The sequence below is a fragment of the Rhodoferax sp. genome, from assembly GCF_028714215.1.
Lineage (GTDB): Bacteria > Pseudomonadota > Gammaproteobacteria > Burkholderiales > Burkholderiaceae_C > Rhodoferax.
Map to the genome: position 1 here is coordinate 1 of NZ_JAQTMS010000005.1, position 57671 is coordinate 57671.

The following is a 57671-nucleotide window of genomic DNA, read 5'->3' on the forward strand; positions in this document are numbered from 1 at the left end:
TAATGCTGCGAGCCGACAGACCACTGGTAAGCCGTGTGCGGGAAATCCGCATGCACGGTTTGAAAGGGGGCGTTGGCTCTCTAACCGGCCTTCGGGCCTTTTTGCGAGCCAACGTCTACCAATGACATTCCTTGATATGCTGCGCGCCGCCGAGCGCCACAACGGCTCCCTGCTGTGCGTCGGGCTGGACCCCGATCCGGCCAAATTTCCGGCCCGGCTGCGGGGCGACAGCAGCCGGATTTACGATTTTTGCGCCGCCGTGGTGGACGCCACTGCGGACCTGGTCATCGCCTTCAAGCCGCAAATCGCCTACTTTGCCGCGCACCGCGCCGAAGACCAGCTGGAGCGTTTGATGGCCCACATGCGCCGCGTCGCGCCCCAGGTGCCTATCATCCTGGACGCCAAGCGCGGCGACATCGGCAGCACCGCCGAGCAATACGCCATGGAGGCTTTCGAGCGCTACGGCGCGGACGCCGTGACGCTGTCGCCGTTCATGGGTTTTGATTCGCTGCAGCCTTACCTCAAGTACCACGGCAAGGGCGCCTTCCTGTTGTGCCGCACCTCCAATCCCGGCGGTGACGACTTGCAGTCGCAGCGGCTCGCCAGCGTGGCCGGCGCACCCCTGTTGTACGAGCACGTGGCACGGCTGGCGCAAGGCCCCTGGAATCTGAATGGCCAGTTGGGACTGGTGGTGGGCGCCACCTACCCGGCCGAGATTGAACGGGTGAGGGTTGTCGCCCCGACCCTGCCCTTGCTGATCCCGGGCGTCGGCGCCCAAGGCGGCGACGCCCAGGCCACCGTCAAGGCCGGCTGGCGCGCACTCAAGGGCGAAACCCTGGCGCCCATCGTCGTCAACTCGTCGCGCGCCATTCTGTACGCCTCATCGGGCGACGATTTTGCACCGGCGGCACGCCTGGAGGCCGTCAAGACTCGCGATCTGCTGCGGGCGGCCCAGCAGGCGGCGCTGGGCCAGCTGGACTAGGTCGCGGCGGTGACTCCCTGAGTCCCGTGGCCGGGTAAATCCGTATGACAAGAAGGTGATTTGAGCCGACAGTCAAGAGCCGCGCCATTTGCAGGCTCAAGAGAAGGACTCACCATGCCAGAACCCAAGCTGATCCTCGACTATGTCTACGAGCACGAGGCCGACCACCCGGACAAGATCTTCCTGACGCAGCCGGTCGGCCACGGCCAGGTGCTGGATTACAGCTGGGCCCAGACGCTGGACCAGGCGCGGCGCATGGCGGCGCATCTGCGCAGCCGCGGCTTTGAGCCGGGCGCGCGCATTGCCATCCTGTCGAAGAACTGCGCGCACTTTTTCATGGCCGAGCTGGCGATCTGGATGGCCGGCGGCACCACGGTGGCGATCTTTCCGACCGAAAATGCCGAAACGGTGCGCTTCGTGCTGGAACACAGCGAGGCCAGCCTGCTGTTTGTCGGCAAGCTCGACGTCTGGCCGCAGCAGGTCAGCGGCGTGCCCGCCGGCTTGCCTTGCATCGCCTTGCCGCTGGCGCCGGCCACCGACTTCGAAACCTGGGATGCCATTGTGGCCCGCACCGAGCCGCTCACGGGCCGTCCGCAACGCAAGGCGGACGAACTGGCGATGCTGATCTACACCTCGGGTTCGACCGGGCGGCCCAAGGGCGCCATGATCAGTTTCGGCGCCATCAGCCGCGCCGCCGAAGGCATGGCGCAACATATCCGCAACAGCGTCGGCGGCGTCATCGAGGGCCGCACCCTGTCCTACCTGCCGCTGGCGCACAGCTACGAGCGCTCCTGGGTCGAGGCGTCGTCGCTGGTGGACGGCAGCAACCACGTGTTCTTTGCCGAGTCGCTGGACACCTTCCTGGCCGACCTGAACCGGGCCCGCCCGACCACCTTCGCCTCGGTGCCCCGACTCTGGCTCAAGTTCCAGCAAGGCGTCTTCGCCAAGATGCCACCGAAAAAGCTCGATCGCTTGCTGGCCATCCCGATCCTCGGCCGCATCGTTGCGCGCAAGGTGCTCAAGGGCCTGGGGCTCGATCAGGTGCTGCTGGCCGGCAGCGGCTCGGCACCGATCCCGGCCGACCTGATCGCCTGGTACCAGCGGCTCGGGTTGAACCTGCTGGAGGGCTACGGCATGACCGAGGACAACTCCTACTCCTGCGTATCCAGCAAGCAGTTCAACGCGCCGGGTTATGTCGGCGTGCCCTTGCCGGGCGTGCAATTGCGCATCAGCCCGGAAGGCGAGATCCTGATCAAGTCGCCGGGACAGTTCAGCGGCTACTACAAGCAGCCGGAACTGACGGCGGCCTCCTTCACCGAGGACGGTTTTTTCCGCACCGGCGACCTGGGCGAGCAGAGGGCCGACGGCTTGCTCAAGATCACCGGCCGCGCCAAGGAGTTGTTCAAGACCGCCAAGGGCAAGTATGTGGCACCGGCGCCGATCGAGAACCTGCTCAACGCGCACCCGCTGATCGAACTGTCCCTGGTCTCCGGCGTCGGCCAGGTGTCGGCCTATGGCATGGTGGTGCTGGCGGAACAGATCCGGCCGAAACTGGTGAACCCGCAGCTCCGCTCCGACGTGGAGCGGCAACTGGGCCAACTGCTGAAGGACGTCAACCAGCAATTGGCCGAGTACGAACACTTGCGCATGCTGGTGGTGGTGTCCGACCCCTGGTCGATCGAAAACGGCAGTCTGACGCCCACCATGAAGATCCGGCGCAGTCGCATCGAAGCCGCCGTCGCGCCGCAGATCGAAGCCTGGTACGCCAGCAGCGGCGTGGTTCACTGGGCCTGACGGAAACATCACCTCATGCCAACTGAAAAAACCTCACGCCACGGTGGCGACCGCGTCGCCGAGGCGCTGCAAGCGCACGGTGTGCGCGCCATCTTCACCCTCTGCGGCGGCCACATTTCACCGATCCTGAGTGCCTCCAAGGCGCGCGGTATCCGCATCGTCGACGTGCGCGACGAAGCCACTGCCGTCTTTGCCGCCGATGCCAGTGCGCGGCTGCTGGGTCTGCCGGGTGTGGCGGCGGTCACCGCCGGTCCCGGCATCAGCAACACCATCACCGCGCTGAAAAATGCGCAGCTGGCGCAGTCGCCGGTGATCCTGATCGGCGGCGCGGCCCCCACCGCGCTGCAGGGGCGTGGCGCGCTGCAAGACATAGACCAGCGCCCGCTGGTGGCGCCGCACGTCAAGTTGTTCAAGAAAATCACCCGCGTCTGCGATCTCGGTCCGGCTGTCGATGAAGCCTTCGCGGTGGCGCAGGCGGGCGTGCCGGGGCCGGTGTTCATCGAATGCCCGGTCGATCTGCTGTACGACGAAGTGTCAATCCGCCAGTGGTACGCCGACGCCGCCGGCAAGGGCAGGTCGCTGCCGGACCGGCTGCTGCGCTTCTACTTGAACCGCCACGTCAAAAAGATGTTTCACGGTAGTCACGAACATGCCGCGCCCCAGGTGCGGGCGGTGGCGGCGCCGCGCGCCAGCGACGCCAGCCTGCAGGCGGCATTGGCGGCCCTGGCCAAGGCCCAGCGGCCGCTGCTGGTGATCGGCAGCCAGGCACTGGTACTCTCCGCCGAGGCGCAGCACCTGGCACAGGCGGTCGCCAAACTGGGTGTGCCGGTTTACTTGTCGGGCATGGCGCGCGGCCTGCTGGGGCGCCAGCACCCGCTGCAAATGCGTCATCAGCGTCGCCAGGCGCTGCGCGAGGCCGATTGCGTGCTGCTGGCCGGCGTGCCCTGCGATTTCCGGCTCGACTACGGCAAGCATGTGCGGCGCAATGCGACGCTGATTGCCGCCAACCGCAGCGTCAAGGACGCGCGCCTGAACCGCAAACCCGACATCGCGGCGATTGGCGACGCCGGTCTGTTCCTGCAGGCCTTGGCGCAAGCCCAACCGGCCGGCGGCAGCGCGAATTCGCGCCTGGCCCCCTGGGTCGCGCAACTGCGTGGGCGCGACGCGCAGCGCGAGCTGGAGATCGACCAGCAGGCCCGGGCCACCGGCGAATTCGTCAACCCGATTGCCCTCTTTCGTGCGCTGGAGCAGGAAGCCGGCGAGAACGCCGTGCTGGTGGCCGACGGTGGCGATTTTGTCGCCACGGCCTCGTATGTGCTGCACCCGCGCGCGCCGCTCAGCTGGCTGGACCCGGGTGCTTTTGGCACCCTGGGCGTCGGTGCCGGTTTTGCCCTGGGCGCCGCGCTGGCCTGCCCCGCCAGCGAAGTCTGGATCATCTTCGGCGACGGCGCTTGCGGCTACGGTCTGGTCGAGTTCGACACCTTTGTTCGCCACGGCATCCCGGTGATCGCGCTGGTCGGCAATGACGCCGGCTGGACCCAGATCGCGCGCGAGCAGGTCAAGATGCTGCACGACGACGTCGCCACCGTGCTGGCCCGCACCAACTACCATGAGGTGGCTGCCGGCTTCGGCGCCGAAGGCATCCTGGTGCGGCACATGGACCAAGTTCCGGCCGCCCTGGCGCGTGCCCGGGCGCTGGCCCACAGCGGCAAGCCGGTGCTGGTCAACGTCTGGCTCGACAAGACCGAGTTTCGCGAGGGTTCGTTGTCGATGTAGGGCGGTTGCACGCCGGCCGGTAACAGATTGCAAGAGCGCAGGTCGGGAGCGACGGGCTCGCTTAGACTCGGGCGGCGCGTCTCTTTGTTTTCCCCCTTGCTACCGAGCGATTGCCATGGCCCAAGACCAGATGACAGGGGTGTCCGCACCCGACACCTTTGAGCAGACCTTGCCGGGTCTGGCGACCACTTCACCGGCACCCGTGCTGGCCGCCGCTCTCGCCAGCGCGGCACTGGCGGCCTGCGGCGGCGGTTCGGGGGCTGGCGGCGCGGCGCCGGCGATTCCTCCGGCTGCCGATCCCGGCACCCCGGCCTATAACCCCGCCATGCCCGCCAGCGATGAGGAAGCGGCGCGTTTTCTGCTGCAGGCGCAGTTTTCCGCCAGCGATGCCGACATCGCTTCGGTGCGGGCGCTGGGCTACGCCGCCTGGTTGGATCGTCAGGCGGCACTGCCGCTAGGCCCCAGCGGCTGGGACTGGCTCAATAGCAAGGGCTACGGCGATGTTTTGAACAGCGCCAAGTATTACGACAGCAGCTACCAGGCCGACTACATGATCTGGAACCAGCTCATGACGGCACCCGACACCTTGCGCAAACGCCTGGCGCTGGCTTTGTCGGAGTATTTTGTGGTGTCGCTCACGGGGCTCAATTTCAACTGGCGCAGTCACGCCATGGCGCACTACTGGGACACCTTGGCGACCCATGCCCTGGGCAACTTCCGCGACCTGCTGGAGGCGGTGACGCTGCATCCCGCCATGGGCGTTTATCTCAGCACCAGAGGTAACAAAAAAGAAGACGCCAGCGGGCGCCAGCCGGATGAAAACTATGCGCGCGAGGTGATGCAGCTTTTCACCATCGGGCTGGTGCAACTCAACATCGACGGCACGCCCAAGCTCGACGCCGACGGCAACAAGCAAGCCACTTATGGCGCCAGCGATGTCAGCAATCTGGCGCGCGTTTTTACCGGCTATGACTTCGACCAGAGCCAGAACGTCAACACCCAGATTGCGCAGACCGGCGGCGGCAGCCGCACGGTTGGCAACACCGCTTTTGCCCGTCTGCTCATGCTGCTGACGGCCAGCAACCACTCGACCCTGGCCGCCACTTTTTTGGGCACCACCATTGCCGCCAATACAGCCGGCGCGCCGGCGCTCAAGACGGCGCTCGATACCTTGTTCAACCACCCCAATGTGGCACCTTTCTTTTCCCGCCAGATGATCCAGCGTCTGGTCACCAGCAACCCGAGCCCGGCCTACGTGGCGCGGGTGGCGGCGGTCTTCAACAACAACGGCAGCGGTGTGCGGGGCGACCTGGCGCGCGTTGTTACGGCGATTTTGCTGGACGAGGAAGCGCGTGCGACTGCCGGTTTGAGGCAGTCCGAATACGGCAAGCTGCGCGAGCCGATGTTGCGCCTGGTGCAATGGGCGCGCACTTTTGGCGCCAGCTCCAGCAGCGGCGACTGGAAAATTGGCGACCTGAGCAACCCGGCCACCCAGCTCGGTCAAAGCCCTTTGCGCTCGCCCTCAGTTTTCAATTTTTTCCGACCCGGTTATGTGCCGCCCTCGACCGCCTTGAGCGCCGGCGCGGTGGCGCCTGAATTTCAACTGGTCAGCGAAAGCACGGTGGGCGCTTATCTGAACTTCATGATGGGGGTGATTCTGAATGGCCTCAATGCCGGCGACATCAATGCACCCTACAGCGCGGAGTTGGCGCTGGTCAGTGACGCGCTGGCGCTGGTGCGGCGCCTCAACCTGCTGCTGTGCGCCGGCCAGTTGTCTGCCGCCAACCAGACCTTGATCGCCAGTACGCTGATTGCCACCACCGTGACACCCACCAGTTCCGCCGCCACCCTGCGCAACCGCATCTGCGCAGCGGTCCTGCTGGTGATGGCCTCGGCTGAATACCTAGTTCAAAAATAATGTATCTACTTCAACCCCAACTCCATACCCGCCGCGCTTTCCTGAAGCGTTCCGGCCAGCTGGCGCTGACCGGCACTGCCTTGCCACTGGCCTTGAACCTGGCCGCCATGGGGGAAGCGGCGGCCTTCGATGCCACCGATTACAAGGCACTGGTCTGCGTCTTTCTGTACGGCGGCAATGATTACGCCAACACCGTCGTGACCTACGACGACCCCAGTTACAACCTGTACAACAGCATCCGTGGCGGTGGAGTTGGGCAGACGGCCGGCGGCATCGCCCTGGCCAAGGCCGACCTGACAGCGACGCTGCTGGCGCCGACCACGGCACCGGTCGATGTGCTGGGCCAGGCGCGCCAGTACGCACTGCATCCTTCCATGAGTGGCCTGGCCGGTCTGTTCAACGCCGGCCATGCCGCCGTGCAGCTGAACGTCGGGCCACTGGTGCTGCCACTGACGCGCGCCCAGTACAGCAGCACCAACCGGCTGCTGTACCCGCTGCCGCTGCAGTTGTTCTCGCACAACGATCAGCAATCAATCTGGCAGTCGTCCTCGCCCGAGGGCTCTACCGTCGGCTGGGGCGGCAATATCGGCGACCTGGCGCTCTCGGGCAACGGCAACGCGACCTTCACCTGCATGTCGGTGACCGGCAATGCGGTTTTTCTCTCCGGCGACACGGCCCTGCAATACCAGGTCAGCACCAGCGGTGCCATCAAGATCACGCCCGCCACCGCCGCCACGGTGTATGGCTCCAGCGCTGTCAGCGGTGCTCTGAGCAGCCTGATCCGCCAGCCTCGCATGCACAAGCTGGAGAACGAATACAACCGCGTCACGCAGCGCGCCATGGACGCCGAAACCGCCGTCACAGCCGCGCTGGCACTGACGCCGCCCAGCACCCAGTTTGCGGCCGACGGCCTGGCGCAGCAGCTCAAGATGGTGGCGCGCCTGATCAAGGGCCAGGCCGCGCTGGGCGTCAAGCGCCAGGTGTTCTTTGTGTCTATGGGCGGCTTCGATCTGCACGACAACCTGATCGCCCAGCAGCCGGTGCTGCTGGATCACGTCAGCGCCGCCATGACGGCGTTCTACAACGCCACGGTGGAACTGGGCGTCGCCAATAAAGTGACGGCTTTTACCGCCTCCGACTTTGGCCGCACGCTGACCTCCAATGGCGACGGCTCCGACCACGGCTGGGGCAGCCATCATCTGCTGGTCGGCGGCGCTGTCAAGGGCAAGGCCTTCTACGGTGCGCCACCACCGGTGAGCGTGGGCAACACCGCAGCGCCGCAAGACCAGTGGCACGTCGGGCAAGGCCGCTTGCTGCCCAGCACCGCGGTCGATCAGTACGCGGCAACGCTGGCCAAATGGTTCGGCGTGGCCGACAGCGAGCTGACCGGCATCCTGCCCAACATCGGCCACTTTGGTGGCGCCGGCTACCCGCTGAATCTGGGCTTCATGGCTTGATGCGCTTGAGCTTGACCAGCCCGCCCAGCATGACGCAGCCCAGCGCGGCGACCACCAGCGCAATGCCGGCCCACTGCCAGGGCGTGACGGCTTCGCCCAGCACCAGCACGCCGGCCGCCAGCCCCACCACCGGCACGCCCAGGCTGAACGGGGCCACGCGGTTGGTGGCGTGGCGCTTGAGCAGGCCGGTCCACATGGCATAGGCCCAGATGGTGGCGACCCAGCCCAGGTAGGCCACCGATAGCCAGGAGGTCCAGGGCACGCTGAGCCATTTGGCGCTGCTGCTCCAGGACATCTGGGGCGTCGCCACCACCGGGTCGAACCACAGGCTCAGCAGCATGAACGGGATGACCGGCACCAGGGAACTCCAGACCAGAAACTGCAGTGGTTCAAAGTGCGGACTGGCTTGCTGGGCCTTGCGCGCCACGATGTTGGAGACTGCCCACATGGCGGCCGCGCACAGGTTGAGCACAAAGCCCAGCAGCGTGGTGGCGGCGCTGCCGCCGCCGACGAAGTTCATGCCGAAGCAGGCCAGCCCGGCCGCCGCCAGCAGCAGGCCGCCGACCAGCGGACGGCTCATTCGCTCGTGCAGCCAGACAAAACCAAACAGGGCGCTGAAGAAGACCTGGGTCTGCATCAACACCGAGGCCAGTGCCGCCGTCATGCCGACCTTGAGCGCCGTGAACAGCAGACCGAATTGGCCGACGCCCTGGAACAGACCGTACAGCACCACCCACTTCCAGTGCAATTGCGGGGCGCGGATGAAAAACACCAGCGGCAGCACCGCCAGCACATAGCGCGCCGCGCCCAGCTGGAACGGCGTGAAATCGTGCAGCGCGTACTTCATCGCCACAAAGTTGGAACCCCAGATCACAATCACGCCCAGCGCCGCCGCTAGGTCGCGCCCGCTCAGCGTTGCCCCCACGCTTGTCGCTGCGCGTACTTCGCTGCCCCCCGAGGGGGTGCGAGCTTGCTTGGGGCGGCCCGGCGCGGCGCTCAGGCGGGATTCACTCATACTGGTCTTGCAACAGCCGCTTCAGATAGCGCCCGGTATGGCTGGCCGGATTGGCGGCAAGGTCTTCGGGCGTGCCGACGCCCACCACCTGGCCGCCGCCGGCACCGCCTTCGGGCCCCATGTCGATCAGCCAGTCGGCGGTCTTGATGACGTCCAGGTTGTGTTCGATGACAACGATGGTGTTGCCGGCATCACGCAACTGGTGCAAGACCTTCAGCAGCAGATCGATATCGGAAAAGTGCAGTCCGGTGGTCGGTTCGTCCAGGATGTAGAGCGTGCGCCCGGTGTCGCGTTTGCTGAGTTCCAGCGCCAGCTTGACGCGTTGCGCTTCGCCGCCCGACAGCGTGGTGGCGGCCTGGCCCAGGGTGATGTAGGACAGGCCCACGTCCAGCAGGGTGTGCAGCTTGCGCGCAATGGTCGGCAGCGCTTTGAAGAACTCGTGGGCGGCTTCCACCGTCAGGTCCAGGATCTGCGCGATGTTCTTGCCCTTGTACAGCACCTCCAGCGTTTCGCGGTTGTAGCGCTTGCCGGCGCAGACGTCGCAGGGCACGTAGACGTCGGGCAAAAAGTGCATCTCCACTTTCACCATGCCGTCGCCCTGGCAGGCCTCGCAGCGGCCCCCCGGCACGTTGAAGGAAAAGCGCCCCGGGCCATAGCCGCGTTCGCGCGCCATCGGTACCTCGGCCATCAGCTCGCGGATCGGCGTGAACAAGCCGGTGTAGGTGGCTGGATTGGAGCGCGGCGTGCGGCCTATGGGCGACTGGTCGACGTTGATCACCTTGTCGAAGTACTCGATACCCTCGATCGCTTCATGCGCCGCCGGCTCGTCGTGGGCGCGGTAGAGGGTGCGCGCCACCGCCTTGTACAAGGTGTCGTTGACCAGGGTCGATTTACCGGAACCGGATACCCCGGTGACGCAGCTGAACAAGCCGACCGGGAACTCGACGTCGACACCGCGCAGGTTGTTGCCGCTGGCGTTGACAACGCGCAGGGCTTGCAGTTCGCCCTGCGTCGCCAGATGCGCGGCATGGCGATCGGCCCAGGCCAGTGCCGCCTTGCTGGGGGCTGCTTTGACGGTCGTCTTTTTTTCCGGCGTGGCTTCAGCGGTGACCGGCAGCCAAGCGGTGCGGTGTTGCGGCACGGCGATTTGCAGGGTCTGCGCCAGGTACTGGCCGGTTACCGACGCGGGGTTGGCCTTGACATCTTCAAAAGTGCCTTGCGCAATCACGCGGCCGCCGTGCACGCCGGCACCCAGCCCCATGTCGATCACATGGTCGGCAGCGCGCATCATGTCTTCATCGTGCTCCACCACCAGCACACTGTTGCCGATGTCGCGCAGGTGTTTCAGGGTGTTGATCAGGCGCTCGTTGTCGCGCTGGTGCAGGCCGATGCTGGGCTCGTCCAGCACGTACATGACGCCGGTCAGGCCGGAGCCGATTTGCGAGGCCAGACGGATGCGTTGCGACTCGCCGCCGCTGAGTGTCTCGGCGCTGCGGTCCAGGCTCAGGTAGTTCAGGCCGACGTCGTTCAGGAACTTCAGCCGCAGCCCGATCTCGCGCACCACCTTGCCGGCGATCTCGCCCTTGGCGCCCGACATCTGCAAGCCCTTGAAATAGTCCAGGCTCTCGCGCAAGGTCAGGTGGCTGACCTCGAAGATGGCGCGCGCCTGCTGGCCTTCGCCGATCTTGACGTGGCGCGCTTCGCGCCGGAGCCGGGAGCCGGCACACTCCAGGCAGGGCTGGGTGCTGCGGTAGCGGGCCAGATCCTCGCGCACCATGACCGAGTCGGTTTCGCGGTAACGTCGCTCCATGTTGGGGATGACGCCTTCGAACGGGTGTTTCTTGTTGATCTTCTTGCCGGCGAAGTTGCCCGAGTCCATCACGTAGCTGAACTTGATTTCTTCCTCGCCCGAGCCGTGCAACACGGCCTGTTGCGCCGCGGCGCTGAGCGACTCGAACGGCTGTTCCAGGTCGAACTTGTAATGCTTGGCCAGGCTCTCCAGCAGCGCAAAGTAGTAGCCGTTGCGCCGGTCCCAGGCCTTGATCGCGCCGCTGGCCAGACTCAGCGACGGGAAGGCGACGACCCGGGCCGGGTCGAAGAATTCCTGTGCCCCCAGGCCGTCGCAACTGGGGCAGGCGCCCATCGGCGAGTTGAAGGAAAACAGGCGTGGCTCCAGCTCGGCGATCGAGTAGCTGCACAGCGGGCAGGCGAACTTGGCGTTGAACAAATGCTCTTGCCCGCCGTCGATCTCCAGCGCAATGGCGCGCCCACCGGCCAGCCGCAGCGCCGCCTCGAAACTCTCGGCCAGACGCTGGCGCAGCTGGTCTTTGGCTTTCGGCTCGGCGTCGGCTCGGACCTTGATGCGGTCGATCACGACGTCGATGTCGTGTTTTTCCGTCTTCTTGAGTTGCGGCAGATGGTCGAACTCGAACGACTGTCCGTCGACCCGAAAGCGCACATAGCCCTGCGCCTGCATGTCGGCAAAGACCTCCAGGAATTCCCCTTTCTTCTCGCGCGCCAGCGGCGCCAGAATCATCAACCGGGTGTCCGCCGGCAGGGCCAGCACGGCGTCCACCATCTGGCTCACGGTCTGCGCCTGCAAGGGCAGGTCGTGCTCGGGGCAGAACGGCGTGCCGGCGCGGGCAAACAGCAGCCGCAGGTAGTCGTGGATCTCGGTCACTGTGCCGACGGTGGAGCGTGGGTTGTGCGAGGTCGCTTTTTGCTCGATCGAGATGGCCGGCGAGAGGCCCTCGATCACGTCCACGTCGGGCTTGTCCATCAGTTGCAGGAACTGGCGCGCGTAGGTCGAGAGGCTTTCGACGTAGCGGCGCTGGCCTTCGGCGTACAAGGTGTCGAACGCCAGGCTGGACTTGCCGGACCCGCTGAGGCCGGTGATGACCACCAGCCGGTTGCGCGGGATGTCCAGGTCGATGTTCTTCAGGTTGTGCGTGCGGGCACCGCGAATGCTGATGGTTTGCTGTTGCAAGGCGCTGGCCAGGTAGATGCCATCGGCCTGGGGGTCGAGGGGGGTGCCGTCGGTGGGGGAGTTCAAGGTGGAAGCTGCTCGGGGAAACCTGCCATGATAGTCAAAGAAAGGCCAATTTGCTCGGCTGGATGCAGGGCGCGGGTCGGATAGTAGACAATCGGGCCATTTGTCGCCGTGGTCGTTCCCGGTTTTGTCTCTTGGAGAGCCTTGTTTTGTCTAAAGTTGATGCCTCGCTGGAGGGGGGAAGCGCCCTGGTCGACAGCAAGATGACGCCGCTGGAGCGGCGCGCCAGCTTTTCACTGGCTTCCATTTTTGCCTTGCGCATGCTGGGCCTGTTCCTGATCCTGCCGGTGTTCGCGATCGAGGCCGGCAAATACCCGGGCGGCGACGATCCGGCCCTGATTGGCTTGACCATGGGTATTTATGGCCTGACGCAAGCCCTGCTGCAATTTCTCTACGGCATCGCCTCCGACCGCTTGGGGCGCAAGCCTGTCATTGTGTTTGGCTTGCTGCTGTTTGCGCTGGGCAGTTTTGTCGCGGCCCTGGCGCCCAGCCTGAACTGGCTGGCGATAGGGCGGGCGGTGCAGGGCGCCGGGGCCGTCTCGGCGGCGGTGACGGCCTTGCTGGCGGACCAGACGCGCGACCTGGTGCGCACCAAATCGATGGCGCTGGTGGGTGCCAGCATCGGCCTGATGTTTGCCCTGTCCCTGGTCATGGCGCCCTTGCTGGTGGCCTATATCGGGCTGGCCGGCCTGTTTGCCATGACCGGCACCTTGGCCTTGCTGGGCGTGGCGGTGGTGATCTGGTGGGTGCCGGCCGAGCCGCTGGAGCACAAGAACCTGCCGCGCGGGCGGCTGCCGGAAGTGCTGCGGCTGGCCGCCCTGCTGCGTCTGAATTTTGGCGTGTTTGTGCTGCACGCGGTGCAACTGGCCATGTGGATGGCGGTGCCGGCCATGCTGGTGCAGGCCGGTTTGGCGCGCGATCATCACTGGTGGGTTTACCTGCCGGCCGTGCTGGGCTCGTTCGTGGTCATGGGCGGAACCCTGTTTCAACTGGAAAAGCGCGGTTATCTGCGCGCTGTGTTTCTGACTTCCATTGGTTTGATGGCCGCCGTGCAAGTGGGCTTGCTGCTGACCCTGGGCAGCGCCAGCGTTGCCAGCATGGGGGTCCTGCTGTTTGTGTTTTTTTACGGCTTCAATGTGCTGGAGGCGAGCCAGCCCAGCATGGTCTCGCGCATGGCACCGGTCCATGTCCGCGGTGCCGCCATGGGGGTCTACAACACGCTGCAATCGCTGGGTTTTTTTGCCGGTGGCGTGATGGGCGGCTGGCTGGTCAAGCACGTCGGCGCCTCAGGCCTGTTTGCCGTTTGCGCCGGGCTGATGCTGCTGTGGCTGCTGGTGGCCTGGCCGATGCGCGCGCCAAAGGCAGGATAATAAAGACCAAAACTTTGCGGGACAGACCGCAGCTACGCGAAGCGAGCCAGCTCTGTCCTCAACACTTTAAGGAGATACCATGGCATCCGTCAACAAAGTCATTCTCGTCGGCAACCTGGGGCGCGACCCCGAAATCCGGTATTTGCCCAGTGGTGACCCGGTCGCCAACGTCACGATTGCCACCAGCAGCAAGTACAAGAGCAAGACCGGCGAAATGGTCGAAGAGACCGAGTGGCACCGCGTCACCTTCTTTGGCAAGTTGGCCGAGATCGTCGGTCAGTATCTGAAAAAAGGCCGCCCGGTCTATGTCGAAGGCCGCATCAAGACGCGCAAGTACACCGACAAGGACGGCGTCGAGAAATATGCCACCGACATCATCGCCAACGAGATGCAGATGCTGGGCGGCCGCGAGGGCATGGGTGGCCCGTCCGGCGACGATGAAGGCGCCGACGGCGGCTATTCGCGCCCGGCCCCGGCGTCCCGTCCCGCCGCCTCTGCGCCCGCCGCACGGCAAGCACCGGCAGCGTCCAAGCCGTCCAGCGGCTTTGACGACATGGACGACGATATTCCCTTCTGAGGTCTTGCGGGACAGACCGCAGCCACACGAAGTGGGCCAGCTCTGTCCTCAACATTTCTTCGGATGTTGGAGGTTTCCTTGCGGGACAGACCGCAGCCACACGAAGTGGGCCAGCTCTGTCCCCAACCAATACCGGAATGTTGAGCGCCTGTGGTGGCGCGCCAGGCGTCCGTGGCGTGACGCTTGCTCGCTCGCGGACGTGGCGTTTCCGGTTTTCTGACTGAGTGGTGTCAACGCTGCGAGTGCCTGTCCAAGGCCAACAACACCGCGAATGGGTTCCAGCGCCCCGCCACAGCCACCTGGCACGCTGGGGGAGTAGTTGGTTTGCGGTGATACCTCCGACGAACCTGAAACGACATCAATGAAAAAAAATCGCAATGAACTTCTGCTGCTGGCCGGCGATGGCTTGTCGGCCTTCGGAACCTGGATCGACTTCCTGGCGATCCTGACGCTGGCCGCCTACCAGTTTCATGTGTCGTCGTATCAGATGGCGACGGTGAGCGCCGCCGGCGTGCTGCCGGGCATGCTGCTGTCCCCATTCATAGGCCGCCTTTGTGATCGGGGAAATCCACAGAAAGTTCTGCTGGCCTCGATAGTGGCGAGGGTCCTCGCTACCGGCGCCATCCTCTTTTGCCACGACTATTTTGTGTTCCTCGCGCTGGTGGGCCTGCGCTCGGTCTTTGCCAGCGTGGCGCCGCCGGCCATCAACGTGCTGGCCGTCAGGTCGGTCGAACCGGCGCGGCGAGCGAGCTTCTACTCGCTTTTGAACGTGCTGAATAATTCCGCCAAAGTGTTGGCGCCGGCGATCGGTACGGTTTCCAGTTCGGTGGCGAGCGAGGCTTTTGCGCTGCTCATGTCGCTCACTTTCTCCGCGGCGTCGCTGATTGCGTTTGCCTTCATCCGCCTTGGATCGAAGGAAATTGCGATTGATTCGGCGGGCGGCAGCGCGGCATTTGTTGCGACAGCCAGACCCGGTCTGACGCCGCTGCTGTGGGTTGCGACCACCAGTGCGTTTTTCATTTTCATGGTGAACAACCTGGTTCCGCTGGTGCTCCAGCGCGCGGGCTTTGACAAGGCGTTGCTGGGCTTGCTGGTCAGTTGCGCGGGCGCCGGCAATATCCTTTCAGGGCTGTGGTTGGCCAGGAAGTCGGCCTCCAAGACCTTGCGCGCAGAGATCGGCGAGATGGTGTTGCCGGCGCTGTTTCAGGCACTTGGATTCGGCCTTATCGGAGTCCTTCTATGGCTCAATCCCGACCCGGTTGCCGTCATCCTGCCGCTCCTGTTCTTGCTGATTGGCACTTTCAGTGCACGTTATGCGATTGCCATGAACGTCTACGTTGCAGCACATTTTGCCGGTTCGATTGGCGCAGTGTGGGGTGTGCTGCAGGCCTGGCAGAGCGCCATGATCCTGCTCGCACCCATGCTTGGGGCGGTGGTGCTCGATGCCATGGGGGCAGCGTCCCTGTTCGCGTTTTCCACTGGCGCCGCTGTCATTTCCTTCGCGCTGTTCTACGTGCTCAGAGCCATGGGCCTGCCACGGTTGCAAGTGTCCGCGTCAAGCTGATTGACCCTGCCACTTGAGATGACCTCTGCCCAGCACGCCCAAGCGCGTGGCTCGGCAGCAAGAAATCGCATACGCCGATACACTGCGGCCGAGCTGGTTTCTTGAACGAGCTTGTCTTCACAAACCCATTCTTCAACCCGTAAGGATCTCCATGAAAACAATTGCTGCATTTGTTCTGGCCGCTTCGGCCGCTGCCCTGAGCACGCCCGCGCTGGCCCAATTTGCCAAGCCGGAAGACGCCATCAAGTACCGCCAGAGCGCGCTGACGGTGATGGCAACGCATTTTGGCCGCCTGGGCGCTATGGTCAACGGCAGGGTGGCGTTCGACGCCAAGGCGGCAGCGGAAAACGCCGCCATCGTCGAGACCCTGTCCAAGCTGCCCTGGGCGGCTTTCGGTGAAGGTACCGACAAGGGCGGCAACACCAAGGCTCTGCCCGAAGTCTGGAAGGAACAGGCCAAGTTCAAGGAAGCGTCCGAGAAACTAATGGCCGAGGTGGTCAAACTCAATGCCGCGGCCAAGGTCGGCACGCTGGACAGCCTGAAAGGCGCTTTCGGCAACGTGGGGGCCGCCTGCAAAGGGTGCCACGACAACTTCAGGGCCAAGTAATTTCGTGATTTGAGAGTTACCTGCCTGCGGGGCGGCGCTGTCGGCACGCCGCGAACCGACAGGCGTCTGGGCTCCGATGCCTCGCGCTTTTTGTTGAGCTATCGCAAGAGGCCCACACGCTGGGCCCGAATCCGGCGTGCGATGCGGTGATCAAGGCCGTACCATCGCCAATGTCAAGCGATTCACCAAGGAGCAAGCATGCAAATAGCCGATATCCCTTTCGTGACCACGGACTGGTCAAAAATTGAACCGACCGAACACAAGGGCGAGCGTGGAACCTCGCACTGGCGCACCGGTCAATTTGGCAGCATTCGAGTGCGGATCGTCGAATACTCCGCAGACTTCCTGATGGATCACTGGTGCTCCAAAGGCCATGTCTTCTATTGTCTTGATGGCGAGTTTCATGTCGAGCTGGACGATGGGCGCAAGTTCACCCTGACACCAGGCGTCAGCTACCAGGTCGCCGACAACGCGGAAGCGCACCGTCACCATACAACGACCGTCGGCGCCAAAGTGTTTGTGGTCGACTAGCCTCATCTTCTAGCGCCGTTTGCGGCGCTCCGCCGCCTCGGCCAGCGCCATCCCGAAGATAACTGGGCTGGCGGTCATGGCGGGAGTGGCTTGTTGAGGAATGTCAAGCTCCAGCAGCCCTGGCTGGGCCAAAATTCGGGGGCTCACTTGTACTGTGGGGGGTATTTATGTATACTCCTGCCAGTATATAAAGGTGTCTCATGAATTCACTTCCTTTTTTCAGTATTTCCGGGTCCGCCCGTGCGGCGCGCCACGCCGTGCTGTGCGCTGGCCTGCTGATTGGGTCCGTTGCCATGGCGCAGACCGCTCCGGCGGTGCCGGTCGTGTCGGCCCAGGTCAAGGCCGTGGGCACCGGTTTCGAACTTGACGGCGTGGTTCAGCCGGTCAAGCAGAGCACCATCTCGGCGCAGGCGGCCGGGCGCATTGTCACCTTGCTGGTCAAGGCCGGCGACAAGGTGCGTGCCGGTCAGGTGCTGGCCACCATCGACGACCGCGAAGCGCAAACGGGTGTGCAGCGCAGCCAGGCGCAGGTGGCGCAGGCGCAGGCCGAGTTGCGCAATGCACAGGCCAACTTCGACCGGACCCGCGATTTGCAGAGCAAGGGTTTTGTCAGCGCTGCGGCGCTGGACACCGCCGACTCCCAACTCAAGTCTGCGCTAGCGGGCCGCGATCAGGCCGGTGCCGGCGCCAAACAATCGGCACTGGCGCAGGGCTTTACCCGGGTGCTGGCGCCGTTCGAGGGCTGGGTGTTGCAGACGCAGGTTGAGGCCGGCGATCTGGCGGTACCCGGCAAACCGCTGCTGACGCTTTATGCCCCGCTGCCGCTGCGGGCCGTGGTGCAGGTGCCGGTGTCGCGCTCCGGCGTGGCACGCGCGGCAACTGCGGTAGAGGTCTTGGTGGCAACCGGCGCGGCGCCGGCGCAATGGGTGCGTCCGGTCTCCAGCAGCACCGTGCCGACGGCCGATCCCGTGTCGCAAACCATAGAGTGGCGTCTTGAGTTGCCGGCCGAGACGGCGAAGGTCTTGTTGCCGGGGCAGCAAGTGCGGGTGCGTTTTGTCGGCAAGCAGGCCGACCGCATGGTGGTGCCGGCGCAAGCGCTGCTGCGCCGGGGCGAATTGACGGCGGTTTACGTTGTCGCCGGCAAGGGCTTTGCGCTGAAGGCGGTTCGCCTGGGTGCGGAGCATGGTGCCGAGGGCGTTGAAGTGGTGGCCGGCCTGACAGCCGGTGACCAGGTGGCGCTGGACCCGGTGAAAGCCGGCCTGGCCGGTGCCCAGCCCGCTGCGGCCAAGTGAGAGCGGCATGAAAGACAAATCCAAGATGGGCGTCTCCGGGCGCATCGCCGCCGCCTTCCAGGACAACGCGCTGACGCCCTTGCTGGCGCTGGTGGCCTTGCTGCTGGGGCTGTTTGCGGTGCTGGTGACGCCGCGCGAGGAAGAGCCGCAGATCAATGTGACGATGGCCAACGTGCTGATCCCGTTTCCGGGGGCCAGCAGTGCCGACGTGCAAAACATGGTGGCGCGTCCGGCCGAGCAGGTGCTGAGCCAGATCGCCGGCATTGAACACACCTACTCCGTGGCACGCCCCGGACTGGCGGTGCTGACGGTGCAATTCAAGGTCGGCGTGGCGCGCACCGAGGCCCTGGTGCGACTCTATGACGTGCTCAACGCGAATCAGGACTGGCTGCCGCGCGATCTGGGCACGCTCAGCCCCATCGTCAAGCCCAAGGGCATCGACGATGTGCCGGTGGTGGGCATCACGCTGTCCAGCCGCGAAGCCCTGCCGGCCTCCGAGCTGGAACGGGTGGCGCATGCGGTGGAGGCCGAGATCAAGCGCGTGCCGGGAACGCGCGAAGTGCAGACCATTGGCGGGCCCGGCCGGGCCGTGCACGTCTGGCTGGACCCGGTGCGCCTGCGCGAGCGCGGCGTTGACCTGGCCGCGCTCAAACAGTCGCTGGCGGCCTCCAACTTCGGCATGCCGTCCGGCGCGGTGCTGGACACGGCCGGCAAGACGGCCCAGATGCTCAGTGTCGAGACCGGTGAATTTTTGCGTTCGGCGCAAGACGTGGGCGATCTGGTGGTGGGTGTGGCCAAGGGCTTGCCGGTCTATCTGCGCGAGGTGGCCCGGATTGAAGACGGTGCCCAACTGCCGCAACGCTACGTCTGGTTCACCCCCGGTGGCGCGTCGGCGCAAGCCGGTGGCGTCTACCCGGCGGTGACCATCAGCGTCACCAAGAAGCCGGGCGAAAACGCGGTCGACGTGTCGCGCGCCGTGCGTGAGCGCATCGCCAGCTTGAGCAACACGGTGATACCGTCCAATATCGAGGCCACCGTCACGCGCGACTACGGCGAAACGGCCGCCGAGAAAGCCAACAAGCTGATTCAGAAGCTGGCTTTTGCCACTGGCTCGGTCATCCTGCTGGTCGGTTTTGCCCTCGGTCGGCGCGAAGCAGTGATCGTCGGCGCGGCCGTCATCCTGACGCTCACCGCCACGCTGTTTGCGTCCTGGGCCTGGGGTTTCACGCTGAACCGCGTGTCCCTGTTCGCGCTCATCTTCTCGATCGGTATTCTGGTCGACGATGCCATCGTGGTGGTGGAGAACATCCACCGGCACCAGCAATTGAACCCCGAGGCGACGCTCAAAGAGATCATTCCGCGCGCTGTCGACGAGGTCGGCGGCCCCACCATTCTGGCCACCCTGACCGTCATCGCGGCCTTGCTGCCGATGGCTTTTGTGTCCGGTTTGATGGGCCCTTACATGAGCCCGATCCCGATCAATTCCAGTTTGGGCATGGCGATCTCGCTGGCGATTGCCTTCACCGTCACGCCCTGGTTGGCGCTCAAGGTGATGAAGCCGCATGCACATAAGGTGGCTTCCGACGCCGATCATTTGCCGACCAAGGGAATGGGTCCCAAGCTGCAAACGCTGTTCAAAAAGGTACTGACGCCGTTTCTGACCAGTGGCCGCAAACGCTGGCTGCTGCTGATGGGCATTCTGGCGGCGCTGGCCTTGTCGATCGGTCTGACGCTGGTGCAGTGGGTGGTCATGAAAATGCTGCCGTTCGACAACAAGAGCGAGTTTCAGGTGGTGGTGGAGATGCCGGCCGGCACGCCGCTGGAAAACACGGCGGCGACGCTGCATGAGCTGGGTGCCTTCCTGGCGCAACAACCCGAAGTGCTGAACCTGCAGGCCTACGCCGGCACCGCTTCGCCGATCACTTTCAACGGCCTGGTGCGCCAGTACTATTTGCGCGCCGAAGCGGAGCAGGGCGACCTCCAGGTGAACCTGGTGGACAAGCACCATCGCGCGGAAAAGAGTCACGTGATTGCCCAGCGCCTGCGCCCGGAACTGGAAAAAATCGGCCTGCGCCACAGCGCCCGCATCAAGGTGGTGGAGGTGCCGCCCGGTCCGCCGGTGATGTCGCCCCTGGTGGCGGAGGTCTACGGCCCGGACGAGGCGGGGCGGCAAAAAGTGGCGGCGCGCGTGGCCAAGGCTTTTGCCGACACGCCTGACATCGTCGGCGTCGACACCTCGCTCAAGGAAGATGCGCCGCGCGCCTACCTGAAAGTGCGGCGTCAGCGCGCCGAGTCGCTGGGTATCCCGGTGGCCGTGGTGGCGCAGAGCGCGGCGATGGCCTTGTCCGGTGTCGACGCCGCGTACCTGCACGACAGCCAAAGCAAATACCCGGTGCCGGTGCGCCTGCAACTGCCGCAAGCATCGCAGAACGGGCTGGACGCCTTGCTGGCGATTCCGCTGCGCGCCGCCAATGGCCAGATGGTGCCTTTATCGGAACTGGTCCAGGTCGAGCGCGGCGTGATCGACAAGCCCTTGTTCACCAAGGATTTGCAGGGCGTCAGCTATGTCTTTGGCGACATGGCCGGCAAGCTCGATTCGCCCCTGTACGGTCTCTTTTCGATTCGCGGCAAGCTCGGTCAGGCGGCCTTGCCGGCGGCCGGCGAGCTGGGCGAGTACTGGATTCGGCAGCCTTCCGATCCCTACCGCGAGTACGCCATCAAGTGGGATGGCGAGTGGCAGATCACCTATGAAACCTTCCGCGACATGGGCGCCGCCTACGGTGTCGGCCTGATCCTGATCTACCTGCTGGTGGTGGCGCAATTTCGCTCCTACCTGACGCCGCTGGTGATCATGGCGCCGATTCCCCTGACCATCATCGGCGTCATGCCGGGGCATGCCTTGATGGGGGCGCAGTTCACCGCCACTTCCATGATCGGCATGATCGCGCTGGCCGGCATCATCGTGCGCAATTCGATCCTGCTGGTGGACTTCATCGAGTTGCAAGTGGCCCATGGCATGCGCTTCAGGGACGCCGTGGTGCAGTCGGCCGCGGTGCGGGCGCAACCGATTGTCCTGACCGGACTGGCGGCCATGATAGGCGCCTTCTTCATCCTGGACGACCCGATCTTCAACGGTCTTGCCGTGTCGCTCATTTTCGGCATCCTGGTGTCCACCCTGCTGACGCTGGTGGTCATTCCGGTGCTCTATTTCGCCCTCTACCGCGGGCATATGGGATTCGCGCGCAGACGCGAACGTTTTCATCGCTGACCTTATCTATTGATCTTAAAACTGCAGGAGACAAAATGGCTCATATCGTCATCATGGGGGCCGGCATCGGCGGCATGCCGGCGGCTTACGAAATGCGGGAAATGCTGCCCCAGGAGCACCGCATCACAGTGGTCAACCGAACCGACTACTTTCAGTTTGTGCCCAGCAACCCCTGGGTCGCCGTCGGTTGGCGCGAGCGCGCCGCGGTGACCTTGCCGATCGCACCTTACCTGGCGCGCAAAAAAATTGCTTTCATTGCCAAAGCCGTGACGCATATCGATGCGCCGGGCAACAAGCTGGTCTTTGCCGACGGCGAAACGCTGGACTACGACTACCTGTTGATTGCCACCGGCCCCAAGCTGGCCTTTGACGAGGTGCCGGGCGCCGGCCCGTTCAAATCCGGTGGTGGCGGCTTTAGCCACTCGATCTGTCATGTCGATCACGCCCAGGAGTTTTTTGCCGACTACCAGGAGTTTCTGAAGAACCCGGGGCCGCTGGTGATTGGCGCGATGCCCGGTGCCAGCTGCTTTGGTCCGGCTTATGAATTTGCCTTCATCCTGGACACCGACTTGCGCCGGCGAAAATTGCGCAACAAGGTGCCCATGACCTTCGTCACCAGCGAGCCCTACATCGGCCATCTGGGTCTGGGCGGCGTCGGCGACAGCAAGTCGATGCTGGAGTCCGAGCTGCGCGGGCGCGACATGAAATGGATCACCAATGCCAAGACGACGCGGGTCGAGGCCGGCAAGATGTTTGTCAGCCAACTCGATGATCTGGGCAATGTCTACAAGGAGCACGAACTGGGCTTCAAGCTGTCCATGATGCTGCCGGCTTTCAAGGGCGTCGACGCGGTTGCCGCGGTGCCCAATCTGTGCAATCCGCGCGGCATGGTCATCATCGACGAGTTCCAGCGCAGCAAGGCCTACCGCAACATCTACTCGGCCGGCGTCTGCGTCGCCATTCCCCCGGTGGAGGTCACGCCGGTCCCCACCGGCACGCCCAAGACCGGCTACATGATCGAAAGCATGATGACCGCCATTTGCCACAACATCGCGGACGACCTGATGGGCAAACCGGCCACCGCCAAAGGCACCTGGAATGCCGTTTGCCTGGCCGACATGGGCGACACCGGTGCCGCCTTTGTCGCTTTGCCGCAGATTCCTCCGCGCAATGTGAACTGGTTCAAAAAAGGCAAATGGGTGCATCTGGCCAAGATCGCTTACGAGAAATATTTCATGCGCAAGCTCAAAAAAGGCACCTCCGAACCCATCTACGAAAAATACGTGATGGGCATGCTGGGCATCAACCGTCTTCACAAGTAAGTTTTTTTATCTCAAGGAGTCATCACCATGTCCGTTCAACGTTTCATTTTTGTTTTTGCCGGCCTCTTCGTCATGATTTCACTGGCGCTGGGCGTCGAGGGCAGTCCTTTCTTCGTCAGCAAATGGGCGCTCGCCTTTACCGCTTTTGTCGGTGCCAATCTGTTTCAGTCGGGCTTCACCAATTTTTGTCCGCTGGGCATCATCCTGAAAAAACTGGGTGTGCCGGAAGCCAAGATCGGCTGCGCCAACTGAGAGCGGGATCATCCCGCGCCGATTCACTGGGCCTAAGGAGTTTTCATGAGCGAGACCCGTATTCACGTTCAGCTCAAGCAAAAGCAGAACTACCAGTTCGAGATCGACTTCGGCGCTGGAATTCCAGCGCTTATGGGCGATGAGCCGGCGCCGCTGGGCGCTGGGCAAGGCCCGTCGCCGGTGCAACTGCTGGCGGCGGCGGTGGGCAATTGCCTGTCCGATTCCCTGCTGTTTGCCTTGCGCAAATTCAAGCAGGCGCCGGAGCCGATTCAGTGCGATGTGCAGGCCGAAGTCGGTCGCAATGCCGAGGGGCGTCTGCGCGTGCTGCAAATCAAGGCGCTGCTGACGCTGGGTGTGCCGGCCGCCGCGCTGGCGCAACTGGACCGGGTGCTGAGCCAGTTTGAAGCCTTCTGCACCGTGACGCAGAGCGTCGGACAGGGCATTCCGGTGCAGATCGAAGTGGTCGATGCGCTGGGTGTTCGATTAAAGTAATTGGTTGCTTGCAAGGAAATACCATGACTGTTTTGACAGATGCTGCCGCCCGCACCGATGTGCTCAACCGCCTGCGGCGCGCCGAGGGGCAGATCCGCGGCTTGCAGCGCATGATCGAGGAGGGCGAGGAATGTCTGAAAATTGGGCAGCAGTTTTCGGCCGTGCGCAAAGCGCTGGACAGCACTTATTTGCGCATGACCATGTGCTTTATGGAGCAGGAACTGGAAGCCTGCATCCAGCCCGACGAAACACAGAAAACGGGCCTGGAGGGCATGCTCAAGGACATGGAAACGCTGCTGGCCCGCATGGGCTAGCAGAGCATATTCCGGTTCAAACACTAATTCCGCTGACATTCCACCACTTGTGGATCAATGACTTTTCATGCGCGGAATTTTGAAACTGGTGGAGGTGAATCCACAATTTTGTCGAACGCGACGCAGCGTGAAAAAGACGTTCACGACAGGCTGCGTTCCGATTGCAGAAATCGACTCCAGCAGTTCAAATAGTCCTCGGAGCGTTGGCCCTGATGAGCAAGTAGCCTCGACTTAAGCCGGTGTCGGCGTCCACAGATTGCATTGCCCGCCACAACGCAGGAAGTGCCACCCAATGCGGCGGGTACTTGAATCGCGCCACATCCATGATCAGCACCAAGTCCTGCGCGGCATGGTAGCCCCCGATGGGTGAGAAGTGACCATTTCCTGTCTGCCCCAAAGTGGCCCGGGAATACGACGCTATCAGGGCTTCGCCGGTCACCCCGTCGCCCACAACCCGTGATGTCACTCGCGATACCTCGCGTCTAAATGTTTCGATGCTTTCTGCGTGAGCATCAGCATGCACTGAAACGACGTCCACCCCATTGCAGCGGCCTAATTCTGCGAGGCGGTCCAGGGTAATGCCTTCTTTGTCGATTTTTACGAGCTGCTGGCAACAGTCTGCAACGTCCTCATTAAACCAGCGCCAAACGCCTTTCCAACGCCGTTTGGGATCGACTTGCAGTGCGTTCAGCACCATGACAAGGCTGCTGATACCGCAGTAGGTTGGCTCCGCTTGGGTCTGAAATTGTTCAGCTAGCGCAAAATAGCTGTGCATCCCGCCCCCAGTCAAAGCCTCTTGAAAAACGGTGCGGCCTTGCGTGGCGGAAAAAGGAATCTGCTCATCCGGTAGCGTGCGTTTGTACCGGCCTTGATCTGGGCCGGCATCCGCTTGCGCTTTGAATTCACACCGCATGTTGGGTCTCTCCACTTTGTGTTGAAGTATCGAACGCATCTTCGGTACCCGTCTTACGCTGTGTAAGCTGGCGGGCGCCAGCGCCAAATGCCGCAAGCGTCAGCACGAGCGCCCAACTCGATTACCGGCTGCGCAAACTGGAGCAATACCCGATTAGGTTGTAGGCTTGACGGCTTCAATGGTTGCGGAAACCACATAGTCCGCGATTGCCATACCTGGTGCCCAATCACGAATAAATGTCTTACTTTCACCTTTTGGTATGACGCTAATCTGTTGGAAACCGGTTGCCTTCAACATTTCTTTCAGCTCCGAAATCACCGATGCGCCCGCCATGCAGCCCGTGAAAAGTTCCATATCCCTGCGGATCTCCTCAGGCAATTCGGCAAAAGCGACCACATCCGAGATGGCCAGCCTGCCCCCCGGTTTCAAGGCCCGGTAGGATTCAGCGAAGACGCGACGTTTGTCTGGAGATAAATTGATGACGCAGTTGGAAATAATCACATCTACTGTGCCGTCAGCGACCGGGAGGCTTTCAATTTCACCGAGGCGAAATTCAACATTCCTGTCGCCACCCTTTTCCGCATTCAACCTTGCCTTGGAAACCATCGCTGGCGTCATGTCAACGCCGATGACGTGGCCTGAATCACCGACCTGCCTCGCCGCGAGGAAGCAATCGAACCCTCCGCCACTTCCCAGGTCGAGCACGGTTTCACCGGCCTTCAAATTGGCGATGGCCTGCGGGTTACCACAGCCCAATCCCATGTTGGAACCTTCGGGAACAACGGCAGTTTCGTTTGCAGAGTATCCCAGCGCTTGTGAAAGCGTGTCTGCCGACGCTGTCGTTGATCCACAGCAAACGGGGCCGCAACCGCAGCCCTCGCTTTCAGCCACAAGACCGTATTGCTGGCGCACCGCTTGGCGAATTTCATCGTTCTTTACTTCGTTCATGGATTTACTCCGGTTATTCATGATTGCGGCACCCGTTGCGCCGTATTCATATAGACGGAGTTCTTGCGAAAAGGACGCAAAGATTCGATCGACTTCAGCCGCACCTGCAATTGTTCGTTTTGCGTAGCTCGTATCCCGTAATGGTGCCGCGTCCGGCTTCAATGTCGCAACACTCAAGTAGACGCATGAGCAACTTTTCTCTGCCTCGCTGTACCCTCGATTTCGCCCCAGAGAGAGAAATCCCCAGACGGTCAGCCAGATGTTTCTGTGGCAACCCCTCAATTTCTGACAGAGTAAGGGCCAATCGATAGATATCAGGAAGCTCAGCGATGAATGGCTGCACGCAGTTTGCCAACTCGACAATGTAGTCGCGCTGTGCCTCGGGGACTGCTATTTCGTCGGAAAGCTCTTCCCACGGCCTTTGCGACCTGTAATGGTCAGCTATAGCATTTGCAGCGATGCGAAAAAGCCAAGCAGCCACGCTTCCGTGCGTCTTGACCGTATGCAAGTTGATGTGCACTTTGATGAACACATTCTGAAGAATGTCGTCCACGTCCTCGCGCGCCCGCACACGTTTCGCGATATAGCCACGTAGTCGCGCCTTGTATTCTTCCCATGTGTCAATCATTTGATCAGTCTCTCAGAAAATGTCAGTGAATATTCTTGCGCAAGTCGACCCTAAGCGTCTTCATGTCGATTTCAGAACGAATACCGTATCTCAGCAAAGGCACCATTCGTCTTCCGAAGTGGACCAAACTGCGGACCTTGACCGGCGTAGTGTCGTCCGCCGATCGTCCCGCGCACTGAATCAGTAAACGCGTATGTCATCATCGTTTGCACAAACGTGTCGCCATTGAGGAAGTAGCGCTGAACGAAAACCTCTGCGGCTAGTGTGTCGTTTAGCCAGTAGTTCGCGATGCGCATCGTCATGCCGGTGACCTGGCTGCGTTGCTGCATGAACATGGCCTCGTTGAATTGGTCCGCAGCCGCATACTGCGGTGCCAAATTGCCAGTCGAAAGGTCCCATGCACGACGTAGAAAGAGCTGAACGTTGACGTTAAGGCGGGGAAAGAAGGTTCTATCAATGCCCGCAACAACGTAGAGATTGCGTTGCATCCCTGGTTGGTCTGTTTGATTTGAGTTGGTCGGATAGGTGTAGGCAAATTCCAGTCTTGTACCAAATGTCGAAACGTTTGTTGTCATATCGGCACCCACCATGGTGATGGACGGATACGTCAGTTGCAATGGTGTTCCTGAGGTAGGCTGCTGGAAACCAGCGTGGGGCAACAGGCTGCGTCCCCGATACAGGCTCACCGACCAGTCAACGTCGCTGCCGGAGCGATTCAGTCGCACACCAAGTTCCGGGGCGTGATCGTCTGGCTTGATCAATGTGTAAGCATTTCCGGCATCGCTCGACATCGGCACGGACGACGGACTGAACCCGGCTTTCCAAATTACCGACAGGCTGATTTCTGGGCTCCAAGCGTAGTTTGTAGCCAAGGCCCAAGCTCCGAGGCGTTGGTCTTCATCAAAGGGCAAGGGAACGGTGTAATCGCGGGGGGAAATTACGTCCGTGGGATTGATTCCATCAGCGCGCCCCCACGCAATGATCTGCTTTCCGAAGCGCCAATCCCACGGTCCCTGCCTTACAGCTATGTATCCTTCGACGAGGCTGGAATCGGCGTTGCTTGGATGACCAACATTTGCACCAACACTCCGAGCCTCGAAGCCAAATTTGACATTGTCCACGGGGCGGGCGGTTCCTTTTAGTTGCACCGTTCCACCGATTAGGTCATGTGCGTCGTCGAGCGTGCGCGAAGATTGAAAGTAATCGGCTCGCAACGAACCACTTAAACCGAGGCTAGGGCTCAGGTCCTCACCACGCGCACCAACCTGCCACTGCAGGACAAGGATGGCGACCGTGGAAATTCGTCGAAGCTTAACAAAGGTTCCTGGCACGTTCTGCCCCATCGCCATCAGTCGTTTTCCAGTGCACGGAGCGTGTACGTGGCAGACGTGATCGACGTTGCCGTGGTGTAGCGGTCGACCGTGATGACGGTCTTGTGATTCGTTTGGCGATTGGTCATCTCCTTGTATTTGGCCAACCATCTATTTGTCTCGGCATCCACCTTCACAATGTCTTTGACCAGTTGCGTCTTGAGCAGCCTGCCCGTCACGTCGTAGTACTCTGTCTTCATTTCGAAGAAACTTTCCAGCGCCACCCAGGTAATCTTCCGTCCGTAGCCATAGTCTCGTTTGACGTCGTCGTTGACAGGAACGGACTCGACAACGTAGCACGGCTGAGTGCCAACCGTCTCCTCGCGAAGCAATTTGTGTTGGTACAGGGATACCTTGGGTGGGATCACGTCGCCATAGGAGAAGTCCGATCCAATGAAACTGTCCTTGCGGTTGCTCGACACCAACCTGCGACTTTTATGCAAAGCCGGCAGGAAAATCCACTGATCGTCCTCGCCTTGCGCATGTTCTATTTGCAGGAAGGACGTTCCTTTCACGTCCGGGGGAGCTAAAAAGCGAACCAGAATATTCGTGTCAAAGCCGTTGGCCTGCAGCGAGATCAGCGACGTAATCTTGCGAAGCCTTGTTTCATTGCGCTCATTCACAAGGGTCATCGTGACTTCCTGGAACACGCGCTTCGGTTTTGATGCGAAGAAGTTCTTCTGCATGATCTCGTCGGCTGTTGGCGCGGACTGCGCGGCGGGCGGGATTGCCAGAATGCAAGCCGCAAGCAGAAGAGAAGCGATGGGTCCCGCCTTCATTTCGCACCCTTCGGCTCGGCCAATTGTTCGGTGACGAGCACGCTTCTTTCGGGGCCGAAGATGAATTTCGGCTTAAAGATGATCATCATTGCTCGCAGAAAGATGATGGCCACAAACGAGCTAACAATCATTGTCGCCATGACCATTACCGCCAGTCGACTGTAAAACGCAAAGCCAGACAGCAACAGGAAGGAATAGCCGGCGGCAATCGACAGGGCAACATACAGCACCGCTTTCCCTGAGCTCACCAGCGATTGTCTGGTTGCTTCTGCAATATTTCCGGTACGTCCCAATTCTTCACGAAATCTGAACAACAGGTACAGCTCGTAGTCTGCACCGATACCGATAGCCATCGCAGCCGTTGAGATGGTACCCATGTCGAGCGGAATGCCCAGCCACCCCATCACACCAAAATTCGCAAGTATGACCAATAGCAGTGGCATCGTGACAAACAAGCCGCCTACAAGCGAGCGCAAGACTAGGGCACTGAGTGCAAATACGACCAGAACCATTTGCCCGATGTTCTTTGATTTGCCGGTCGTCAAAGCTTGGTTGCCCGCGATGGTTTGCGGCAGACTTCCGCCCATCCTCACCTTTACCCCAGACGGAAACTTTTCCTGTATTAGCGTCTCTGCTTTCTTATGAAGCTCTTCCGCATAGCTGGTACTGTCGGTTTTCAGGAAAACCCAAATTGCGGCTCGGCGATAGTCGTTGTCGACGTAACTGTCGAAATCCTGCGGGTCGCCGGACATTGAATAGAGAAGTAGGTACTGCGCGATCAGCGCGTTGTCAGGCGGAATCAGTGACTGATCCGCCGCATCACCATGCATTGCTCGATTGATACGCTTGACCAGATCGACGATAGATTGAGTCTTGCCGACGTTAGGTTGAGCGGCAAGAAAATCTTGCAGTGACGCCATCGCGCCAAGCACTTTCGGATCCTTGAGGCTATCTGGTTTGTCACCTTCAACTAGGAAGTAAATGGTATTGGTACCACCGAAGCGATTATTGAGTTCACGGTCATGGATACGTACTTCACTGTCAGGACGGGAATATGCTCTCAGGCTGTTGTCGATAGTGATGCGAGTTGCTCCGACAGCGATAACTCCTACGAGAAGGAATGCAAATAGCAAAATCAGCGGTGCATGACCATCGGTGAGTCCATTTGCAAGTTTGGTAAGAACTGTATCAAGGCCTGTTTGCTTTTGCTCCGCTTCGGATTCTCGCGTGGACGGCGGACGTAACAGCGAGCGAATAGCAGGAATAAGCGTCATTTCTAGAAGTAGCGCAGCGACTACACCAGATGCGGCAAACACGCCAAAATGCCGCGCAACCGAAACTTCTGACGTGCTGAGGGTAAAAAACGTGATGGCTGCGATTGCCGCTGCGATCGTCATCACTGGCCCAACCTTGGCTACTGATTCGATGACCGCCCGATGATTTACTTCACGATCGGTTAAATGGGTCGAGGAGGCGTGAATGCGTTGATATTCCTCGTAATAGCGCTTCAATATCTGAATCGCGTGCCCGGCGGCCACCGACATGATCAAGATCGGTGTCGTTGTGTTCATGCCGTCCATGTGAACGCCAATCAAGCCCATGAATCCGAGTGCCCACAGCACACTCAACACCGCCGTCATGATCGGTAGCAGCATTCCCTGGAGACTTTTAAACGACCAATATTGAATCACCATAATGATCAGGAGCGCCGCGCCCAAGAAAATCGGCATTTGCATCATGTGACTCTCGAAAGTCGCAAAATCCACAGGAAGCCCGGCGGTGTATATGTCGACTGTCCCATCGCGTTCTTTATCGAGAATTTCTTTTATTTCCGCGTGAAGGGCCGCATAACTTGGTTTGCTGGTGTCGACTTTGAAGTCGGCAATAACAGCAACGGCGCGGGAATCAGGAGAAACCAAGGAATTGATGTAGAACGGGTTTGAATCGATAGCAATGCGCAGTGCGGCCATTTCTTCCGCGGTCTGAGGAACATGATCCATCACTTGTTTGACCACCAGGCCGGAATCGTCTGCCTTGATGTCTTTGACTTTCTTGGCGGCAATGCTCATCACGTTTTGGCGTAACGCTTCAGGCAGATTTTCAATGGATTCCTGAATACGCTGCACCTTTGCAAGAACACTGGCTTGGTAGATGTCGCCTTGCTTTGGCACGATCCCGATCATCATGAAATTTCTACCGCCAAAGACTTGCTCAAGTGCCTTAGTTGTTTGTACATAAGGGTGGGATTGCGGGATCCATGTATCCTGGTCCATGTCGACCTGAAGATTCATCAATCGAGAACACAACAACACGGTCACTATGGCTATCAGCCCAATGACATAAGCCCTTCTTCGGACAACAAAATCGGCATATCGGCGGAACGAATCGGTAAGCATGTAATCTCCTGTATCAGAATTGCCGCGCTGACTGGCGCTTGAATCTAAAGACGGAGATATGGCGAAAAAGACGCAAACGTTTTGGTCGGTTCGCTCAGAAAAGTGGTCACGCAATTTTTGAAGGAGGCTATAAGTTGAAACTCTTGGCACAGGGGCGGGCCGCGATTGACGTGGTGAGAAGGGGGGTCAATGGTCAAGAAATCAGCGCATCGCTCAAGCAGCCAGACGCCGCACGCGACGGCACATTGCGTTGGGCAACTCATGGTGACGATGGAACCACCTCGGCGCAATTCCATGCGGATCTCCGATGAGCTTGCCTATGTCTCCTGCGCCGGCACTGCAAGGGCAGCCAGCGTTTGATCTGGCAGCCACCGTCACACGATTGCCAGCGCCTCCATCACTCCTTCGTCCTTCCAGCCTTCAACAGCGGCAACCCCAGTTTGCGTTCAACCCGTTGCGCAGTGCTATCGCGGCGACCGACGCTTGTTCTGACGACATGCCTGCAATATCTCGGTCCTGAATTTCGCGCTGTGCTTGCGACGTGCGACCCTTCTCGTTTCCATGGTGTCCACCTAACTGTTTCGTGGACACTATGTTTACCCGCTTGCGGGCAGGACTCAGGATGACTTGGCTGGCCGCTCGCCTTGATTCGTCAGCCGACCTGGCGCCGATTTCAGGCGTCTGACGAGGCGATGACACCACCGCCCAGGCACACGTCGCCGTCGTACAGCACGGCCGACTGGCCCGGTGTTACAGCCCATTGCGGCTCTGGAAATATCAGCTTGAACGCGTCGCCGGCGCCCTCCGCCAAGGTGCAGGCGGCGTCCATCTGGCGGTATCTGGTTTTGGCCGTGAACAAGCCGGCCGCCGGCGCTGTGCCGGCCACCCAACTGGCGTCTTGTGCGCTCAGGGCGCGGGACTGGAGCCAGGGGTGTTCATGCCCTTGCACCACCCACAAGGTGTTTTTCTCCAGGTCCTTGCGCGCGACAAACCAGGGGGCATGCTCGCCGCCGCCTTTTTGTGCGCCTTTGGCCTTGATACCCCCTATGCCCAGACCCTGGCGCTGCCCCAAAGTGTAAAAACTCAGCCCCACATGCTGGCCGATGGTGCGGCCCTTGTCATCCTTGATCGGGCCGGGTTCCTTGGCGATATAGCGGTTGAGGAACTCGCGGAACGGCCGCTCGCCAATGAAGCAGATGCCGGTGGAGTCTTTCTTTTTGGCGTTCGGCAAGCCGATCTCCAGGGCCATGCGGCGCACTTCGGTCTTGTGCAATTCGCCGATCGGAAAGAGCGTTTTGGCAAGCTGTATTTGATTGAGACGGTGCAGGAAATAGCTCTGGTCCTTGGACGGGTCCAGACCTTTGAGCAGCTGGTATTTCTGCGTTGCCGGATTCAGCCGCACGCGGGCGTAATGTCCGGTGGCGATGCGCTGGGCGCCCAGGCGCAGGGCATGGTCCAGAAAAGCCTTGAACTTGATCTCGGCGTTGCACAGGATGTCCGGATTGGGCGTGCGGCCGCTGCTGTACTCGCGCAGGAATTCGGCAAAGACACGGTCCCTGTATTCGGCGGCAAAGTTGACGTGCTCCAGCTCGATCCCGATCACGTCGGCCACGGCGGCGGCGTCCACGAAGTCGATGTTGGAAGAGCAATACTCGGAGTCGTCATCGCCTTCCCAATTCTTCATGAAAATCCCGATCACCTCGTAGCCTTGCTGTTTCAGCAGCCAGGCGGTCACCGCCGAGTCCACGCCACCGCTCAAACCGACCACCACGCGTTGCCCAATGTGTTGCTTGTCCATAGTTGTGCGATTATCCCAGCCATGCGCCAGCTTCGTCATGGACAATCCTGCCATGGAACTTCGCGAACAATTCAAATGCGCCCAACGCAGGCCAACTGACCACAGGCCCGCCATTGCCATAAGGGTGAGGTGGCTGTGACTGTCGATGTGCTGGTGATTGGTGGTGGCAACGCAGCCCTGTGCGCGGCCCTGATGGCGCGCGAAGCCGGTGCCTCGGTGCTGCTGCTGGAGGCGGCGCCGCGCGAGTGGCGCGGCGGCAATTCGGCGCACACGCGCAATCTGCGCTGCATGCACGAGGCGCCGCAGGACGTGCTGACCGAGGCCTACCCGGAAGAAGAGTACTGGCAGGACTTGCTGAAAGTCACCGGCGGTCAGACCGACGAGGCGCTGGCGCGTCTGACAATCCGGGCTTCCGGCAACTGCCGCGACTGGATGCGCCGCCACGGCGTGCATTTTCAGCCTTCGCTGTCAGGCACCTTGCACCTGTCGCGCACCAATGCTTTCTTCATGGGCGGCGGCAAGGCTCTGGTCAACGCCTATTACCGCAGTGCCGAGAAATTGGGCGTGCGGATTCGCTACCAGGCACCGGTGGAGCGGCTGGAACTGGAGCAAGGTCGGTTTGTCGCGGCCTATGTCGGTTCTGAGCGCATCATGGCCAAAGCCTGTGTGCTGGCCGCCGGCGGCTTCGAGTCAAACCTTGAATGGCTGCGCCAGGCCTGGGGGCAAAACGAGCGCGGCGAATGGCCGGCCGACAATTTTTTGATCCGGGGCACGCGCTTCAACCAGGGCGTACTGCTCAAGCAGTTGCTGGCGGCCGGGGCGGACACGGTCGGTGACCCGACGCAAGCGCATATGGTGGCGATAGACGCCCGCGCGCCCTTGTACGACGGCGGCATCTGTACCCGCATCGACTGTGTCTCGCTGGGTGTGGTGTTGAACCGCGAGGGCCGGCGCTTCTACGACGAGGGTGAAGACTTTTGGCCCAAGCGCTACGCCATCTGGGGCCGGCTGGTGGCGCAGCAACCGGGGCAAGTGGGCTACTCCATCATCGACGCCAAGGCGATGGGGCGCTTTATGCCGCCGGTATTTCCGGGGGTGAGGGCGGACACCTTGCCCGAACTGGCGCAGCTACTGGGCCTGGATGTTCCGACCTTCATGCAAACCCTCAACGACTACAACAAGGCCTGCCAGGTCGGCACTTTCGACCATACCGTGCTTGACAACTGCCGGACCGAAGGTTTGGCTCCGGCCAAGACGCACTGGGCCCGCCCCATCGACACGGCGCCGTTCCACGGCTACGCCCTGAAACCGGGCGTGACCTTCACCTATCTGGGCCTGAAGACCGACGCCAGCAGCGCGGTGCGCTTTGACAACAAACCCAGCGACAACCTGTTTGTGGCCGGCGAAATGATGGCTGGCAATGTGCTGGGCAAGGGCTATACGGCCGGCGTCGGCATGTCCATAGGAACGGCGTTTGGCCGCATTGCCGGCACGCAGGCGGCGCAGGCCGCCTTGAAATCGGGAGCCCGTCATGCAGGCGCTTGAGGCACTGACGCGTGAGGCCCGCGCCCTGGCCCATGCCGAGCCGCTCTTGAGTGCGCCCGAGTCGGAGGTGGCGCGGCAACTGCAAATCTGCAATGCCTGCCGCTACTGCGAAGGTTTCTGTGCCGTCTTTCCGGCCATGACGCGGCGCCTTGAATTCGGCAAAGCCGATACGCACTACCTGGCCAACCTGTGCCACAACTGCGGCGCTTGCCTGCACGCCTGCCAGTACGCGCCGCCGCATGAGTTTGCCGTCAACGTGCCGCAGGCCATGGCCCAGCTCCGGCTCCAGACTTATTCTGACTATGCCTGGCCGGCAGCGCTGGGGGTTCTCTACAAGCGCAACGGCTTGACCTTGGCGCTGGCGCTGGCGGCCGGCCTGTCGCTGTTTTTGCTGCTGGCGCTGGCCTGCAACGGCGCCTTGTTGCAGACGCCCATGCCGGGGAATTTTTACGCGATCTTTCCGCACAATCTGCTGGTGTCGCTATTTGCGCCGGTGTTCGGGTTTGCCGTGCTGGCGCTCAGCCTGGGACTGCGCCGCTTTTGGCGCGAGGTCGCGCCCGCTAGCGCGTCCGACCCGGCAGAGACGGTGGTCTCAGGCGCAGCCGCCAGCGAGGCCGGCCTGAACGCCCTGCGCCTGAAATACCTGGATGGCGGCCACGGCGAAGGTTGCAACAACCAGGACGACGGCTGGACGCTGTGGCGCCGGCGCTTTCATCACCTGACTTTTTACGGTTTTCTGCTGTGTTTTGCCGCCACCGCTGCCGCCACCTGTTACCACTACCTGCCGGGTTGGGACGCGCCCTACGACTGGCCCAGCCTGCCCAAACTGCTGGGCGTGTCGGGCGGCATCGGTCTGCTGTTGGGCACAGCGGGCCTGTTCCAGCTCAACCTGCGGCGCCACCCGCTGCACGGCGATGCGGCGCAAAAGCCAATGGACCGTGGTTTCATGGCCTTGCTGTTTTTCAGCAGCCTGAGCGGTCTGGCCTTGTGGCTGGGGCGTGGCTCGCTAGCCCTGCCGACGTTGCTGGCGGTGCATCTGGGCGTCGTGATGGCGCTGTTTGCCACGCTACCCTACGGCAAGTTCGCGCACGGCATTTTTCGTGGCGCGGCTCTGCTGAAGTGGGCCATTGAGAAAGGTCAGCCGGACCGGTTGAAGTTGGGATCAGATTGAAGGCAAGAACCGGCCGGTGCCGCCTTTACGCAAGCTTTCCCGAAAACTTCGAGGGAGACGGCAGGGATCTGCAACGCAACCACAAAACCGCCCTGGCGGCTGAGGGCGTGCGGGTGGCGATCTCGGCGCGCCGCCTGAATCTTTTGAATGACGTGGTCCAGCAGATTGAGAGATTGCCATTTTATTGATCCACGTCATGCATCACCCCGCCGGTAGAGGTGGCAAATTCAGTTAAGCTCTGCGCGCAGTGTCTTCCGCAATGCTTGCCAACGAGAAGGCGCCGCACCCACTGTTGTAAAGAATCAAGCTGAGGAGTCGCTTTATGCAAACTGGCGTACCTGTTGGGACGACACCGGGAACCACCGCTGCCGGCCCTGCCACCGAGACTGTCAAGTCCCCCCAACGCATCGGCGTGCCGCGCGAGGTATTTCCAGGAGAAAAGCGCGTTGCGACCGTGCCCGAGGTGGTGGAAAAACTGATCAAACTGGGCTTTTCCGTTGCCGTCCAATCGGGGGCCGGTGATGCCGCCAATTGCAGCGACGAGGCCTACCGGGCTGCGGGTGCCAGCGTGGTGCCGGACGCGGCCCAGTTGTGGGCCAGTTCGGACATCGTATTCAAGGTATCCGTGCCGACCACTGAAGAAGTCGGCCTGATGCATGAGGGCCAGACCCTGATAACCTTCATCTGGCCGGCGCAGAACCCAGAACTGATGCAGCAGCTCGCGGCGCGCAAGGTCACCGTGCTGGCCATCGACGCGCTGCCGCGCATGCTCTCGCGCGCCCAGAAGATGGACGCTTTGACCTCCCAAGCCGGCGTCGCCGGCTACCGCGCCGTGATCGAGGCCGCCAACGCCTTCGGCCGCTTCTTCAACGGCCAGATCACGGCCGCGGGCAAGGTGCCGCCGGCCAAGGTCTTCATCGCCGGTGCCGGCGTGGCCGGCCTGGCTGCGATTGGTACCGCTGCCGGTCTGGGCGCCATCGTGCGCGCCAACGACACGCGTGCCGAAGTGGCCGACCAGGTGGTGTCGCTGGGTGGCGAATTCGTCAAGGTCGATTATGAGGAAGAAGGCGGCGGCGGTGGCGGCTATGCCAAGGTGATGAGCGAGGGCTTTCAGAAGGCCCAGCGCGAGATGTACGCCAAGCAGGCCAAGGAGGTGGACATCATCATCACCACCGCGCTGATCCCGGGCAAGCCCGCGCCCAGGTTGATCACCGCCGAGATGGTGAAGAGCATGAAGCCCGGCAGCGTGATCGTTGACATGGCGGCCGAGCGGGGCGGCAACTGCGAGCTGACCGAGCCAGGCCAAGTGGTGGTCAAGCACGGCGTGACCATCGTCGGCTACACCGATCTGACGAGCCGGCTGGCCAAGCAGTCCTCGACGCTGTACGCGACCAACCTGTTCCGGCTCTCCGAGGAACTGTGCAAGACCAAGGACGGCATCATCAACGTCAATATGGAAGACGACGCCATCCGCGGCCTGACGGTCATCAAGGAAGGCAACATCACCTGGCCGGCACCGGCGCCCAAACTGCCGGCGGCTGCACCCGCCGCGGCGGCAAAACCTGCCGCCGCATCCGGCGCCAAAAAAGCGCACGGCCATGGCGAGCCCAGTGCCCCCATGCCGGCCGGCAAATTGACCATGATGTTCGCCGTGGCTGCGGTGCTGTTCTGGCTGATCGGCCACAGCGCGCCGAAGGAGTTCATGTCGCACTTCACGGTGTTTGTGCTGGCCTGCTTTGTCGGCTACATGGTGGTGTGGAACGTGAAACCTGCGTTGCATACACCGCTGATGAGCGTGACCAACGCGATCAGCAGCATCATTGCGATCGGCGCACTGGTACAGATATCGCCCTTGGTCGGTGCGGTCAACCGGCCCAATGAACTGATCACCTGGATTGCGGCGGTTGGCATTGCGCTGACAGCCATCAATATGTTCGGCGGTTTCGCCGTCACCCAGCGCATGCTGGCCATGTTCCGTAAATAAGAGGAGCCACGCATGAATTCGAGTCTGGCCACGGTCGCCTATATCGGCGCTACCATTTTGTTCATTTTGAGCCTGGGCGGTCTGTCCAACCAGGAAAGCTCGCGTCGCGGCAACCTGTTCGGCATGATCGGCATGACCATTGCCGTGCTGGCCACGGTCTTTGGGCCGCAAGTCAACAGCGGCGGTTACGCCTGGATCATTGCCGCCATGGTGGTGGGTGGCGGCATTGGTCTGTATCTGGCACGCATGGTGCAGATGACGCAAATGCCCGAGTTGGTGGCCTTCATGCACAGCATGGTGGGTCTGGCGGCGGTGCTGGTGGGGTTCGCCACTTTTGTCGACCCGACGGCCACGACCGGCTTCGAGGGCTCCGCGAAAACCATCCATGAGCTTGAAATCTACATCGGCATCTTCATCGGTGCCGTGACTCTGTCTGGCTCGGTCATTGCCTTTGGCAAGCTGTCGGGGCGCATCAGTGGCAACCCGATGCTGCTGCCGGGCCGGCACTGGCTCAACCTGGCCGGCTTGCTGGTGGTGATTTATTTCGGTGGTGTCTTCATGCAGGCCCACACGGTGCAGGACGGCCTGGTCCCGATTGTCGTCATGACCGTACTTGCCCTGTTGTTTGGCGTGCACATGGTGATGGCCATTGGCGGTGCCGACATGCCGGTGGTGGTCTCGATGCTCAACAGCTATTCCGGTTGGGCCGCGGCGGCGACCGGTTTCATGCTGTCCAACGACTTGTTGATCGTGGTCGGTGCCTTGGTCGGCTCCAGTGGCGCGATTCTGTCGTACATCATGTGCAACGCCATGAACCGCAGCTTCATCAGCGTGATCGCTGGCGGCTTTGGTACCACCAGCGCCAAGCCCACGGCGGCGGCGGGCGGTGCGCAGCCGGCCGGCGAGGTGACACCGGTGAGCGCCACGGAAACGGCCGAACTGTTGCGCGAAGCCAAGAGCGTGATCATCGTTCCGGGCTATGGCATGGCGGTGGCACAGGCACAGCACACGGTGTTCGAGATCACCAAACTGTTGCGTGACAAGGGCGTGAATGTGCGTTTTGGCATTCACCCGGTGGCCGGACGCATGCCGGGCCACATGAACGTGCTGCTGGCCGAGGCCAAAGTGCCTTACGACATCGTGTTCGAGATGGATGAACTCAATGACGATTTTCCGGCTACCGATGTCACCATGGTGATTGGTGCCAATGACATCGTCAACCCGAGCGCGCAGGACGATCCGAGCAGCCCGATCGCCGGCATGCCGGTGCTGGAAGTCTGGAAGGCCAAGACTTCCATCGTCATGAAGCGCAGCATGGCCTCGGGCTATGCCGGTGTCGACAACCCACTGTTCTACAAAGAGAACAACCGCATGCTGTTTGGCGACGCCAAGAAGATGCTCGACGAAGTGCTGGTGGTGCTGAAAACCTGAGACCTTGCGGGACAGACCGAACCAGCTCTGTCCCCAACTGATCAAGGTATCGATTGCAGCGCGGGTCCGCAAGGACCGCGCTGCGTCTGTTTTGATGCAGCCTTGTTGTGCATCCGACAGCCTTCAAAGGTTAGGGAAAACACAAGTAAAAATAGACGCAATAAGAGGCAAAATGCTCAGTTGCGTCACAGGCCCACACTTTGCGCGACAGACCGTGGCAGTAAAGCGGTGGGCTTGGTCCTTAACTGATTTGGAGGCAGGCATGACAGATCGTATTTGGCTGAAGAGTTATCCGCCAGGGGTACCCGCTGATTTGGATACTTCGCAGTATTCTTCCCTGGTGGCCTTGATGGAGGAAAGCTTCCAGAAGTACGCCAGTCGAACCGCTTACAGTTTCATGGGCAAGGATGTGAGCTACGGGCAAACCGACGAGCTCAGTCGGGCCTTCGCGGTCTACCTGCAAAGCCTGGGTCTGGTCAAGGGTGATCGGATTGCGATCATGATGCCCAATGTGCCCCAGTACCCGGTGGCGGTGGCTGCCATTCTGCGTGCCGGTTATGTGGTGGTGAATGTCAACCCGCTGTATACGCCGCGCGAGCTGGAGCACCAACTCAAGGATTCCGGCTCGAAAGCCATTGTCATCATCGAGAATTTTGCCGCCACGCTTGAAAAATGCCTGGCCAGCACGCCGGTCAAGCACGTGGTGCTGTGCGCCATGGGCGACCAGTTGGGGTTTTTGAAAGGGGCGCTGGTCAACTACGTGGTGCGCAACGTCAAGAAGATGGTTCCGTCCTACAGTCTGCCGGGCGCCGTGCGCTTCAACGAGGCCGTGGCCCGGGGCACGCGCGGCTCGATCAAGGCGGTCGCCGTCAAGCCCGACGATGTGGCCGTGCTGCAGTACACCGGCGGCACCACCGGCGTCTCGAAAGGCGCGGTGCTGTTGCATCGCAATGTGATCGCCAACGTGCTGCAATCCGAGGCCTGGAATCAGCCGGTCACGAAACTGGTGCCGGCGAGTGAACAACTGACCACCGTTTGCGCCTTGCCGCTGTACCACATCTTTGCTTTTACGGTGGGCATGATGCTGTCCATGCGCACTGGCGGCAAGCTGATTCTGATTCCCAATCCGCGTGATTTGCCGGCGGTTCTGAAGGAACTGTCGAAGCACGTCATCCACAGTTTCCCGGCCGTCAACACCTTGTTCAACGGCTTGGCCAATCACCCCGATTTCAACACCGTTGACTGGAGCCATCTCAAGGTCTCGGTCGGTGGCGGCACCGCGGTCCAGAGTGCCGTGGCCAAGCTGTGGTTCGAGAAAACCGGCTGTCCCATCTGCGAGGGTTATGGCCTGTCCGAGACCTCGCCGTCGGCTAGTTGCAACCCGGTGACGGCCAAGGAATATACCGGCACCATTGGCGTGCCCTTGCCCAGCACTTACCTGAAACTGCTGGACGATGACGGTCACGAGGTGGCTATCGGCCAATCCGGCGAGATTGCCATCAAGGGTCCCCAGGTGATGGCGGGTTACTGGCAGCGGCCGGATGAAACCGCCAAAGTCATGACGGCCGATGGTTTCTTCAAGTCGGGTGATATCGGGGTGATGGATGAACGCGGATTTTTCAAGATCGTGGACCGCAAGAAGGACATGATTCTGGTCAGCGGTTTCAATGTCTTTCCGACCGAGTTGGAAGATGTGGTGTCCCAATTGGACGGGGTGCTGGAGTGCGCTTGCGTGGGGGTGCCGGACGCCAAGACCGGTGAAGCTGTCAAGTTGGTGATCGTGAAGAAAAATCCGGACCTGACCGAGGCTCAAATCCGTGCTTACTGCAAGGAAAACCTGACCGGCTACAAGCAGCCCAAACTCATTGAGTTTCGCGCTGAATTGCCGAAAACGCCGGTTGGCAAGATTTTGCGCCGGGAACTGCGGGACAAGACCTGAGCATGAGCAAGGAATTTCAAGCGCCGGTACTGGGCGTCATCGGTGGCAGTGGTGTTTACGATATCGACGGGCTCGTCAACAAGCGCTGGCAGCGTGTTGATTCGCCGTTTGGCGAAGCCTCCGATGAACTGCTGTTTGGCGAGCTGGACGGGCAGGCCATGGTATTTTTGCCGCGTCACGGACGCGGTCACCGGATACCGCCCTCCGAGATCAATTTTCGGGCCAATATCGATGCGCTGAAACGCGCCGGCGTCACCGACCTGCTGTCGGTCAGCGCCGTCGGTTCCCTGCGGGCTGATTTACCGCCCGGCACGTTCGTCATCGTTGACCAGTTCATCGACCGGACCTTTGCCCGCGAAAAAAGCTTTTTTGGCAGCGGACTGGTGGCGCACGTCTCGATGGCACACCCGGTTTGCAGTCGGCTCGGTGACCATCTTGAGCTGGCGGCCCGCGAGTCGGGAATTCAAGTCGCGCGTGGCGGTACCTACCTGGTCATGGAAGGCCCCCAGTTTTCCAGCCGGGCCGAGTCGCAGCTGTACCGAAGCTGGAACTGCGACGTGATCGGCATGACCAACATGCCGGAAGCCAAGTTGGCGCGGGAAGCGGAGCTTTGTTACGCCACCGTGGCGATGGTGACCGATTTTGACTGCTGGCACCCGGACCATGACGCGGTCACTGTGGAGGCGATCATCAAGGTGTTGCTGGCCAATGCCGAGAAGGCGCGCGGCCTGGTCAAGAGGGTGGCGCCCCGGCTTCATGCCGATGGCACTGCAGCCAATTGTTCCTGTCGCAGCGCACTCCAGCACGCCTTGATCACGGCGCCGGAGGCGCGCGACCCGGAGCTGATGAATCGTCTGGCCGCGGTTGCCGGGCGCGTGCTGGGGAACTGATGACGCAACATCCATCCAGCCCGCCCGACAGTGAAAAAGAGCTGCGTCGCCGGATGGTGGAGGCGGCTCAAAAATTGACGACGCAGGGCCTCAACGGCACAACTTCCGGCAATATCGGGGTGCGCTTGGCGCAGTCTTTTTTGGTGACACCGTCCGGCGTTGCGTCCGACGAGTTGTTGCCCGAGGCGATCGTCGAGATGGATTTTTCGGGTGCGACTCTAGGCCCAGGCAAGCCTTCCAGCGAATGGCATTTTCACCGCGACATTCTCGCCGCGCGCGCCGAAATCGGCGCCATCGTGCACACGCACTCCCCCTATGCCAGCGCTTTGGCCTGCCTGCGGCGCGACATTCCCGCTTTTCATTACATGATTGCGGTGGCCGGTGGCGACTCGATCCGCTGCGCCCCCTATGCGATCTTTGGCAGCCAGGAACTCTCAGACCTGGCCTTGCTAGCACTGGAGAACCGCAAAGCCTGTCTGCTGGCCAATCATGGCGTGATTGCGCTGGGGCTCGATTTGGCCGACGCCATGGCCCTGGCGTGTGAGGTCGAGTCGCTGTGCCAGCAGTACTGGTGCGCCTCGCAACTGGGTGAGCCGCAACTGCTGTCAGGCCCGCAGATGCAGGCGGTGCTGGAACGATTCAAGACTTACGGCCGGCGCGGCAGGGATTGACCGACGATGAACCAGACACTCGGAGAAGCCGCGGCCGTGCAGACGCTCAGGTGGCTTGATGGGCACCTCGAAATGATAGACCAGAGGGTGCTGCCGGCACGCTTCGAGTACTTGCGCTACCACTGCGCGGCGGAGGTTGCCGAAGGCATTCGTTCGATGGTGGTGCGCGGCGCGCCGGCGATTGGCTGCGCTGCCGCCTACGGTGTCGCCCTGGAGGCCTTGCGCCTGCGCCAGGCCAGTCGCGATCGCTTTGACGCCGGGTTGGAGGCCGGATTCCAGGTGCTGGCGGCGAGTCGACCGACGGCGGTCAATTTGTTCTGGGCCCTGAAGCGGATGCGTGGCGCGTGGGAGAGCCTGCGGGACCGCACGGTGGGCGAAATCGCCAACGCCCTGTTGCTGGAGGCGCATGAAATAGCGGCGCAGGATGTCCGCATCAACCGCGCCATGGGTGCCCACGGTGCCGCTTTGCTGGCGGACGGCGCCCGGGTCCTGACGCATTGCAACGCCGGTGCGTTGGCGACGGCGGGGCACGGCACGGCTTTGGGTGTGATTCGCTCGGCGGTGGAGGCCGGCAAGCGTATTTCGGTGATCGCGGATGAAACCCGGCCCTTTCTGCAAGGGGCGCGGCTGACGGCTTGGGAAATGGTGCAGGAAAACATTCCGGTGACCCTGATCACCGACAACATGGCGGGCCACCTGATGAGCCGGGGCGAGATCGATGCCGTGGTGGTGGGCACCGACCGGGTGGCGGCCAATGGGGATGTGGCGAACAAGATTGGCACCTACATGGTGGCGGTGCTGGCACAGCGTCACGGTATTCCGTTTTATGTCGCGTGCCCGCTGTCGACCATCGATCTGACGATTCCGGATGGGGCTGCCATTCCGATAGAAGAACGCGCCGCGGCCGAGGTGACCGGATTTCGGGACTGCCAGTGGGCCGCCAGCGGTGTCCGGGTTCGCAATCCCGCTTTCGACGTGACCCCGGCCGAGCTGGTCACCGCCCTGATCACCGAAGCAGGCGTGGTGCCGCAGCCGGATAGCCAAAATATTGCCGCCCTGTTCGCGACCTGAGTTGACGCCTTAGCGCAGCCAGCCGCGCCGGTAGCAATACCACATGGGCATGACGGCACTCAGGATCATGAGGGTCACCACATACGGGTAGGCCCACTGCCCCAGCACGGCGAATTCCGGGAACTGCAGGTTCATGCCGTAGATGCTGGCCACCAGCGTGGGCGGCAGCAGCGCCACGCTGGCGACCGAGAAGATCTTGATGACCTTGTTCTGGCTGATGTTGATAAAGCCCACGGTGGCGTCCATCAGGAAGTTGATCTTGTCGAACAGGAAAGCGGTGTGCGAATCGAGCGAATCGATATCGCGCAGAATCAGACGCGCCTCTTCGAACTGCTCGCTGCTGAGCATCTTGCTGCGCGTCAGGAAGCTTACCGCCCGGCGGGTGTCCATCATGTTGCGGCGAATGCGCCCGTTCATGTCTTCATGGCGGGCAATGGCACCCAGCACCTCGCCCGCCAGGGCATCGGTCATATTGCCGGAAAGCACCTTGTTGCTGACTATTTCCACCGCATCGTAAATGCCTTCCAGGGTGTCAGCCGAGTATTCCGCGTCGGCGTCAAACAGCTTGAGCAGCACTTCCTTGGCATCTTCAATCAGTCCGGGGGCGCGCCGGGCCCGCATGCGCAGCAGGCGAAACACAGGCACGTCTTCGTCATGAACGGAAAAAAGTACGCCCTTGCTTTTCAGTTCGGTATTGGCCAGATTCAGTATGAAGGCAACCCGCACGGTGCGCGGCTCGGCATCGTCGGCGATCAGGAAGTCGCTGCGGATGTGCAGCTCGCCGTTGTCTTCCTTGTAGAAACGCGCGGATTCCTCGATATCCTCGTCCATCGCATCTTCCGGGATCGACAGGTCGTAGCACTGTTTGATCCAGTGCTTTTCTTCAGGCGTCGGAGACTCCAGGTCAACCCAGATCGGCTGGAAGCCGGACAGCTCTTCCAGCGACTCGATTTCCTCCTGAAACAGCCGGCCATTGGCAAGCGTGAAGATATTCAGCATGGCAAATTAGGGCCTGTTCACCCTATTTTTACGAGTGCGAACGCGATGAAAAATGCGCCAATCAAGGCGCGTGACAACGGCAAGGCCGGGGCCTTGCCTAGGAACGCAACGCCGAGTGGCACTTTTTTCATCCCGTTCCCTGCGGGTTGTGGCCAAAAAAACCATGCGCGGCATTGCAAAGCCTTGCCGGGGCCAACCCCGGCTGCGTTTTGCGCTTTGCGCATGGCTTTTTTGACTCACAACGCATCTCGTAAAAATAGGGTGAACAGGCCCTGATCGGGGTCGGATTCCAATTATCAAATTGAAATAATGAGGCGCACAGCAGCTTTAAATAACTGAAAGCAGCCCCCAATTGGCCTGGTAAGCGCGTGACTGGAGCGGTTCACAAGGAGGTTTCTCCAGTCGGCGGCAAAGTCAAATTATCGCACTGCCGCAGCGTTGTAGGACGTCTCAAAATGTAACCCCGATCATTCTGTAGGGCTTCAGTGAAAAGGAATTGCTTTTCCCCTCCATCAAGGGCATAGTGAACTCGTCGACAGTAGTTTTTTCAGTTTTATTTGTGTGCTGTCTGTAGCTTGCAGACAGCTTTTTCAACCCCGAGAGCAACAGGAGGCTATTTATGAACTTGACGATCAGCGGTCATCACCTCGAGGTCACCCCGTCCTTGCGCAGTTACGTTACCGGCAAGCTGGATCGGATCGTTCGGCATTTTGACCAGGTGGTCGACGTCAAAGTGCTGCTGACTGTGGAAAAGCAGAAGGAAAAGGAGGGACGACAGCGAGCCGAGTGCAATATCCATGTCAAAGGCACCGACATGTTTGCCGAGAGTTCACACGCTGATTTGTATGCTGCCGTGGACGAGCTGGTGGACAAACTCGACCGGCAGGTGGTGCGGCATAAAGACCGCTTGCAGGAGCATCATCACGATACCCCCAAGCGGCTGATGTAAAGCCGCAAGCCTGGACCGGGTCCAGCGGGCCGCCCGATCGGGCGGCTTTTTTTGCGCCCAAAGCGCTTGAGTGCATAATCTGGCACCAAATTATGAATCGACTTGCGTCCATCCTTTCCCCTGAACAAGTGCTTGTGCAGGTTGATGCCAGCAGCAAAAAAAGAGCTTTTGAAGAGGCGGGTCTGCTGTTCGAAAGACTGCATGGCCTGAGCCGCGCGCTGGTTACCGACAGCCTGTTTTCCAGAGAGCGTCTGGGCTCCACCGGCCTGGGCCATGGCGTTGCGATACCGCATGGGCGCATCAAGGGGCTGAAGGCGCCGATGGCGGCGGTATTTCAACTGGCCAATGCCATTGGCTTCGATGCACCGGATGAGCAGGCGGTCGGTTTGCTGATTTTCTTGCTGGTGCCCGAGGCGGCGACGCAAAAGCATCTGGAGATCCTGTCGGAGATCGCCGAATTGCTCAGTGATGCCAGTTTGCGGGAAAAACTTGTCAGCAGTGCCAGCGCGGCCGAGTTGCATGGTCTCATCGCCAATTGGAAGTCGGCACTGGCGGCTTGACCGCTACCGGGTCCGCTGTTCCAGTCCACCGCCTTCATGAAACCCAATGTCGTCAGCGCCAATGTGCTGTTTGAGGAGTTTCGGGGCACCCTGAAGTGGGAATGGGTGGCCGGGCTGGGCGCCTCCGAGCGCCGTTTTGACGAGGGCGCGGTGCTGGCCGCGCGCTCCGGCGCCGATCTGGTTGGGCATCTCAACTATATTCACCCGTATCGGGTACAGATTCTGGGCGAGCGCGAGATTGCCTACCTCACCAACGCCACGCCCGAGGACTGTGCGCGCCGGATTTCCCGTATCGTGACGCTGGAGCCGCCGGTACTGGTGCTGGCGGATGGGCAGGTGGCACCGGAGGCGCTGTTGTCCATGTGCGAAGGAGCGCAGATTCCGATGTTCGCGGCGCAAGGCTCCGCGGCGTTTGTGATCGATGTGCTGCGCGCCTACCTGTCCAAGTATTTTGCCGACCGTTGCTCCATGCATGGCGTGTTCATGGACATTCTGGGCCTGGGCGTGCTGATTACCGGGGAATCGGGTCTGGGCAAAAGCGAACTGGGACTGGAGTTGATCTCGCGCGGCAACGGCCTGGTGGCCGATGACGCGGTGGATTTGTATCGCATCAATCAGGACACGATCGAGGGGCGCTGCCCTGAACTGCTGATCAACCTGCTGGAAGTCCGGGGTATCGGCCTGCTCGACATCCGCTGCATCTTTGGCGAAACTGCGGTGCGGCGCAAGATGAGGCTCAAGCTCATCGTTCATCTGGTGCGCCGCGAAACGCTGGAGCGCGAGTATGAGCGCCTCCCCTATGAACCCCTGACGCAGGACGTGCTGGGTGTGCCGGTGCGCAAAGTGGTGATTCAGGTGGTGGCGGGTCGCAACATCGCCGTGCTGGTGGAGGCCGCCGTGCGCAATACCATTCTGCAATTGCGCGGCATCGACACCTACCAGGAGTTTGTCGAGCGCCACCGAAAAGCCATGGACCCGGCCGAGTAAGTTTTCAAGCCGGCAATCCGGGGCGCTTGGGGCCTGCTTTCTTTTCTCACTCGTGCCGTGGGCCGGCCGATCGATTCGGGCATTGGTCCCGGGTGCAGTGGGCGTACAGGCTCAACGCGTGGTCGGCAATGGTAAAACCCTTGGTCTTGGCGACGGCCTGCTGACGCTTCTCGATTTCGGCATCGTAGAACTCCTCCACCTTGCCGCAATCCAGACACAGCAGATGGTCGTGGTGTTGTCCCTGGTTGAGCTCGTAGACGGCCTTGCCGCTTTCAAAATGGCTGCGACTCAGAATGTCGGCATGCTCGAACTGCGCCAGCACACGGTAGACCGTTGCCAAGCCGATGTCGGAGCGGTTTTCCAGCAAGACCCGGAACACATCCTCCGCCGTCATGTGGCGGCGCCGGCTCTGCTGAAAAATTTCCAGTATCTTCAGCCGCGGCACGGTGGCTTTGAGACCAGTGCTTTTGAGTTCATCGGTATTGGTCATGGGGGTCTCTCTCGCATGGCAGCGGACAGCCCGGCGTTCGAGTACAGCCGGTACAATGGCCCGATCATATCGCCACACCCCAACTCATCTCATGTCTGATCTTCAACGTCGTAGTGCCCGGCTGATCCTGCTGGCGGCCGTCAGTGCAAGCTTGCTGGCCTGTGGCAGCCTGGACGGCGCCAGCAACCGTATCGTCAGCTTGGTGACGCCCTACAAAATAGACATCGTGCAAGGCAATTTTGTTTCCAAGGAACAAGCGGCCGCGGTCAAGCCGGGCATGAGCCGCGCGCAGGTGCGCGACATCATGGGAACGCCGTTGCTGGCCAGTCTTTTCCACGCCGATCGCTGGGACTATGTTTTTACCTTCAAGCGCCAGGGCCTGGAGCCGCAGTCGCGCAAGGTCGCGGTGTTCTTCAAGGGTGACGTGCTGGATCGCATGGAAGCCGATGCGCTGCCCAGCGAGGCCGATTTTGTGGCCTCGCTCGATTCCGGGCGCAACAAGTCCGCCGTGGTGCCGGTGCTTGAGATGACCGAAGAGGGCCTGAAGCAGTTGCCGGCCCCGGCCAAAAAAGCCGAGGCCAAGCCACTGCCGCCATTGCCCGCGAGTTACCCGCCGCTGGAGCCCACCAGCCCTTGACCGGCTGCACCAGGAATGACTGACAACATGACCCATCGCATCGCCATCGCGGGTGCCTTCGGCCGCATGGGGCAGATGTTGATCGAGGCCGTCAGGGCCAGTGCCGACTGCCGCCTGGTCGGTGCTCTGGACTTGGCCGGCAGTCCCGCCATCGGGACCGACGCCGCCGCGTTTCTCGGCCAGAGCAGTGGCGTGTCGATCACGGCCGATGTGGCCCAGGGGCTGCAAAACGCCGATACCTTGATCGATTTCACCCGGCCCGAGGGGACGCTGGCCCATTTGCGGGTTTGTCGGGAACGGGGTGTCAACCTGGTGATCGGCACGACCGGGTTCAGCGCCGCTCAAAAGGCCGAAATCGCCGCTGCCGCGCGGGACATCGCGATCATGATGGCCCCCAACATGAGCGTCGGCGTCAACGTCACCCTGAAGCTGCTGGAGCTGGCGGCCAAGTCGCTGAGCACCGGCTATGACATTGAAATCATCGAGGCCCATCACCGCCACAAGGTCGACGCGCCCTCGGGCACTGCGCTCAAGATGGGCGAGGTGATTGCGGACGCGCTGGGGCGCGACCTGAAGGATTGCGCGGTCTACGCGCGCGAGGGCGTGACCGGTGAGCGCGATCCTTCCTCCATCGGTTTTTCCAGCATTCGGGGTGGCGATATTGTGGGCGACCACACCGTGTTGTTTGCCGGCATCGGCGAGCGCATTGAAATCAGCCACAAATCAAGCAGCCGTGTCAGCTATGCGCAGGGCAGCCTGCGCGCCGCGCGTTTTCTTGGCGGCAAGAAAACCGGCTTGTTCGACATGTTCGATGTGCTCCAACTGAAATGAACGTTGTGCAGTTGTTTCTGCAAGGCGACGCGGTGACGCAAGCTGTGGCGCTGCTGCTGCTGGCCATGTCGGTTGGTAGCTGGGTCGTCATCCTGTGGAAAACGTGGCTGCTGCGCCGCGCCGGCAGCGATGTGACGCGTTGCGTGGCGGCTTTCTGGCAGTCGGTCTCGGTGGCCCAGGCACTGAACAAATTGCAGGCGTTCGACCGCGAGGCGATGGTTGTGCCTATCGTTCTGGCGGCAAAAATTGAAGCCGATGGCACACTGGCCGCCGCCGGCGACAGGTCGCAGCAACTGACCCGTGTATTGCGCGATGCCCTGCACGCGGCCCTGGCCAAACTCCAGTACGGTCAGGTCCTGCTGGCGACGGTCGGCGCGACGGCTCCTTTTGTTGGCTTGCTGGGCACCGTATGGGGCATTTACCACGCGCTCATCGGTATTGCCAATGCCGGGCAGGTCACCATCGACAAAATCTCCGGTCCGGTCGGCGAGTCGCTGATCATGACGGCGGCCGGCCTGGCGGTGGCCATTCCAGCGGTGCTGGCCTACAACGTGCTGGGCCGCTCCAGCGGGCGGATCGAGGCTGAGCTGGAAGGGTTTGCCCGCGATCTGCGCGAGTTGGCCGCCAGCCGGTCCGACTGGCCGGCCTGAGTCGGAGCCGAGGCAAGCGATATGTCTTTCGGCCGTCTTGAACGCAGCCAGCGCGCCGCGCCCATGAGCGAGATCAACATGACGCCGCTGGTCGATGTGATGCTGGTGCTGGTGGTGATTTTCATTATCACGGCACCGCTGCTGGCGAGTTCCATCAAGCTCGATCTGCCCCAATCGGAAGCCGCCAAGCCAGGGGACGCAGCGAACTTCGTCACACTGGTGGTGGACAAGTCGGGCCAGGCTTTCCTCAACGACCAGCCGCTGGAGCTGGCACAACTGGGGCAAAAACTGGCGCAAACGGCGAAGTCCAATCCGCAGACCGAAGTCCAGCTGCGTGCCGACGCGGCGGTGCCTTACGGCCGCATCGTGCAAGTCCTGGGGACGGCACAAAAAGCCGGTTTGAGCCGGATTGGTTTTGTGGCCGAGCCCGCCATCAAGCCGGAACTTCACTGAACCTAAAATCGGGTGATGACGATCTTTTGATCGCCTGAGAGCGAATACCAATGCAAGAAAAATACAACCATCTGGATGTCGAAAAAGCCGCGCACGGCCACTGGAGCGCGGTGGATGCCTACCGCGTCACCGAGGACACTTCCAAGAAGAAGTACTACGCCTGTTCCATGCTGCCTTACCCCAGCGGCAAGCTGCACATGGGCCATGTGCGCAACTACACCATCAACGACATGCTGACGCGCTACCTGCGCATGAACGGCTACAACGTGCTGATGCCCATGGGTTGGGACGCTTTCGGCCTGCCGGCCGAAAACGCGGCGCTGAAAAATGGCGTGCCGCCGGCCAAGTGGACCTACGAGAACATCGCCTATATGCGCCAGCAGATGCAGGCCATGGGCCTGGCCATCGACTGGAGCCGTGAAGTCGCCACCTGCGATCCCAGTTATTACAAATGGAACCAGTGGCTGTTTTTGAAGATGCTGGAGAAGGGCATCGCCTACCGCAAGACTCAGGTCGTCAACTGGGACCCGGTGGACCAGACCGTGCTGGCCAACGAGCAGGTGATCGACGGCAAGGGCTGGCGCACCGGCGCCGTGGTGGAAAAACGCGAGATTCCGGGCTACTACCTGAAGATCACGGACTACGCCGAAGAGTTGCTGGCGCAGGTGCAGACCGGTTTGCCGGGCTGGCCCGAGCGCGTCAAGCTGATGCAGGAAAACTGGATTGGCAAGAGCGAGGGCGTGCGTTTTGCCTTTCCGCACGACATCCGGGATGGCAGCGGCAACCTGCTGGACGATGGCCGCATGTACGTCTTTACCACCCGCGCCGACACCATCATGGGCGTCACTTTCTGCGCCGTGGCGCCCGAGCACACGCTGGCCAGCCACGCCGCCCGCAACAACCCGAAGCTGGCGGCTTTCATCGAGGAGTGCAAGAAAGGCGGCACCACCGAGGCCGAACTGGCGCTGCGGGAGAAAGAGGGCATGCCGACCGGCTTGTTCGTCAACCATCCGCTGAGCGGGCACAAGATCGAAGTCTGGGTCGGCAACTATGTGCTGATGAGTTATGGCGACGGCGCCGTCATGGGGGTGCCGGCGCACGACGAGCGCGATTTCGCTTTTGCCAAGAAGTACGGCATCGACATCGTCGAGGTGATCCTGGTGGATGGCCTGGAATACGACTACGACCAGTGGCAGGACTGGTATGGCGACAAACAACGCGGCGTCACCATCAATTCCGACAGCTTCAGCGGCCTGGCCCACAAGGATGCTGTCAACGCTGTCTGCCACGCCTTGCAGCAGAAGGGCCTGGGCGAGAAAAAAACCACCTGGCGGCTGCGCGACTGGGGTGTCAGCCGGCAGCGCTACTGGGGTACGCCGATCCCCATCATTCACTGTCCGCAGCACGGCGCGGTGCCGGTTCCGGAGCAGGATTTGCCGGTGGTGTTGCCGCAGGACTGCGTGCCCGACGGCTCCGGCAACCCGCTGCTCAAGCACGTTGGTTTCCATGCCGGTGTGGTGTGTCCGATCTGCGGCGTTGCCGCGCGGCGCGAGACCGACACCATGGACACTTTCGTCGACAGCTCCTGGTATTACATGCGCTACTGCGACCCGAGGAACGACCAGGCCATGGTGGCCGACGGTGCCGACTACTGGATGCCGATGGACCAGTACATCGGCGGCATAGAACACGCCATCCTGCACCTGCTGTACGCGCGCTTCTGGACCAAGGTGATGCGTGACCTCGGTCTGGTCAAGGTGGATGAGCCCTTTACCAAACTGCTGACCCAGGGCATGGTGCTGAATCACATCTACTCGCGCAAGATGGAGAAGGGCGGCATCGAGTACTTCTGGCCGCACGAGGTGGAAGACGTTCAGGACGCGGCGGGCAAGGTGATTGGGGCCAAGCTGAAGGAGGCCAAAGGAGACCTGCCGGCCGGTACCCTCATCAGCTACGAGGGGCTGGGGACCATGAGCAAGTCCAAGAACAATGGCGTCGACCCGCAGGACCTGATCGAAAAATACGGTGCCGACACGGCGCGCCTGTACACCATGTTCACGGCGCCGCCGGAGGCCACGCTGGAGTGGAACGACGCTGCGGTGGAAGGTTCGCACCGCTTTTTGCGCCGTCTCTGGAACTTCTGTGTCAAGCTCGATGCCGGCCAGAAGGCAGCGGCAAGCGAAGATTTGACAGCGCATGAAAGCAGCCAGAACATCCATTTCGGCAAGAGTGCGAAAGCGCTGCGGCGCGAAATCCACACGGTTTTCAAGCAGATCGACTACGACTACCAGCGCATGCAATTCAACACGGTGGTGTCGGGCGCGATGAAGATGCTCAATGCCCTGGAAGACTTCCAGGACGATGGCGCGAGCGGCAACCGGTGGGCGCTGCGGGAAGGCATGGGCATGTTGCTGCGCTCCATTTATCCGGCGACACCGCATCTCACGCACGCGCTGTGGACCGAGTTGGGCTACGCCGCGCAGTTCGGTGATTTGCTGGATGCGCCCTGGCCCAAGGCGGACGAAGCAGCCTTGCTGCAAGACGAAATTGAACTGGTGTTGCAGATCAACGGCAAACTCAGGGGCGCCATTGTGGTGCCGGCCGGCGCTTCCAAGCAGGAGATAGAACGGACCGCGATCGAGAGCGAGGTTTTTCAGAAACTGGCCGGCGCTTCCGCCATCCGCAAGATCGTCATCGTGCCGGGCCGCCTGGTCAACGTGGTGGTTTGAAGCCAACAGCCATGCAACGTCGCTCGGCCCTCGCACTGCTGCGTCAGTTCGGCCTCGCCGGCATCGGCAGCCTGGCGCTGGCGGGCTGTGGCTTCAAGCTGCGTGCCAGTCAGAATTTTTCTTTTTCGACCCTGGCTGTGCTGCCCAATCCGGGTGGGCCGCTGGCCCTTGAGCTGCGCCGTTCGGTGGCTGGCGCGGTGCGTGTGCTGGCGCCCGGGGAGGCCCTGACACAGGCACAGCTGGTGATCGACATCCTGCAGGAGCAGCGCGAGAAAGTCGTGGTGGCGGTCAACAGCTCGGGCCAGGTGCGCGAATTCCAGTTGCGCATCCGCCTCAAGTTCAAAATCCGCACGCCGCTGGGCCATGAACTGGTACCGGACACCGACATGCTGCAACAGCGTGACATCAGCTTCAACGAATCAGCGGCGCTGGCCAAGGAAGCCGAGGAGGGTCTGCTGTACCGTGACATGCAAACCGACCTGGTGCAGCAACTCCTGCGCCGCCTGGCCACGGTGCGGCTGGATTGAGGATTGTGCTGATTCTTCCTCGGCCTTTGGGGTTGGATATGCTTCCCGCGAATTTTTCCTTTTGAATGTTGTATTTCCCCCCCTATCCCCCCCGCCCCTTTCCACCCCCGCCGGGGCGGAAAGGGGAGCCCCATTTGGCCGCGTGCGAAAGTGCACACGTACCCGCGCCAGCGCACGCTGCAGGGGGTGTTCAACAAAGTGCGAACCGTCGAGGTGCCAACAAGCGCTTGCGTCACACCGGTACAAACTTTCCACTTTGCACGTCCCTTGTTTGCCTACGCGGCCAAATGAGGCTCCCCTCTTTCGCCCGGCGGGGCGAGAGAGGGGCGGGGGGGTATGAGTGGGGAAAAAATCCATCATGCAACTAGCACTGTCCCAGCTCCAGCCCCATCTGCAAAAAGGGCTGAAAAGCCTTTACACCTTGCATGGCGATGAAGCGCTGCTGGTTCAGGAGGGGCTGGATGCGATTCGGGCGCTAGCCCGCGCACAAGGTTTTACCGAGCGCAGCGTGTACAGCGTAGCCGGGGCTCACTTCGACTGGAGCGAGGTGCTGGCGGCGGGCGGCTCGCTCAGCCTGTTTGCCGAGAAACAGATGGTGGAACTGCGAATTCCATCCGGCAAGCCGGGCAAGGAGGGCGGCGAGGCCATCGTTCAACTGGCCGAGCAAGCGCGTGGCAGCGATGCCACGCTTACCCTGGTCATATTGCCGCGCCTGGACAAGACGACCCGCGCCAGCCCTTGGTTTGCCGCGCTGGAGAGTTGTGGCGTCACGGTGCAGGTTGAACCGGTCGAGCGCAACGCCTTGCCGCAATGGATTGCGCAACGGCTGGCGGTCCAGGGTCAGCGCGTGGCCGCTGGCGAGGAAGGACAACGTGCCTTGCAGTTTTTTGCCGACCGGGTGGAGGGCAATCTGCTCGCCGCACACCAGGAAATCCAGAAGCTGGCCCTGCTGTTTGCGCCCGGTGAACTGAGCTTCGAGCAGATCGAGGGCGCCGTCCTGAACGTGGCGCGCTACGACGTGTTCAAGCTGTCGGAGGCGGTGCTGGCGGGGCAGACCGCGCGCGTGCAGCGCATGCTCGACGGCTTGCAGGCCGAAGGCGAGGCCGAGGTGCTGGTGCACTACACGCTGAGCGAGGACATCCGTGCCCTCAAGCGCGTGAAAGACGCCATTGGGTTGGGCCGACCGCTGCCCATGGCCTTGCGCGAGCAACGCGTGTGGGGCGTGAAAGAGCGTTTGTACGAGCGCGTGCTGCCGCGCCTGAGCGACGCCGCCTTGAGCGAGCTGCTACAGGCGGCGCATCAGGTGGACGGCATCGTCAAAGGCCTGAAGCTGGCCGACTGGCCCATCGACAACTGGCAGGCGCTGCACCGCCTTGCGATGATGCTGTGCACTCTGTGCAGCGGCAATGCCAAGCCTGTTGCCGCACCTTCGTTCGCCATGCGCTAGCCCGAAAACTCGGTGGCAGCCGTGGACCGAATGGGGTTTGCGTCGGCGGGAGTGGGGTGGACGCTGGGCGCTCCGCGTCCTGCGGACTTTTTTAATGTCGCGCCTAACATCTACCCGACCCCCGCCTTGCGTTGTTTCTGTTTCGATGTTTTGGCGATATAGACTTGTTGCCATGCAATCGGTTGGGCCGTACCGATGGCTTGTCCCCCAAAATTCTTGGTCGTCACACGAAAGGCAAATTTTGAAACGACAATTTTTTGCGATTATTCTTCTTCCGCTATTTCTCTCTGCTTGTGGTGGAGTGCGCCTTCAGACCAAGTCCGAAGCGCTTAACGAACTGAATAAATCACTTCAATTCGATGCAGAGAAGCAATGCGACAAGTACTCCGGACAGCAGTATCAAGACTGTCGGCGCCAAGTCAAGGAACAGTATGAGGCCTTGCGAAAGAAGAACACGGAAGGTTAGCTCAGCACACATGGCGCCACCTTTCATGAGCGCCGCCCCGAGTGATGAAAGAGAAAACGGCGGTGGAACGGGTCGATGCTGATGGGGCGGGTCTGTGTATCTGCCAAAATGGCGCCATGCGACTAACCCCTAACGAGCAACAAGTCATTCGGGAGGCCAGCCTGCGTTATTTTGGCGTGCGCCCGCGCTTGTTTGGTTCGCGGGTGGACGACAGCAAGCTGGGTGGGGATATTGATTTGTACATTGAGGCACCCATGTCTGCTGAGCGAGGCTTCGACGCGAAGATTCGGATGGTTGCAGACATCTGGTTGAAAATTGGCGAACGCAAGATTGATGTCGTCGTGAACTCGGGAGATCAGAATATGCCGATTTACGAGGTGGCTAAACGTGATGGAGTGTGGTTATGAGTTTGCCTCTGGCAGACGCGCTGCGTCAATGCGAACTGCACGCCCAACGGATGCAAAGCGCGTGCAAGCGCATAGGGTTTCCTCTTCAAGCCAGTCAACTTGCCGCAGCAATTGCTGGGCTGGCTTTCCCGCTTAGGTGCAGAGTTTGAAAACAAGAAATTAGAATGACCGCCCTCAACATCACCGATTACACCCAGGCCCTTGGTTTGCAGGCCAAGGCGGCTTCGGCCCTGATGGCCAAGGCGCCGGCGGCGAGCAAGAATCGGGCTCTGCGCCGGCTTGCCGAACTGCTGCGCGGCAATGTGCAGGCGCTGCAAGTGGAGAATGCCAAAGACCTCGAACGTGCCTTGGCGGCCGGTCTGGCGGCCCCCCTGGTGGACCGCCTGAAATTGACACCCAAGGTGATAGAGACCTGTGCCCAGGGCTGCGAGCAGCTGGCCGCCATGTCCGACGTGATTGGTGAAATCATCGGCATGAAGCAGCAGCCCAGCGGCATCCGGGTCGGGCAGATGCGGGTGCCGATCGGTGTCTTCGGCATGATTTTCGAAAGCCGCCCGAATGTCACGATAGAGGCCGCCAGCCTGTCGATCAAGAGCGGCAACGCCTGTATCCTGCGTGGCGGCTCGGAGGCAATTGAGTCCAACAAGGCGCTGGCGCGGCTGGTGCAACTGGCGCTGGTGGACAGTGGCCTGCCGCTGGACGCCGTGCAACTGGTGCAAACCACCGACCGCGCGGTGGTGGGTCAGCTCATCGCCTTACCGCAATATGTGGACCTGATCATTCCGCGCGGCGGCAAGGGCTTGATCGAGCGCATCAGCCGCGACGCCAAGGTACCGGTCATCAAGCACCTCGACGGTAACTGCCATGTGTATGTGGACGACCCCAGCGATACCGAGATGGCGGTCAAGGTGGCTGACAACGCCAAGACCAACAAATACAGCCCCTGCAATGCGGCCGAGGGCCTGCTGGTGGCACGCGCCGTGGCGCCCCTGTTTTTGCCGTTGATCGGCCGGATTTACGCCGCCAAAGGGGTCGAGATGCGTTGCGATGCCGAGGCTCTGGCCATTCTGCAGACCAGCCTGGCGCAAGAGCCCGGCCTGGTCGACGCCGAGACCGGCGCGGCGCCCCAACTGCATCTGGCCAACGAGCAGGACTGGTACCAGGAATACCTGGCCCCCATCATTAGCATCAGAATCGTTGCCGGTGTGGAACAGGCCATTGCGCACATCAACCAGTACTCAAGCCATCACACCGACGCCATCGTCACGCGCGACCACATGCATGCGCAAGCCTTTCTGCGGGAAGTCGATTCCGCCAGCGTGATGGTCAACACCAGCACCCGCTTTGCCGATGGCTTCGAGTTTGGCCTGGGTGCCGAGATTGGCATCAGCATCGACAAGTTTCACGCCCGCGGTCCGGTTGGCATCGAAGGCCTGACGTCACTGAAATATGTGGTGCTGGGCAATGGAGAAGTGCGCGCCTGAGCCCAACACTTGGTCGCAATCCGACACGTATGAATAGCTGTCATCCGGCATCCCTGGATTGCGAATTCCGCCCGCAATGACAGTTAAACTAGCGCCATGGTTCCACATCTCGTCACCGCGCTCACGGGCCCCATCAACGAACTTGAGCAGCGCGTCCTCGATTCCATGCCCGCCATCGAACGCTGGTTTCGTCTGGAATGGATGGAGCACACGCCGCCGTTTTACAGCTCGGTGGAGGTGCGCAATGCCGGCTTCAAGCTGGCTCCGGTGGATACCAGTTTGTTTCCCGATGGCTGGAACCATCTGTCCCCTGAAATGTTGCCCCTGGCGGTGCAGGCGGCGATGGCCGCGATCGAGAAAATCTGCCCGGAAGCACGCAATTTGCTGCTGATTCCGGAAAATCGTTCGACCCCCACGTCTTACCTTGCCAGCCTGGCGCAATTGCGGCGCATCTTCCACATGGCCGGATTGAACGTGCGGCTCGGTTCGATCGACCCGGCGCTCAAGAAAACCACCACCTTTGAGTTGCCCGGCGGCGAGAGCGTCACGCTGGAGCCGGTCATCCGCGGCAAACGCCGGCTCGGGGTCAAGGACTTTGATCCGTGCACCATTTTGCTGAACAACGATTTGAGTGCCGGCGTGCCGGGTATTCTGGAAGACATTCACGAGCAATACCTGCTGCCGCCCTTGCATGGCGGCTGGCCGACGCGGCGCAAGAGCAAGCATGCCAAGTGTTATGAAGAAGTGGCCAAGCGCATGGGCAAGCTGTTGGGGGTCGACCCCTGGCTGATCAACCCGCTGTTCGACCGCGGTGCACGGATCAACCCGAGCAACGGCGCGGGTCTGGAACAGCTGAGCAGCCAGGTCGATGGCCTGCTCGCCAAAATTCGCCGCAAGTACAAGGAATACGGCATCAAGGAGAAACCCTTTGTCGTGCTCAA

The 57671-nt window shown here is 61.4% G+C and carries 49 protein-coding genes (1 of these 49 running past the window's edge); 38 read left to right on the forward strand and 11 right to left on the reverse strand.

Annotated elements, in window-relative coordinates; genetic code table 11:
• Positions 1 to 121 precede the first annotated feature (121 nt).
• The 5 genes from pyrF to PHS32_RS03525 all read left to right on the forward strand — a co-directional run bounded on the left by pyrF (position 122) and on the right by PHS32_RS03525 (position 7927).
• Positions 122 to 982 (forward strand): orotidine-5'-phosphate decarboxylase, encoded by an 861-nt coding sequence (pyrF, locus tag PHS32_RS03505; protein WP_301077430.1) that lies wholly within the window; start codon positions 122 to 124, stop codon positions 980 to 982.
• Positions 983 to 1096: 114 nt separating this feature from the next.
• Entirely contained in the window at positions 1097 to 2776 is a 1680-nt protein-coding gene (locus tag PHS32_RS03510; RefSeq protein ID WP_301077431.1) for an AMP-binding protein, read from the forward strand.
• 15 nt (positions 2777 to 2791) lie between these two features.
• Complete coding sequence (locus PHS32_RS03515; protein WP_301077432.1) at positions 2792 to 4552, forward strand: thiamine pyrophosphate-binding protein; 1761 nt, start codon at positions 2792 to 2794, stop codon at positions 4550 to 4552.
• Between the two features lie 115 nt (positions 4553 to 4667).
• Positions 4668 to 6470 carry a DUF1800 domain-containing protein gene (locus tag PHS32_RS03520; RefSeq protein WP_301077433.1) on the forward strand — a complete coding sequence of 601 codons (1803 nt, stop codon included), beginning with the start codon at positions 4668 to 4670 and terminating at the stop codon, positions 6468 to 6470.
• Entirely contained in the window at positions 6470 to 7927 is a 1458-nt protein-coding gene (locus PHS32_RS03525) for a DUF1501 domain-containing protein (RefSeq protein ID WP_301077434.1), read from the forward strand. Before PHS32_RS03520 ends, PHS32_RS03525 begins: the two co-directional genes overlap by 1 nt.
• Here PHS32_RS03525 and PHS32_RS03530 read toward each other — a convergent pair.
• Together PHS32_RS03530 and uvrA are read right to left on the reverse strand one after the other, a co-directional pair.
• Complete coding sequence (locus PHS32_RS03530) at positions 7917 to 8942, reverse strand: EamA family transporter (RefSeq protein ID WP_301077435.1); 1026 nt, start codon at positions 8940 to 8942, stop codon at positions 7917 to 7919. The genes PHS32_RS03525 and PHS32_RS03530 overlap by 11 nt on opposite strands.
• The gene (gene uvrA, locus PHS32_RS03535; protein ID WP_301077562.1) at positions 8935 to 11946 is read right to left on the reverse strand and encodes an excinuclease ABC subunit UvrA; all 3012 of its coding nucleotides are present in this window, start codon (positions 11944 to 11946) and stop codon (positions 8935 to 8937) included. Before uvrA ends, PHS32_RS03530 begins: the two co-directional genes overlap by 8 nt.
• A gap of 248 nt (positions 11947 to 12194) precedes the next feature.
• On the opposite strand from uvrA, the gene PHS32_RS03540 reads away from it, so the two are divergent.
• The 11 genes from PHS32_RS03540 (at position 12195) to PHS32_RS03590 (ending at position 23580) form a co-directional block, all read left to right on the forward strand.
• Entirely contained in the window at positions 12195 to 13361 is a 1167-nt protein-coding gene (locus PHS32_RS03540) for an MFS transporter (protein ID WP_301077563.1), read from the forward strand.
• A gap of 79 nt (positions 13362 to 13440) precedes the next feature.
• The gene (gene ssb, locus PHS32_RS03545) at positions 13441 to 13938 is read left to right on the forward strand and encodes a single-stranded DNA-binding protein (RefSeq protein WP_301077436.1); all 498 of its coding nucleotides are present in this window, start codon (positions 13441 to 13443) and stop codon (positions 13936 to 13938) included.
• A 361-nt stretch (positions 13939 to 14299) separates the two neighbouring features.
• Positions 14300 to 15502: an MFS transporter gene (locus PHS32_RS03550; protein ID WP_301077437.1), complete on the forward strand. Its 1203-nt coding sequence runs from the start codon at positions 14300 to 14302 to the stop codon at positions 15500 to 15502.
• A gap of 151 nt (positions 15503 to 15653) precedes the next feature.
• The gene (locus PHS32_RS03555; protein WP_301077438.1) at positions 15654 to 16109 is read left to right on the forward strand and encodes a cytochrome c; all 456 of its coding nucleotides are present in this window, start codon (positions 15654 to 15656) and stop codon (positions 16107 to 16109) included.
• Positions 16110 to 16307: 198 nt separating this feature from the next.
• Positions 16308 to 16640, forward strand: a complete 333-nt coding sequence (locus tag PHS32_RS03560; RefSeq protein WP_301077439.1) for a DHCW motif cupin fold protein — start codon at positions 16308 to 16310, stop codon at positions 16638 to 16640.
• A gap of 200 nt (positions 16641 to 16840) precedes the next feature.
• Positions 16841 to 17932 carry an efflux RND transporter periplasmic adaptor subunit gene (locus PHS32_RS03565; RefSeq protein ID WP_301077440.1) on the forward strand — a complete coding sequence of 364 codons (1092 nt, stop codon included), beginning with the start codon at positions 16841 to 16843 and terminating at the stop codon, positions 17930 to 17932.
• Between the two features lie 7 nt (positions 17933 to 17939).
• Positions 17940 to 21200, forward strand: coding sequence for an efflux RND transporter permease subunit (locus PHS32_RS03570; RefSeq protein ID WP_301077442.1), 3261 nt, complete (start codon positions 17940 to 17942; stop codon positions 21198 to 21200).
• A 35-nt stretch (positions 21201 to 21235) separates the two neighbouring features.
• Positions 21236 to 22522 (forward strand): FAD/NAD(P)-binding oxidoreductase, encoded by a 1287-nt coding sequence (locus PHS32_RS03575; protein ID WP_301077444.1) that lies wholly within the window; start codon positions 21236 to 21238, stop codon positions 22520 to 22522.
• A 27-nt stretch (positions 22523 to 22549) separates the two neighbouring features.
• On the forward strand, positions 22550 to 22774 hold the full coding sequence (locus tag PHS32_RS03580; RefSeq protein WP_301077445.1) for a DUF2892 domain-containing protein: 225 nt from the start codon (positions 22550 to 22552) through the stop codon (positions 22772 to 22774).
• Positions 22775 to 22819: 45 nt separating this feature from the next.
• On the forward strand, positions 22820 to 23266 hold the full coding sequence (locus PHS32_RS03585; RefSeq protein WP_301077447.1) for an OsmC family protein: 447 nt from the start codon (positions 22820 to 22822) through the stop codon (positions 23264 to 23266).
• 23 nt (positions 23267 to 23289) lie between these two features.
• Positions 23290 to 23580 (forward strand): metal-sensing transcriptional repressor, encoded by a 291-nt coding sequence (locus tag PHS32_RS03590; protein WP_301077448.1) that lies wholly within the window; start codon positions 23290 to 23292, stop codon positions 23578 to 23580.
• A 184-nt stretch (positions 23581 to 23764) separates the two neighbouring features.
• Here the strand turns inward: PHS32_RS03590 and PHS32_RS03595 are convergent, their stop codons facing one another.
• From PHS32_RS03595 to mnmA, 7 genes are all read right to left on the reverse strand, one after another.
• A complete protein-coding gene (locus tag PHS32_RS03595; protein ID WP_301077449.1) occupies positions 23765 to 24493 on the reverse strand; it encodes a phytochelatin synthase family protein in 729 nt (242 codons plus the stop codon).
• Positions 24494 to 24646: 153 nt separating this feature from the next.
• Complete coding sequence (locus tag PHS32_RS03600) at positions 24647 to 25441, reverse strand: arsenite methyltransferase (protein ID WP_301077450.1); 795 nt, start codon at positions 25439 to 25441, stop codon at positions 24647 to 24649.
• A 94-nt stretch (positions 25442 to 25535) separates the two neighbouring features.
• Positions 25536 to 26069, reverse strand: a complete 534-nt coding sequence (gene sigZ / locus PHS32_RS03605) for an RNA polymerase sigma factor SigZ (protein ID WP_301077451.1) — start codon at positions 26067 to 26069, stop codon at positions 25536 to 25538.
• Between the two features lie 71 nt (positions 26070 to 26140).
• Complete coding sequence (locus PHS32_RS03610; protein WP_301077452.1) at positions 26141 to 27418, reverse strand: DUF1302 family protein; 1278 nt, start codon at positions 27416 to 27418, stop codon at positions 26141 to 26143.
• Positions 27418 to 28218 carry an outer membrane lipoprotein-sorting protein gene (locus PHS32_RS03615; protein ID WP_301077454.1) on the reverse strand — a complete coding sequence of 267 codons (801 nt, stop codon included), beginning with the start codon at positions 28216 to 28218 and terminating at the stop codon, positions 27418 to 27420. Before PHS32_RS03615 ends, PHS32_RS03610 begins: the two co-directional genes overlap by 1 nt.
• Positions 28215 to 30614, reverse strand: a complete 2400-nt coding sequence (locus PHS32_RS03620; RefSeq protein WP_301077455.1) for an MMPL family transporter — start codon at positions 30612 to 30614, stop codon at positions 28215 to 28217. The genes PHS32_RS03615 and PHS32_RS03620 overlap by 4 nt, the downstream gene beginning before the upstream one ends.
• Before the next feature lie 673 nt (positions 30615 to 31287).
• Positions 31288 to 32412, reverse strand: a complete 1125-nt coding sequence (gene mnmA, locus PHS32_RS03625; RefSeq protein ID WP_301077456.1) for a tRNA 2-thiouridine(34) synthase MnmA — start codon at positions 32410 to 32412, stop codon at positions 31288 to 31290.
• Between the two features lie 135 nt (positions 32413 to 32547).
• Here mnmA and tcuA point away from each other — a divergent pair, with 135 nt between their 5' ends.
• The 9 genes from tcuA (at position 32548) to mtnA (ending at position 43114) form a co-directional block, all read left to right on the forward strand.
• Entirely contained in the window at positions 32548 to 33957 is a 1410-nt protein-coding gene (gene tcuA, locus PHS32_RS03630; RefSeq protein ID WP_301077564.1) for an FAD-dependent tricarballylate dehydrogenase TcuA, read from the forward strand.
• Entirely contained in the window at positions 33944 to 35128 is a 1185-nt protein-coding gene (tcuB, locus tag PHS32_RS03635) for a tricarballylate utilization 4Fe-4S protein TcuB (protein WP_301077457.1), read from the forward strand. Before tcuA ends, tcuB begins: the two co-directional genes overlap by 14 nt.
• A complete protein-coding gene (locus PHS32_RS03640) occupies positions 35125 to 35316 on the forward strand; it encodes a hypothetical protein (protein WP_301077458.1) in 192 nt (63 codons plus the stop codon). The genes tcuB and PHS32_RS03640 overlap by 4 nt, the downstream gene beginning before the upstream one ends.
• A gap of 134 nt (positions 35317 to 35450) precedes the next feature.
• A complete protein-coding gene (locus PHS32_RS03645) occupies positions 35451 to 37112 on the forward strand; it encodes a Re/Si-specific NAD(P)(+) transhydrogenase subunit alpha (RefSeq protein ID WP_301077459.1) in 1662 nt (553 codons plus the stop codon).
• A gap of 12 nt (positions 37113 to 37124) precedes the next feature.
• Entirely contained in the window at positions 37125 to 38543 is a 1419-nt protein-coding gene (gene pntB / locus PHS32_RS03650; RefSeq protein WP_301077460.1) for a Re/Si-specific NAD(P)(+) transhydrogenase subunit beta, read from the forward strand.
• Between the two features lie 262 nt (positions 38544 to 38805).
• Positions 38806 to 40482: a long-chain-fatty-acid--CoA ligase gene (locus tag PHS32_RS03655; RefSeq protein WP_301077461.1), complete on the forward strand. Its 1677-nt coding sequence runs from the start codon at positions 38806 to 38808 to the stop codon at positions 40480 to 40482.
• A gap of 2 nt (positions 40483 to 40484) precedes the next feature.
• Complete coding sequence (locus PHS32_RS03660) at positions 40485 to 41372, forward strand: S-methyl-5'-thioadenosine phosphorylase (RefSeq protein WP_301077462.1); 888 nt, start codon at positions 40485 to 40487, stop codon at positions 41370 to 41372.
• Positions 41372 to 42043, forward strand: coding sequence for a class II aldolase/adducin family protein (locus PHS32_RS03665; protein ID WP_301077463.1), 672 nt, complete (start codon positions 41372 to 41374; stop codon positions 42041 to 42043). Before PHS32_RS03660 ends, PHS32_RS03665 begins: the two co-directional genes overlap by 1 nt.
• Positions 42044 to 42049: 6 nt before the next feature.
• Entirely contained in the window at positions 42050 to 43114 is a 1065-nt protein-coding gene (gene mtnA, locus PHS32_RS03670; protein WP_301077464.1) for an S-methyl-5-thioribose-1-phosphate isomerase, read from the forward strand.
• Between the two features lie 9 nt (positions 43115 to 43123).
• On the opposite strand, the gene PHS32_RS03675 is transcribed toward mtnA, so the two are convergent.
• On the reverse strand, positions 43124 to 44113 hold the full coding sequence (locus PHS32_RS03675) for a magnesium and cobalt transport protein CorA (RefSeq protein ID WP_301077465.1): 990 nt from the start codon (positions 44111 to 44113) through the stop codon (positions 43124 to 43126).
• Between the two features lie 619 nt (positions 44114 to 44732).
• Here PHS32_RS03675 and raiA point away from each other — a divergent pair.
• The 3 genes from raiA (at position 44733) to hprK (ending at position 46609) form a co-directional block, all read left to right on the forward strand.
• Positions 44733 to 45062, forward strand: a complete 330-nt coding sequence (raiA, locus tag PHS32_RS03680) for a ribosome-associated translation inhibitor RaiA (protein WP_301077466.1) — start codon at positions 44733 to 44735, stop codon at positions 45060 to 45062.
• A gap of 92 nt (positions 45063 to 45154) precedes the next feature.
• A complete protein-coding gene (locus PHS32_RS03685) occupies positions 45155 to 45622 on the forward strand; it encodes a PTS sugar transporter subunit IIA (protein WP_301077468.1) in 468 nt (155 codons plus the stop codon).
• Positions 45623 to 45658: 36 nt separating this feature from the next.
• Entirely contained in the window at positions 45659 to 46609 is a 951-nt protein-coding gene (gene hprK, locus PHS32_RS03690; RefSeq protein WP_301077469.1) for an HPr(Ser) kinase/phosphatase, read from the forward strand.
• Positions 46610 to 46655: 46 nt separating this feature from the next.
• Here hprK and fur read toward each other — a convergent pair whose 3' ends face one another.
• Positions 46656 to 47099 (reverse strand): ferric iron uptake transcriptional regulator, encoded by a 444-nt coding sequence (gene fur / locus PHS32_RS03695; RefSeq protein WP_301077470.1) that lies wholly within the window; start codon positions 47097 to 47099, stop codon positions 46656 to 46658.
• Positions 47100 to 47190: 91 nt separating this feature from the next.
• Between fur and PHS32_RS03700 the strand changes: the two genes are divergently transcribed.
• The 10 genes from PHS32_RS03700 to gshA form a co-directional block, all read left to right on the forward strand.
• Entirely contained in the window at positions 47191 to 47736 is a 546-nt protein-coding gene (locus tag PHS32_RS03700; protein WP_301077471.1) for an outer membrane protein assembly factor BamE, read from the forward strand.
• A 27-nt stretch (positions 47737 to 47763) separates the two neighbouring features.
• Positions 47764 to 48567: a 4-hydroxy-tetrahydrodipicolinate reductase gene (gene dapB / locus PHS32_RS03705; protein ID WP_301077472.1), complete on the forward strand. Its 804-nt coding sequence runs from the start codon at positions 47764 to 47766 to the stop codon at positions 48565 to 48567.
• Entirely contained in the window at positions 48564 to 49217 is a 654-nt protein-coding gene (locus tag PHS32_RS03710) for a MotA/TolQ/ExbB proton channel family protein (protein ID WP_301077473.1), read from the forward strand. The genes dapB and PHS32_RS03710 overlap by 4 nt, the downstream gene beginning before the upstream one ends.
• 21 nt (positions 49218 to 49238) lie before the next feature.
• Positions 49239 to 49670, forward strand: a complete 432-nt coding sequence (locus PHS32_RS03715; RefSeq protein WP_301077475.1) for a biopolymer transporter ExbD — start codon at positions 49239 to 49241, stop codon at positions 49668 to 49670.
• A 50-nt stretch (positions 49671 to 49720) separates the two neighbouring features.
• Positions 49721 to 52399, forward strand: coding sequence for a leucine--tRNA ligase (gene leuS, locus PHS32_RS03720; protein ID WP_301077477.1), 2679 nt, complete (start codon positions 49721 to 49723; stop codon positions 52397 to 52399).
• Positions 52400 to 52410: 11 nt separating this feature from the next.
• Positions 52411 to 52926, forward strand: a complete 516-nt coding sequence (gene lptE / locus PHS32_RS03725) for an LPS assembly lipoprotein LptE (protein ID WP_301077478.1) — start codon at positions 52411 to 52413, stop codon at positions 52924 to 52926.
• A gap of 358 nt (positions 52927 to 53284) precedes the next feature.
• Positions 53285 to 54373 carry a DNA polymerase III subunit delta gene (gene holA / locus PHS32_RS03730; RefSeq protein ID WP_301077479.1) on the forward strand — a complete coding sequence of 363 codons (1089 nt, stop codon included), beginning with the start codon at positions 53285 to 53287 and terminating at the stop codon, positions 54371 to 54373.
• Positions 54374 to 54883: 510 nt separating this feature from the next.
• The gene (locus PHS32_RS03735) at positions 54884 to 55246 is read left to right on the forward strand and encodes a hypothetical protein (RefSeq protein WP_301077480.1); all 363 of its coding nucleotides are present in this window, start codon (positions 54884 to 54886) and stop codon (positions 55244 to 55246) included.
• Positions 55247 to 55410: 164 nt separating this feature from the next.
• Positions 55411 to 56730, forward strand: coding sequence for a glutamate-5-semialdehyde dehydrogenase (locus tag PHS32_RS03740; protein WP_301077481.1), 1320 nt, complete (start codon positions 55411 to 55413; stop codon positions 56728 to 56730).
• Positions 56731 to 56826: 96 nt separating this feature from the next.
• Positions 56827 to 57671, forward strand: the 5' portion of a protein-coding gene (gshA, locus tag PHS32_RS03745) for a glutamate--cysteine ligase (RefSeq protein ID WP_301077482.1). It continues 451 nt past the right edge of the window; 845 of the gene's 1296 nt are visible here — the first part of the coding sequence; the start codon lies at positions 56827 to 56829; its stop codon lies off the right edge, out of view.

What these genes read in the sequence shown, in the direction of transcription:
- pyrF (WP_301077430.1), top strand. Translation starts at nt 122, where the DNA reads ATGACATTCCTTGATATGCTGCGCGCCGCCGAGCGCCACAACGGCTCC.
- PHS32_RS03510 (WP_301077431.1), top strand. Translation starts at nt 1,097, where the DNA reads ATGCCAGAACCCAAGCTGATCCTCGACTATGTCTACGAGCACGAGGCC.
- PHS32_RS03515 (WP_301077432.1), top strand. Translation starts at nt 2,792, where the DNA reads ATGCCAACTGAAAAAACCTCACGCCACGGTGGCGACCGCGTCGCCGAG.
- PHS32_RS03520 (WP_301077433.1), top strand. Translation starts at nt 4,668, where the DNA reads ATGGCCCAAGACCAGATGACAGGGGTGTCCGCACCCGACACCTTTGAG.
- PHS32_RS03525 (WP_301077434.1), top strand. Translation starts at nt 6,470, where the DNA reads ATGTATCTACTTCAACCCCAACTCCATACCCGCCGCGCTTTCCTGAAG.
- PHS32_RS03530 (WP_301077435.1), bottom strand. Translation starts at nt 8,942, where the DNA reads ATGAGTGAATCCCGCCTGAGCGCCGCGCCGGGCCGCCCCAAGCAAGCT.
- PHS32_RS03540 (WP_301077563.1), top strand. Translation starts at nt 12,195, where the DNA reads ATGACGCCGCTGGAGCGGCGCGCCAGCTTTTCACTGGCTTCCATTTTT.
- ssb (WP_301077436.1), top strand. Translation starts at nt 13,441, where the DNA reads ATGGCATCCGTCAACAAAGTCATTCTCGTCGGCAACCTGGGGCGCGAC.
- PHS32_RS03550 (WP_301077437.1), top strand. Translation starts at nt 14,300, where the DNA reads ATGAAAAAAAATCGCAATGAACTTCTGCTGCTGGCCGGCGATGGCTTG.
- PHS32_RS03555 (WP_301077438.1), top strand. Translation starts at nt 15,654, where the DNA reads ATGAAAACAATTGCTGCATTTGTTCTGGCCGCTTCGGCCGCTGCCCTG.
- PHS32_RS03560 (WP_301077439.1), top strand. Translation starts at nt 16,308, where the DNA reads ATGCAAATAGCCGATATCCCTTTCGTGACCACGGACTGGTCAAAAATT.
- PHS32_RS03565 (WP_301077440.1), top strand. Translation starts at nt 16,841, where the DNA reads ATGAATTCACTTCCTTTTTTCAGTATTTCCGGGTCCGCCCGTGCGGCG.
- PHS32_RS03570 (WP_301077442.1), top strand. Translation starts at nt 17,940, where the DNA reads ATGAAAGACAAATCCAAGATGGGCGTCTCCGGGCGCATCGCCGCCGCC.
- PHS32_RS03575 (WP_301077444.1), top strand. Translation starts at nt 21,236, where the DNA reads ATGGCTCATATCGTCATCATGGGGGCCGGCATCGGCGGCATGCCGGCG.
- PHS32_RS03580 (WP_301077445.1), top strand. Translation starts at nt 22,550, where the DNA reads ATGTCCGTTCAACGTTTCATTTTTGTTTTTGCCGGCCTCTTCGTCATG.
- PHS32_RS03585 (WP_301077447.1), top strand. Translation starts at nt 22,820, where the DNA reads ATGAGCGAGACCCGTATTCACGTTCAGCTCAAGCAAAAGCAGAACTAC.
- PHS32_RS03590 (WP_301077448.1), top strand. Translation starts at nt 23,290, where the DNA reads ATGACTGTTTTGACAGATGCTGCCGCCCGCACCGATGTGCTCAACCGC.
- PHS32_RS03595 (WP_301077449.1), bottom strand. Translation starts at nt 24,493, where the DNA reads ATGCGGTGTGAATTCAAAGCGCAAGCGGATGCCGGCCCAGATCAAGGC.
- PHS32_RS03600 (WP_301077450.1), bottom strand. Translation starts at nt 25,441, where the DNA reads ATGAACGAAGTAAAGAACGATGAAATTCGCCAAGCGGTGCGCCAGCAA.
- sigZ (WP_301077451.1), bottom strand. Translation starts at nt 26,069, where the DNA reads ATGATTGACACATGGGAAGAATACAAGGCGCGACTACGTGGCTATATC.
- PHS32_RS03610 (WP_301077452.1), bottom strand. Translation starts at nt 27,418, where the DNA reads ATGGCGATGGGGCAGAACGTGCCAGGAACCTTTGTTAAGCTTCGACGA.
- PHS32_RS03615 (WP_301077454.1), bottom strand. Translation starts at nt 28,218, where the DNA reads ATGAAGGCGGGACCCATCGCTTCTCTTCTGCTTGCGGCTTGCATTCTG.
- PHS32_RS03620 (WP_301077455.1), bottom strand. Translation starts at nt 30,614, where the DNA reads ATGCTTACCGATTCGTTCCGCCGATATGCCGATTTTGTTGTCCGAAGA.
- mnmA (WP_301077456.1), bottom strand. Translation starts at nt 32,412, where the DNA reads ATGGACAAGCAACACATTGGGCAACGCGTGGTGGTCGGTTTGAGCGGT.
- tcuB (WP_301077457.1), top strand. Translation starts at nt 33,944, where the DNA reads ATGCAGGCGCTTGAGGCACTGACGCGTGAGGCCCGCGCCCTGGCCCAT.
- PHS32_RS03645 (WP_301077459.1), top strand. Translation starts at nt 35,451, where the DNA reads ATGCAAACTGGCGTACCTGTTGGGACGACACCGGGAACCACCGCTGCC.
- pntB (WP_301077460.1), top strand. Translation starts at nt 37,125, where the DNA reads ATGAATTCGAGTCTGGCCACGGTCGCCTATATCGGCGCTACCATTTTG.
- PHS32_RS03655 (WP_301077461.1), top strand. Translation starts at nt 38,806, where the DNA reads ATGACAGATCGTATTTGGCTGAAGAGTTATCCGCCAGGGGTACCCGCT.
- PHS32_RS03660 (WP_301077462.1), top strand. Translation starts at nt 40,485, where the DNA reads ATGAGCAAGGAATTTCAAGCGCCGGTACTGGGCGTCATCGGTGGCAGT.
- PHS32_RS03665 (WP_301077463.1), top strand. Translation starts at nt 41,372, where the DNA reads ATGACGCAACATCCATCCAGCCCGCCCGACAGTGAAAAAGAGCTGCGT.
- mtnA (WP_301077464.1), top strand. Translation starts at nt 42,050, where the DNA reads ATGAACCAGACACTCGGAGAAGCCGCGGCCGTGCAGACGCTCAGGTGG.
- PHS32_RS03675 (WP_301077465.1), bottom strand. Translation starts at nt 44,113, where the DNA reads ATGCTGAATATCTTCACGCTTGCCAATGGCCGGCTGTTTCAGGAGGAA.
- raiA (WP_301077466.1), top strand. Translation starts at nt 44,733, where the DNA reads ATGAACTTGACGATCAGCGGTCATCACCTCGAGGTCACCCCGTCCTTG.
- PHS32_RS03685 (WP_301077468.1), top strand. Translation starts at nt 45,155, where the DNA reads ATGAATCGACTTGCGTCCATCCTTTCCCCTGAACAAGTGCTTGTGCAG.
- hprK (WP_301077469.1), top strand. Translation starts at nt 45,659, where the DNA reads ATGAAACCCAATGTCGTCAGCGCCAATGTGCTGTTTGAGGAGTTTCGG.
- fur (WP_301077470.1), bottom strand. Translation starts at nt 47,099, where the DNA reads ATGACCAATACCGATGAACTCAAAAGCACTGGTCTCAAAGCCACCGTG.
- PHS32_RS03700 (WP_301077471.1), top strand. Translation starts at nt 47,191, where the DNA reads ATGTCTGATCTTCAACGTCGTAGTGCCCGGCTGATCCTGCTGGCGGCC.
- dapB (WP_301077472.1), top strand. Translation starts at nt 47,764, where the DNA reads ATGACCCATCGCATCGCCATCGCGGGTGCCTTCGGCCGCATGGGGCAG.
- PHS32_RS03710 (WP_301077473.1), top strand. Translation starts at nt 48,564, where the DNA reads ATGAACGTTGTGCAGTTGTTTCTGCAAGGCGACGCGGTGACGCAAGCT.
- PHS32_RS03715 (WP_301077475.1), top strand. Translation starts at nt 49,239, where the DNA reads ATGTCTTTCGGCCGTCTTGAACGCAGCCAGCGCGCCGCGCCCATGAGC.
- leuS (WP_301077477.1), top strand. Translation starts at nt 49,721, where the DNA reads ATGCAAGAAAAATACAACCATCTGGATGTCGAAAAAGCCGCGCACGGC.
- lptE (WP_301077478.1), top strand. Translation starts at nt 52,411, where the DNA reads ATGCAACGTCGCTCGGCCCTCGCACTGCTGCGTCAGTTCGGCCTCGCC.
- holA (WP_301077479.1), top strand. Translation starts at nt 53,285, where the DNA reads ATGCAACTAGCACTGTCCCAGCTCCAGCCCCATCTGCAAAAAGGGCTG.
- PHS32_RS03735 (WP_301077480.1), top strand. Translation starts at nt 54,884, where the DNA reads ATGAAAGAGAAAACGGCGGTGGAACGGGTCGATGCTGATGGGGCGGGT.
- PHS32_RS03740 (WP_301077481.1), top strand. Translation starts at nt 55,411, where the DNA reads ATGACCGCCCTCAACATCACCGATTACACCCAGGCCCTTGGTTTGCAG.